44 protein-coding genes are annotated in these 53,984 nt (G+C 64.4%); 16 read left to right on the top strand and 28 right to left on the bottom strand.

The genetic code is table 11. From position 1 onward, the window contains the following. Positions 1-288: 288 nt before the first annotated feature. From Q0627_RS07345 to grpE, 9 genes are read right to left on the bottom strand one after another with little or no spacing between them, the layout of a single operon-like run. A complete protein-coding gene (locus tag Q0627_RS07345; protein WP_291013607.1) occupies positions 289-909 on the bottom strand; it encodes a vWA domain-containing protein in 621 nt (206 codons plus the stop codon). 5 nt (positions 910-914) lie between these two features. Then, the gene (locus tag Q0627_RS07340; RefSeq protein ID WP_291013610.1) at positions 915-2,453 is read right to left on the bottom strand and encodes an Hsp70 family protein; all 1,539 of its coding nucleotides are present in this window, start codon (positions 2,451-2,453) and stop codon (positions 915-917) included. Between the two features lie 3 nt (positions 2,454-2,456). Continuing rightward, positions 2,457-2,663 carry a hypothetical protein gene (locus Q0627_RS07335; RefSeq protein WP_291013613.1) on the bottom strand — a complete coding sequence of 69 codons (207 nt, stop codon included), beginning with the start codon at positions 2,661-2,663 and terminating at the stop codon, positions 2,457-2,459. Positions 2,664-2,669: 6 nt separating this feature from the next. Continuing rightward, positions 2,670-4,391 carry a TRAFAC clade GTPase domain-containing protein gene (locus tag Q0627_RS07330; RefSeq protein WP_291013616.1) on the bottom strand — a complete coding sequence of 574 codons (1,722 nt, stop codon included), beginning with the start codon at positions 4,389-4,391 and terminating at the stop codon, positions 2,670-2,672. A gap of 2 nt (positions 4,392-4,393) precedes the next feature. Next, positions 4,394-6,811, bottom strand: a complete 2,418-nt coding sequence (locus Q0627_RS07325) for a hypothetical protein (RefSeq protein ID WP_291013619.1) — start codon at positions 6,809-6,811, stop codon at positions 4,394-4,396. Positions 6,812-6,814: 3 nt separating this feature from the next. Further along, positions 6,815-8,014 (bottom strand): hypothetical protein, encoded by a 1,200-nt coding sequence (locus tag Q0627_RS07320; RefSeq protein WP_291013621.1) that lies wholly within the window; start codon positions 8,012-8,014, stop codon positions 6,815-6,817. A gap of 2 nt (positions 8,015-8,016) precedes the next feature. Then, complete coding sequence (locus tag Q0627_RS07315) at positions 8,017-10,707, bottom strand: hypothetical protein (RefSeq protein ID WP_291013624.1); 2,691 nt, start codon at positions 10,705-10,707, stop codon at positions 8,017-8,019. After that, positions 10,704-12,308, bottom strand: coding sequence for an Hsp70 family protein (locus Q0627_RS07310; RefSeq protein ID WP_291013627.1), 1,605 nt, complete (start codon positions 12,306-12,308; stop codon positions 10,704-10,706). The genes Q0627_RS07315 and Q0627_RS07310 overlap by 4 nt, the downstream gene beginning before the upstream one ends. Beyond that, positions 12,308-12,859, bottom strand: a complete 552-nt coding sequence (grpE, locus tag Q0627_RS07305; protein WP_291013630.1) for a nucleotide exchange factor GrpE — start codon at positions 12,857-12,859, stop codon at positions 12,308-12,310. Before grpE ends, Q0627_RS07310 begins: the two co-directional genes overlap by 1 nt. Positions 12,860-13,459: 600 nt before the next feature. On the opposite strand from grpE, the gene Q0627_RS07300 reads away from it, so the two are divergent. From Q0627_RS07300 to Q0627_RS07285, 4 genes are all read left to right on the top strand, one after another. Beyond that, complete coding sequence (locus tag Q0627_RS07300) at positions 13,460-14,239, top strand: hypothetical protein (RefSeq protein ID WP_291013633.1); 780 nt, start codon at positions 13,460-13,462, stop codon at positions 14,237-14,239. A gap of 98 nt (positions 14,240-14,337) precedes the next feature. Further along, on the top strand, positions 14,338-15,672 hold the full coding sequence (locus tag Q0627_RS07295) for a hypothetical protein (protein WP_291013636.1): 1,335 nt from the start codon (positions 14,338-14,340) through the stop codon (positions 15,670-15,672). After that, a complete protein-coding gene (locus Q0627_RS07290; protein ID WP_291013637.1) occupies positions 15,672-17,018 on the top strand; it encodes a hypothetical protein in 1,347 nt (448 codons plus the stop codon). The genes Q0627_RS07295 and Q0627_RS07290 overlap by 1 nt, the downstream gene beginning before the upstream one ends. Then, on the top strand, positions 17,018-18,310 hold the full coding sequence (locus Q0627_RS07285; RefSeq protein ID WP_291013639.1) for a CHAT domain-containing protein: 1,293 nt from the start codon (positions 17,018-17,020) through the stop codon (positions 18,308-18,310). Before Q0627_RS07290 ends, Q0627_RS07285 begins: the two co-directional genes overlap by 1 nt. On the opposite strand, the gene Q0627_RS07280 is transcribed toward Q0627_RS07285, so the two are convergent. The 6 genes from Q0627_RS07280 to Q0627_RS07255 all read right to left on the bottom strand — a co-directional run bounded on the left by Q0627_RS07280 (position 18,311) and on the right by Q0627_RS07255 (position 25,033). Continuing rightward, a complete protein-coding gene (locus Q0627_RS07280) occupies positions 18,311-18,817 on the bottom strand; it encodes a hypothetical protein (RefSeq protein WP_291013641.1) in 507 nt (168 codons plus the stop codon). Between the two features lie 221 nt (positions 18,818-19,038). Next, positions 19,039-19,572 carry a hypothetical protein gene (locus Q0627_RS07275; protein WP_291013643.1) on the bottom strand — a complete coding sequence of 178 codons (534 nt, stop codon included), beginning with the start codon at positions 19,570-19,572 and terminating at the stop codon, positions 19,039-19,041. Positions 19,573-19,574: 2 nt separating this feature from the next. Continuing rightward, the gene (locus Q0627_RS07270) at positions 19,575-20,276 is read right to left on the bottom strand and encodes a hypothetical protein (protein ID WP_291013645.1); all 702 of its coding nucleotides are present in this window, start codon (positions 20,274-20,276) and stop codon (positions 19,575-19,577) included. Positions 20,277-20,300: 24 nt separating this feature from the next. Continuing rightward, positions 20,301-21,098: a hypothetical protein gene (locus Q0627_RS07265; RefSeq protein ID WP_291013647.1), complete on the bottom strand. Its 798-nt coding sequence runs from the start codon at positions 21,096-21,098 to the stop codon at positions 20,301-20,303. 342 nt (positions 21,099-21,440) lie between these two features. Continuing rightward, positions 21,441-23,681: a type IV secretory system conjugative DNA transfer family protein gene (locus Q0627_RS07260; RefSeq protein ID WP_291013649.1), complete on the bottom strand. Its 2,241-nt coding sequence runs from the start codon at positions 23,679-23,681 to the stop codon at positions 21,441-21,443. Between the two features lie 140 nt (positions 23,682-23,821). Next, positions 23,822-25,033 carry a CHAP domain-containing protein gene (locus tag Q0627_RS07255; RefSeq protein ID WP_291013651.1) on the bottom strand — a complete coding sequence of 404 codons (1,212 nt, stop codon included), beginning with the start codon at positions 25,031-25,033 and terminating at the stop codon, positions 23,822-23,824. 92 nt (positions 25,034-25,125) lie between these two features. Between Q0627_RS07255 and Q0627_RS07250 the strand changes: the two genes are divergently transcribed. Then, a complete protein-coding gene (locus Q0627_RS07250; protein WP_291013653.1) occupies positions 25,126-26,622 on the top strand; it encodes a tetratricopeptide repeat protein in 1,497 nt (498 codons plus the stop codon). 24 nt (positions 26,623-26,646) lie between these two features. On the opposite strand, the gene Q0627_RS07245 is transcribed toward Q0627_RS07250, so the two are convergent. Continuing rightward, positions 26,647-27,003, bottom strand: coding sequence for a DUF5663 domain-containing protein (locus Q0627_RS07245; protein WP_291013655.1), 357 nt, complete (start codon positions 27,001-27,003; stop codon positions 26,647-26,649). Positions 27,004-27,346: 343 nt separating this feature from the next. Next, positions 27,347-27,967 (bottom strand): LuxR C-terminal-related transcriptional regulator, encoded by a 621-nt coding sequence (locus Q0627_RS07240; protein WP_291013657.1) that lies wholly within the window; start codon positions 27,965-27,967, stop codon positions 27,347-27,349. A gap of 234 nt (positions 27,968-28,201) precedes the next feature. Here Q0627_RS07240 and Q0627_RS07235 point away from each other — a divergent pair, with 234 nt between their 5' ends. Continuing rightward, on the top strand, positions 28,202-28,939 hold the full coding sequence (locus Q0627_RS07235; protein WP_291013659.1) for a response regulator: 738 nt from the start codon (positions 28,202-28,204) through the stop codon (positions 28,937-28,939). Between the two features lie 12 nt (positions 28,940-28,951). Here the strand turns inward: Q0627_RS07235 and Q0627_RS07230 are convergent, their stop codons facing one another. After that, entirely contained in the window at positions 28,952-29,959 is a 1,008-nt protein-coding gene (locus Q0627_RS07230) for a ThiF family adenylyltransferase (protein ID WP_291013661.1), read from the bottom strand. 25 nt (positions 29,960-29,984) lie between these two features. Beyond that, complete coding sequence (locus Q0627_RS07225) at positions 29,985-31,295, bottom strand: hypothetical protein (protein ID WP_291013662.1); 1,311 nt, start codon at positions 31,293-31,295, stop codon at positions 29,985-29,987. A 213-nt stretch (positions 31,296-31,508) separates the two neighbouring features. Here Q0627_RS07225 and Q0627_RS07220 point away from each other — a divergent pair, with 213 nt between their 5' ends. After that, on the top strand, positions 31,509-32,900 hold the full coding sequence (locus tag Q0627_RS07220; RefSeq protein ID WP_291013665.1) for an acyl-CoA synthetase: 1,392 nt from the start codon (positions 31,509-31,511) through the stop codon (positions 32,898-32,900). Between the two features lie 270 nt (positions 32,901-33,170). Here Q0627_RS07220 and Q0627_RS07215 read toward each other — a convergent pair whose 3' ends face one another. From Q0627_RS07215 to Q0627_RS07205, 3 genes are all read right to left on the bottom strand, one after another. Then, the gene (locus tag Q0627_RS07215) at positions 33,171-34,469 is read right to left on the bottom strand and encodes a TrpB-like pyridoxal phosphate-dependent enzyme (RefSeq protein WP_291013668.1); all 1,299 of its coding nucleotides are present in this window, start codon (positions 34,467-34,469) and stop codon (positions 33,171-33,173) included. Between the two features lie 201 nt (positions 34,470-34,670). Next, entirely contained in the window at positions 34,671-35,867 is a 1,197-nt protein-coding gene (gene dinB / locus Q0627_RS07210) for a DNA polymerase IV (protein ID WP_291013670.1), read from the bottom strand. 387 nt (positions 35,868-36,254) lie between these two features. Continuing rightward, positions 36,255-37,424 carry a MalY/PatB family protein gene (locus tag Q0627_RS07205; RefSeq protein ID WP_298808742.1) on the bottom strand — a complete coding sequence of 390 codons (1,170 nt, stop codon included), beginning with the start codon at positions 37,422-37,424 and terminating at the stop codon, positions 36,255-36,257. 169 nt (positions 37,425-37,593) lie between these two features. On the opposite strand from Q0627_RS07205, the gene Q0627_RS07200 reads away from it, so the two are divergent. Both Q0627_RS07200 and Q0627_RS07195 read left to right on the top strand, forming a co-directional pair. Further along, complete coding sequence (locus tag Q0627_RS07200) at positions 37,594-38,391, top strand: LLM class F420-dependent oxidoreductase (protein WP_291013676.1); 798 nt, start codon at positions 37,594-37,596, stop codon at positions 38,389-38,391. Between the two features lie 63 nt (positions 38,392-38,454). Continuing rightward, a complete protein-coding gene (locus Q0627_RS07195; protein ID WP_291013678.1) occupies positions 38,455-40,461 on the top strand; it encodes a TPM domain-containing protein in 2,007 nt (668 codons plus the stop codon). Positions 40,462-40,549: 88 nt separating this feature from the next. Here Q0627_RS07195 and Q0627_RS07190 read toward each other — a convergent pair whose 3' ends face one another. The 3 genes from Q0627_RS07190 to Q0627_RS07180 all read right to left on the bottom strand — a co-directional run bounded on the left by Q0627_RS07190 (position 40,550) and on the right by Q0627_RS07180 (position 44,297). After that, positions 40,550-42,349, bottom strand: a complete 1,800-nt coding sequence (locus Q0627_RS07190; RefSeq protein ID WP_291013680.1) for an ATP-binding protein — start codon at positions 42,347-42,349, stop codon at positions 40,550-40,552. Positions 42,350-42,498: 149 nt separating this feature from the next. Then, positions 42,499-43,842: an MGH1-like glycoside hydrolase domain-containing protein gene (locus tag Q0627_RS07185; protein ID WP_291013682.1), complete on the bottom strand. Its 1,344-nt coding sequence runs from the start codon at positions 43,840-43,842 to the stop codon at positions 42,499-42,501. Positions 43,843-43,892: 50 nt separating this feature from the next. After that, positions 43,893-44,297, bottom strand: coding sequence for a nuclear transport factor 2 family protein (locus tag Q0627_RS07180; protein WP_291013684.1), 405 nt, complete (start codon positions 44,295-44,297; stop codon positions 43,893-43,895). Positions 44,298-44,439: 142 nt separating this feature from the next. On the opposite strand from Q0627_RS07180, the gene Q0627_RS07175 reads away from it, so the two are divergent. The 5 genes from Q0627_RS07175 to Q0627_RS07155 are packed head-to-tail and all read left to right on the top strand — an operon-like array spanning position 44,440 to position 49,952. After that, complete coding sequence (locus Q0627_RS07175) at positions 44,440-45,828, top strand: glycerophosphoryl diester phosphodiesterase membrane domain-containing protein (protein WP_291013686.1); 1,389 nt, start codon at positions 44,440-44,442, stop codon at positions 45,826-45,828. After that, positions 45,825-46,499, top strand: a complete 675-nt coding sequence (locus tag Q0627_RS07170; protein WP_291013688.1) for a DUF4129 domain-containing protein — start codon at positions 45,825-45,827, stop codon at positions 46,497-46,499. The genes Q0627_RS07175 and Q0627_RS07170 overlap by 4 nt, the downstream gene beginning before the upstream one ends. Beyond that, positions 46,496-47,686, top strand: a complete 1,191-nt coding sequence (locus Q0627_RS07165) for a DUF4350 domain-containing protein (RefSeq protein ID WP_291013690.1) — start codon at positions 46,496-46,498, stop codon at positions 47,684-47,686. Before Q0627_RS07170 ends, Q0627_RS07165 begins: the two co-directional genes overlap by 4 nt. Further along, on the top strand, positions 47,683-48,660 hold the full coding sequence (locus Q0627_RS07160; protein WP_291013692.1) for a MoxR family ATPase: 978 nt from the start codon (positions 47,683-47,685) through the stop codon (positions 48,658-48,660). The genes Q0627_RS07165 and Q0627_RS07160 overlap by 4 nt, the downstream gene beginning before the upstream one ends. Further along, positions 48,660-49,952, top strand: coding sequence for a DUF58 domain-containing protein (locus Q0627_RS07155; protein WP_291013694.1), 1,293 nt, complete (start codon positions 48,660-48,662; stop codon positions 49,950-49,952). Before Q0627_RS07160 ends, Q0627_RS07155 begins: the two co-directional genes overlap by 1 nt. Here the strand turns inward: Q0627_RS07155 and Q0627_RS07150 are convergent, their stop codons facing one another. After that, the gene (locus tag Q0627_RS07150) at positions 49,953-50,717 is read right to left on the bottom strand and encodes a 5-oxoprolinase subunit PxpA (protein ID WP_291013696.1); all 765 of its coding nucleotides are present in this window, start codon (positions 50,715-50,717) and stop codon (positions 49,953-49,955) included. 28 nt (positions 50,718-50,745) lie between these two features. After that, positions 50,746-51,738: a stage II sporulation protein M gene (locus Q0627_RS07145; RefSeq protein WP_291013698.1), complete on the bottom strand. Its 993-nt coding sequence runs from the start codon at positions 51,736-51,738 to the stop codon at positions 50,746-50,748. Between the two features lie 78 nt (positions 51,739-51,816). Here Q0627_RS07145 and Q0627_RS07140 point away from each other — a divergent pair, with 78 nt between their 5' ends. Both Q0627_RS07140 and Q0627_RS07135 read left to right on the top strand, forming a co-directional pair. Continuing rightward, positions 51,817-52,635, top strand: coding sequence for an RDD family protein (locus tag Q0627_RS07140; protein WP_291013700.1), 819 nt, complete (start codon positions 51,817-51,819; stop codon positions 52,633-52,635). A gap of 94 nt (positions 52,636-52,729) precedes the next feature. Beyond that, the gene (locus Q0627_RS07135; protein WP_291013702.1) at positions 52,730-53,788 is read left to right on the top strand and encodes an isopenicillin N synthase family oxygenase; all 1,059 of its coding nucleotides are present in this window, start codon (positions 52,730-52,732) and stop codon (positions 53,786-53,788) included. Between the two features lie 83 nt (positions 53,789-53,871). Here the strand turns inward: Q0627_RS07135 and Q0627_RS07130 are convergent. Then, positions 53,872-53,984: acyl-CoA dehydrogenase family protein (locus Q0627_RS07130; protein ID WP_298808763.1), on the bottom strand; the 113-nt coding region annotated here is incomplete at its 5' end.

Below are 53,984 nucleotides of genomic sequence, written 5' to 3'. Positions count from 1 at the left end.
GTCAAATTCGGAGCCAAACCCGATACGCCACCACTACTCGCGGATCTAGGTCAGAGCGCGGTTCCGTCAGCTGACGACTTCCGCTGCCGCCGTAGCCATAGCGACCCGGAAAATCCACGCGCTCAATTGCACGTGGCAGGTCCCCGATAGTCGGTCCAGGCCGTTGTAGAGCCAGTTCCTACAGGTGAGTGAATCCAGCTGCGATACTCAATCGACCTGCCCTTTCCTCATGCCGATAGGATTCTTACATTTCATCTGAGATACCTCCTATTGTTATGCATCCGTCAACTATCGTGTCACTCGTTTGAGGCCGGAGGACATGTCGGCGATCGCGTCGGCGATCCTGCCCTGTTCCGCGGTCCGGGGTGCGTCGGCCGCGTTCGCTTCTGAGGAGATCACCGCCAGCATCTCCGCGCTGCCAAGGCCCAGACCACAGGTGATGATGCGAATGTCTTCCGCTCGCAGCTCGGCGGCAACGCGTATCGCGGCTGCCGGATCGCCGAGGTCACCGTCACCGAATATCGCGATCACCCGGTCGCCGGCGTTCTGCGCCATAAGCATGTCTCGCGCTTCGCGTAGCGCGGGAACCACTCCGTTCCCTCCGCCCGCGCACGAATCCGCGATGAGTCGGCGAGCGTCCTGACCGTCACGACTGATGGCGGCGCGGCCCTCGACTTGCGTCGTCCACAGCAGGGCCCCGACCGAATAGCCGTCTTCGATTGCTTCGTCGAAGAACCTGCGGCAACCTTCCTTCGCCTCCGACAATCTGCTCCCCGACATCGAGCCGCTGACGTCCAGGGCAAGGACAACCGACCCGCTCAAGCTCGCCTGCAACCGTTCGAGGTTCGTTCCGGGTGGTGTCTCGGTTACCGGCTGAGATTCGAATCGCTTCTTGGTCCAGGTGGCCATGACGGTCAACTCCTCAATGCCAGGCCGGCGACGGCGTTACGCTGCTGCTGCACTTCCGCGTTGTCGAGTGTGCCCTCGATGAATGCCTGCATTTCCAGCTCGTGGTTCTTGAAGTCCGATGCCTTCACCGATATCCGTCCGTCCGCGGCGACCGATACCAGCAGATAGATTTCCGATCCGGCTTTGACTTTTCGCATACCCGACACTTCGCAGTCGAAGACCATTCGATTGTCGGCCGCATTGTCGCTCTCGACCGCACCGGCCTGCTCGTACAGCTGAATGCGGGCCTTCTCCTGGCCGTCGAAGATCGCGGACACGGTGAACTTGGCGTCGACGATCGGAAGCGGGGTGTTGGCCCGGAGTACATGCTGCACGTAAGGCTCCTCACGCCACGGGGTGCGGCTCGAGTAGATGAGTACGCCAATTGACCGGGGCAAAACGGAGGTGATGCGTTCACCGGCCCCGAGGAGACGGCGTTGCGATCCTGCGCTCACCAGTTTGGCCGCCAGCGTTGCCGCACCTTTGGCGACGATCTTGTCCGGGTCGTTGATCATGACGGGAACGTTGAGCATGTTCGCCAGTTCCTCCCTGATCATCGGAAGTCGGGTCGATCCACCGACCAGAAGAATCCGGGCCACCGTAGGTGCGCCAAGCCGCTGCGCGGCCTGGACCACTCGTTCCACCGATGCGTGACATTGCAGGACGAGATCGCGGGATGCGGCCTCGAACTCGGGTCGCGTCATCGTGATACTGAATCGTTTGGGACCGAATTTCAAACGGGCCGTGGCGGATTCCTTGACACTCAACTCTCGTTTGACCCGTTCGGCCTCCGATTCCACCAGTGCCACGAACTCGTCGTCGTACCGGCAGTCATCGATATCATCGACTACTGCCTCGATCTTGTCCCACATGAGTGCGGTCATCCGGCGGTCCCAGTCGAGGCCGCCGAGCTGCGACTCGCCGTCAACCGCCCACACACGCGGCGCACCGCCAGGTGTCGCAGCCACTACCGCGACATCGAACGTCCCGCCACCAAGGTCGAAAACCAATGATGATCCCGCACTGTCGGCGGCACCGTACGCGTACGCGGCTGCCACCGGTTCGGCAAGAAGTTCCAGACATTTCACGCCGGCAATCTCGGCCGCCGCGAACGTCGCCTCCTTCTCCGCGACACCGAAGTAGGCGGGCACGGTGATGACCAGTTCGAGGCTGTCGGTTCCCGTCCGCAATTGCTGCGCGGCATCCTCCGCCAGTCGCCGCAGGATGATCGCCGAAATGGACTCGGGTGTGTAGGACACTCCGCCATATTCCTGCGGATAGTCCTTGCCCATGTAGCGTTTGATTCCCACGACAACATTATCGGGGTCGTCGGCCATCTGCTTCTTGGCGTCTGCGCCGACCGATACGGCACTACCTGAGAAGTGAACAACGGATGGGGTTAGCTCGTTGCCTTCCGGTGTCTCGACAAGCTCCAGGTCACCGTTCGGCTGCACCGCGAAGACACACGAATAGGTGGTACCCAGGTCGATTCCGATAGCGGGCATGGGTCAGCTCCAGGGGAAGGGGATCAGATTGGCGAGTTGGTAGTGAATATCCTGCGCCCAGATCCACCAGTCGTCGAAAAGTTGCTCACCACGACCATCGTTTACCAAGTACAGGGTCAGCCACATGGCGAAGATCGCAACGAGCGAAACGTGTATGGCACTCCAGATGTAGCGAAACGTCCAGTAAATGCGGGGAATACCGTGAAGCATGGGTCTCTACCTCTTTGCCGGCTGCGGGGACGGAGCAACTATGGGCATCTTTGTGTTGGATACGTCCAAGACCCACTGCAATACTCGGACCGGGCTACACGGGTTTGCGGCGTCCAACTGTCCCATCGAGTCGACCACGAAGTATTCGACTTTGTCGAAGTCGTCCTCGATGCGGCGGACGAATCCGTCCTCATCGCTATTGTTGAGCCACTGCCGTATTCCAGTGGAGTCACCGGGCGTCAGGCCGTAACCTGCCCGGAGGGTGCTGAGCATATCGTATTTGGTTAAGACCACCGCTAACGATTTGCGTCGTAAGTTGACATTCTCGGAGCGAAGCCGGTCGACGACGGTGGCGTAGGCGTCTTCCTGATCTCGATCGGTAATTTCGACCTTACGATTGATACGCATTCTCCGAGCTCCCTCATTAACCGCACCGAATGCGAGTGGATCAATAACCAGAACCAGCACTTCGGAACTGTCCATATATGCAAGGCTCTGCGTGTTGTCCATGCTCTTGAATGCCTCACCGGAGACATCCATCATCTGCAATTCGACGACCCGCTCACCAACCGTGAGCTTGAATGGCAGCCCCTCAGGTCTGTTCGAGTTTGGCGTCTGCCACGTGTTCTGCATCGTGTTCATTGTGTCGCGAGCGACCTCGATGAATTCGGTGGCTCGTTGGGTCAGTGGCTCGATCGCTCCGCCATGTGCCACGAGATGGGCCTCTGCCGCCGCAGTCCCGGCGACGAACATGCGTGTCTTGCCCGCGTTGGAGGTGCCGATCACCGGGATCTGAATGGTTCGCCGGGTTCCGGCTCCCTCCGTCATTGCATTGTTGCAGTATGGGCAGAATGCCTCCAATGTCTTGGCGGCACGGCCCACGGTCGTCGGCAACGCTTGGCCGCAATTGCAGCGACGCTGGATCATGCCGAGCGGCCCGGGCGAGATATCGCGATGCATGGTCGCACATCCGGGTCCGTTGCATCGGTAACTGGGGGTCTCGGTGACCTCATAACATGTCGGGCACTTGAGCGAGGCCTTTCTACGCTTGCGCTCACCCTTTTCGATCCACCTGTAGGTGGTCACCCACACAACCTGGACGAGATAGGTGATCCCGCCCACGAGCAGCATCACGACCAGCCAGATCCCGATCGATACCCACACCGCACCGAAGAAGCCAGCTGTGGGGACCCCGGCGACGGTCAGCCACAGGAGGCCCGGAATCTCGGTCAGGACTCGCAGCATCGTCTGACCGCGCTTCTTCGAAGCGCCTCCAGGCCCTGCCGGTGATGAGGCCGATTTTGGTTCGACAAATCGCCGCGGGCTGATCCCCTGCCACACCGCGCCGATCAGGTGGCGTGTCTCCGCCGTCACCGCCAGCGCGTCGAGTCGGGCCTGGTACGGGTTGTATACCGGCCAGGCGTTATCCCACCCGAAGTGCTTCTGCATTCCACGGGCAGGAATTTTCATTACCTTATTGGCGACGACTTTACCCGGGTCTGCGATCGCAGGCTTGACTGATGCCTTTCCACTTAGCACGCGGAGGGGAATGAGGAGGCCGGCGACAAGACCGACTACAACCGATACCGCGAACGCGATGATCCAGTAGAGGACCAAATATGCCAGCACTCGCATGAGCACTGCGACCGCGACCCATATCGCGAAGATGGCCGCGGCTATCCCTGCGACCACCATCGCGAAGAACCCAAGGCCGTCACCACCATCCATGGTCAGTCTTCCTTTCCGAGGAGTCGTTTACTGCCGCGGACAAGATTCCGCGTCATTCTGCCCTTCTTCTTCTGGGCGGAGAACTCGTCCCACTCTTCGAGAATTTTGGGATCCAACTTCCTGCGGAACGAATCGACGGTAGATCGACCTTCTCGACTGTCGGCAACTCCCGTCAGGAATTCTGCGGCGGAACGCTTCTGCTTGCCCGTACCGTCGGCCAACAGATCCATTGCCTGGGTGAACGCGTATCTCCTATGACCAGAATCTCGTCCCTCGAAGAGCCTACGGAGGTGGTGCACCATCGCGGGTACTGCGATGGTGTCCGCCGAACTGGTCAGATCTCGCACACCCTGAGCATCGGATGCCTCAATAAGCAATTCACCGATCTCCGGTATGAACAACGGGCCGAGGTCATTCAGGTACTTCGCGAAGTCCCGCAGTGCGCTGTTTCTCTGACTATCAATGCTCTTATAGGCGTCCAGACGTGCGGTATGCAGCCAACTGATATCGTTCGCGAGTTGTTCCATTTTGGGATCAAGGATTGGTCGACGCGCCTGACAGAGTGTGACTAGTGCCGCTGATATCGGCCGGTACTGCGCTGCTTCCGCCGGCGGCAGCCGCAGTCCGTCCTCAATATTGTCGGACAGCCACTGGCCCATCTCCGGCCCGATCTGTCCGCTGTACTTGATCCAGTCCGCGACGAGTTGAGCGTTCTTCGGGAGTACAACGCCGGAGAGGATCAGACCCCATGCTTCTGGCGGATAGTCACCGCCACGAGCAGCATGCAGTAACGAGAGACGATCGTCGGGACTTCGCCTTCCGAGTGCCGCCGCCGCGAGCCAGCATGCGAGAGCACCACCTGATGGTGCCGCCCAGTCCCAGCGTCCCTCGATGACATCCGCAGTGGCTTGGGCGTTATCGGCCGCCAGCAGCTTGGTCAAATCGGCGAAGGTTGCCGATCGGATTTCGCGGCCAAACGCATAGTCCCGTGACTGATCGAGAAGGTCCGGGTTTCGTACGCACAGGTCGGCGAACCGGTTGATGGCCGTCGCGACCTGCCCTGGCGGTACCTGAACGCCAATAATGCCAGCAATAGTGAAGGTATCCGCCAGCGCGTCCGTCGGGGCAATTGACAATAGACGAACAAGGACCTGCGTGACGCGACTATGCGCAGTAGAACCGGGAGGTGTACGGTCGGCGGGCAGCACTGCCGAAACGCTCGTATGGGACCAGGGCACGACGAGCTGCGGTTGACGCTGGAAGCACTCGGTCGACCATTCCAGGAACTGCACGCCGTGGTCGGCGGCTTCGGAGTCGAGTAGCCGCCAGCCGGCTTCGGCGGCCCGCTCGGCCGATCCTCCATCAGTGAGCGGAGCACCGGTGGCGGCGCTGAGCAGTTCATCCGCGTACATCACGATGTCGTCGCTGATGTCGCTCGCGGATGCCTGCGCAAGGACTTCCAGCGCTGTGTCCCTGTCGGCGACCTTGTCGGCCGAGCCTCCCAGGTAGACGATCTGCGACGCATAGGTCGCAGCTGACGGTCCGACCACCGGCTCCCACGATCGAGCGAGCGATACAGCCGCGAGTGCATCGTCCGGGTCCAGGTTGAGAAACCATTCCGACTGTTGAACCGCCGACGATGAGGCTTCAATGGGACTGTGATCTCGCTTGATCAGGTCAAAGATATTGTACGGAGTGCCCGGCGCAATCGAGGGCGCCGTACCGAACACGGGATCGGTGGCCACAATGTTCACGTTGGCCGGCAGCCAGTCCTTGACGAGTGCCGAGAATGTCACCGACCTGGCGACTTCAGGTTCCAGAAACAGCGTTCCGAGAGCGATCCATTTCATCACCGTACCGAGATCGTCACCAACGATCACCAGCTTCTTGACCGGTTGACCCAGACTCTGTTCAACCATAGTCAGATATGCCGCGAACGACCGGTGCGCCCAGCTGTCAGTCAGCAGAGTCCGTTTGAGCTCCGCCACCTCGAACTCACCATCAATCTCAAGCGGAGTCGCCCAGGCGTCCAGGAGCTTGCTGCCCGCCTTCTGAATCGTCCACCGTGCGGCACCGAACACCTGGGCCGGACGATAAGGAACGAAGTCGACACCGTCCGAGCTCACCAGAGTCTGCGTCAGCTGGTTTCCTGGTCGACCGGTGTAGGTGTCCCCGGTGGACTGTCCACGAGAGAGGTAAGAGGCATCCCCGATGACGCGGTAGTGGCACGAGGGGGGGTGCGTCAGTGGGTCCGGTTGGCGCACCCAGGTGGGATCGACCACATGAATCAGACCCGCGGCCATGATGGCGTGTTCGTGGGTTGGGGTAATACCTGGTGATGCGCTCTGAAACTGGAATCCGCCCTGACCATGCAATGATTCCTCGGGGGTGCTATCGGTAAAGATTGCTACGTCGAACATCGTCTAGCTCTCCTTCGGCAGAAATCCTCTGTCCGCCATCAACCACAGCAAGGGATCGGCAACCCGATGCGGCAGCAAGCCACGGCTGTTGACACGCTTGGTGCCGTATTCGGGCTCCGCGCCGAGCGCAGATGCACCGAACAGCCGATATTTTTCAAAGTTGGTGTCAAGGAGCCGCAGCAGTGGATCACCGCCCCAGCTGTCAACCATCGCCGCGACATGGTCGTGGATGCTGCGAGATTCGGTGTCATCGAAGTAGGGTAATCGCTGGGCCGGACGACGCATCGGATGATCCGGCGGCACATCATCGAAGAACGCGTCGATCTTCGAGACGACGACCGCCACTGGCTGCTTGATCTTCTTGTTCCTTTTGGTGCGTTCGGCATTCTGCAGGACAGTGATGATCGAACGGAGCACTGTCTCCGGCGTGGTTTCCAGACTCGCCGGATCCACGCCTCGTGCAATCGCTTTATCGTGGTTGCCGGGAAATCCGAACGGGTCCAGAAGGAGGATGACCCCGTTCGTGGCATCAAGGTAGTGTTGTCCGAGTGCGCGATCCTGGGTCGCCAGGTCTTCGCCGGCTGTGTCATAGAACGAGAAGATTGTTGAGACATCGCGTGATCTGTTGGCCAGACCCTTCTTCGAGTAGCGCCATTCGAATACTGCAGGAATGCTGACTCCGGAAGCGTTGGCCGCGGTCTGAGGGGGCAAGACACCCGCGGTATCCTCCATTGTCTTGAGCAGATTCTCCAGGTCGGCCGACAGGCCTGACTTCCCACCAGGGGAATCGATCGACGCATTGAACCTACGCGCGATGGTCGTATAGAGCTCACGCTGCAACACCGCCAAGGTCACGGTCTTTCCAGAGTTACGGACACCAACCAGGCCGAAGAGCGGAGAATCGGAATCAAAGTTCCGGGGCAGTCGTGAATGACACGCCGGGCACACTCTGATGGCACTGACCGATCCGCAGTTCCCACAGGTTGCCTCGTTACGGCTGAGTTTCTCCTTGCCGTTGACATCGACGATAACTGGCCGGACCGGCGTGGCATCCCCAAAGCACGCGTTTCGGCGCTTGTCCGGTACTTCCGCGCATGCCGTCTTGCCCGGAGATGGCCGACCAGAACATCGAACAGCAAGAGCATTTGGATTGATCTTCTCGTAGCAGTATGGGCACGGAGCGGTGCTGTTGAACAGTGCCATCGTCAGCCTTTCAGCGAATCTGTCGGAGGATCACGCAGGATGAAGTCGGATCCTGCGGCGGGAAAGAGCCTGACCCAGAATGGGCTGGGTAGTTTCGGTATGTCGAACTCCTTCTCCGCCGTCGGAGCACCGGAAAAGTCCACCACCACCGGGAACTGGATGTCGTCGTGTTCCACTCGGGTCGGCATGATCGACCCGGTACGGATCACGACAATCAGCGAGATCGGGCCGACACCAGCCGTCGCGCGCACTGTCAGCCGGGCCGGCTTTCGTTTGCCAAATCGACTGGGCGGGATCACCAGCTGATAATCGATCACCGGCTTCGGGATGTCGAAGGTGATCGGCGCAGCGGCCGAACGCCATTCCTTGCCGTTGCCGAAAGCGACGGTTGCCACAGCCAGGTCGCGCACGATGCTTGCGGAGGGAATGCGGAATCCGCCGTCGCGACGATAGTCGGCTCTGGTCACCACCACGTGCTGTGGGACACCGCCCGCTGTCCACGTGACTGAGGCGGCGTAGTCACCATGCGGCAGTTTCCAGGACACCACCAGCTCATCGCCGAACCGGTCGGCACGAGCATCGGTCGGTGCCTGGGCTGATCCGGTGACCTGGGGTGCTCCGACCACGGCGCGCTCGCCGTCTACGGTGAGCGGCACAATCCAGCGGATATCGGAAAGTGCGGCGAACTCGAGGATCGACGTGCCGACCGATTCCCGTGCGACGCCCTGGAGTTTGCGGCCGCCGACGTCATCGAAGTCATCGACCGCCACCTCCGATCCGACCGCGGGAAGCTTCTCGTCGATCGGTACGGACCACAACTCCACCGGGAATCCGCCGATCGTAGGCCACGAGGCGGTAATCCCGTTGCGACCGTTGGACAGTCTTCCTTCAGCGAGGGTCATCCGTTCCACCGGCGCGATGGATCCGCGGGGGGTCACGGACGCGGTGACCGGTGCCGAGTACACCCGGCCGCCGTCGGCGAGCACGTACATCGCCTCGACGGTGAACCGATAGCGTTGTCCCGTCACCAGCCGGTTGACGGTGACCTGAGATGCTCCACCGCAATCGAGTCCGCGGCTGTTCCCGGAGCCGTCAATCATAGTGCAGCGCACCCCGACCGCTTCGGCGGGAAGACGCCAACTGACCGTCGCCTCGGTAAGGCCCGCCACTGCGGAAACCTCGCTGGGTGCGGGTACCACGACGACCTCGGCCGACACCGGCGCCGACGCCACACCGTCCCGCACTGCGAACACAGAATAGTGCGCCCTGCGCCCGACGGGCACTTTCGTGTCGTCGAAGCTCCGGGGTTCAACGGTGCCCAGCATCGTCCCGTCATGCGGATTTACGGGCGCGTGACTGTCCGCCCGGACGACGGCGAACCGACAGTCCTCGCCACCACTGAACTGCCAGGTGAGTCTGACACTTCCGGAGGAGGTGACCTCCGCGCTCAACGCACCAGGCGCAGGTGGCGGAAGCTGTTTGAGCCATACCGTCAGGCGCTGATCGTCCGTGTCAATGCGGGCTGCCTGCACCAGCGCCGTCTCGGCCGCTGAGTAGTCGCGCCGCGCGGCCGCAGCCTGGTACTCGCCGACCAGGCGCTCCTTCTTGGCCTCCGCGTCGTCAACCGACTTGGTGACGCTCGCCAACTCCGCCGGATCGTACTGATCTGTGTTGATCGCATCCAACAGACGCCGGGCCTCCGCGAGGTTGCCCGATGCCAGCATATTCGTGATCTCGCCGAGTCCGCGTACGGACGAACCCGATTCTACGAGATGAGCGATAATGCGGGCCGCGTCGATAGGGTCGAGACCTGTGCTCGCCAGCCGCTCGGCCGCCACCGCAGCGGGCAGCTTCTGTGCCAGCAACACGTTCGCCTGACTGATCACGCTTGCGAACAACACCTGATGCAGGTCGCGCGGAGACGCGTAATCGTTCTTGACCAGCGTCAGCACCTTCTGGGCCGCTTGCATCGCATTCGAGTCGGCAGCCGAAGTGGCCTTCCTCTGTGCGTCGGCGACCTGCGCGGCGCCGATCGACCGACCACCGCTGTAACTCAGTTCATCGATGACCTTGATGTCCGAGGCGGGTTTCTCGGCGAGGAGGAGCACGTCGACAACGCTCCGGAAGTCGACATGCTTCAAGGCATCCTGGAACACCCTTGGCGTCGGCACCGTGGGCGGCTCGATCGCGGCGCGCACCGCGATCCCGTTCTTCTCCACAGCCTTTCGGAGATCGTTCACATCAACACCAGGAAGCGATTGCGCCCTCTCCTTGATGTGCTCCTCGGTGACGACCTTCAGTGCCTGACATTCCAAGGCCACGGCCTTGGCGAACTCGGTGATCCGACCTTTGAACGCCTCTGCTTTGGCAGACCGCAGCGTGTTCCACCAGGAAGGATCAGCTAGGTCAAACCCCTTCTCTTCCAACGCTTCAAGGAGCATTGCCACCAGTTCAGCATTGCCATCGTTCTTCCGCCGCTTGTTCAGCACGCTCTGCTTCAGCTGCGACAGGTGCGCCGGGATGTCCGCAACGTCGGTGGTCACGGCGAGCAGGCCGGCCACATCGACCGCGCCGACCGCAATGACGTCACCGGTCTCCCGGAGTTTCCGGATCGCGGTCAGGAGTTCCGATTTCTGCGCCGGCACCCGCTTCTTCAGGACATCGGCGATGTAAGAGTTCTTGTCGAAGGTCATGATCGTGTCATCAGACCGGACACGAGTTCCTTCGCCTCGTTAACCTCTTTCGGGTCGAGCAGGGAGACCGTCGCCTCGAGTTCCAGGTACTGGCCCGACTGGGGTTCGCGCGCGGACAGCCGAACAAGGCCCTCATTGCTGACGTTCAGCAGGAGGTGGATCGGTGAGCCCTTTGGCAGCGACGGAAGACCTGTGATTTCGCTCTTCTTCAGGAATGCGTTGTTGACCGGTTCTTCTGATTCGACCTCACCGCCCTGCTCATAGAGCTCAACGGCCACGACGCTCTGACCGTCGACCACCGTGCCGGCCTCTAGGGTGAAGTCAACGACGGGCAGGCTGTCGTTCGCATGGACCAAGAACCCGATGTACGGGGTGTGCGCGCTATCGTTCTTGACAAATTTGACTCCGAGACCACGGGACAGCACGTTCTGGATACTCAGCGTCCCCGAAGGAAGGAATGGCCTCGGTGTCGTATTCGCAGGCACCGCCTCGGCCGTGCCACCGTCACCGTTGCCACCATCCGGCCCCGGGAAGGGCACGGCTCCGCTCAGCAGTGCTTCACCATAGATCGCCGCGCCCTTGGCCACAGCTAGATCAAACTCTGTCGGCTTCGGATCCCACCCCTTGGCACGCAGAGCCCCATCGACCATCGGCATCCGTGATGACCCACCCACAAGAATCAGCTTGTCGATCTCCAGTCCCGGTCTGATTCCTTTGGCGGTGGTAATCGTCCGCTCCGCGATATCCACGGTCTGATCGATGAGATGCTTGGTGACGGCTTCAAAATCCGCGCGAGTAACAGCTATCTTCTCGTCATAGTCCTGAAACCGACACCGTACGGTTGTTTCCGATTTCTTCGTCAGAAGAATCTTTTTTTCTTCCACTGCCTGCAAGAGTTCGATCATGAACTCGGGATCGTCAGATGGGTCATCGGAGATCCCGGCCTGCTGGATGAACCTGTCCACGACGAGCTGCGCCAGCGCGGTGTCCCAGTCGGCTCCGCCGAGGACACGGTTTCCGTCAACCGCCACCACCTCGACGTTTCCGGGCTCAACGATCATCACCGTCGTGTCGAAGGTGCCGCCGCCGAGGTCGTACACCAGCAAGGTCTCCTTGCGTTCGCCACGTACGCCCACCGACAGTGCCGCCGCTATCGGTTCGGCAAGGATGCCAACTACTTTCAGGCCGGCGATCTCCCCCGCCTGCTTGGTTGCTTCCTTTTCCCGCACACCAAAATAGGCAGGAACGGTGATCACGGCATTGCGAATATCGGTGTCTCCCTCGGTGTTCGCCGCCTGCACCAGTTCCTTGAGAATAACCGCGGACAGCGATTCCGGGGTGTAGGTCGTGCCGAAGAAATCGAGGCTGTGCTCGTTGCCCATCTCGCGTTTGATCAGTGCCACACCGTCATCGGGGGCCGCGATCAGCTCAGATTTCGCCTCGGCACCGACGATGACGTTACCGCCCTCTTCGAAGAAGACCACCGAAGGCGTGGTGTCCTGCCCATTGGCGTTCTTGACGACGACGGCCTGGTCGAGTTCGTCGATCTTGGCCACCGCAGAGTATGTGGTGCCCAGGTCAATACCGAATACTTCGCCCATCAGTGTCCTTCTCCTTCAGAATTGACATGGTCGTCGGTCAGCGGTGTCGCACTCGGTACGGCGGACTCAGTGACTCGGCCCGAGTAGCGGTAGACCCTTACCTTGGACAGCAACAGCGCCCGATCAGCTCCGGTATAGCTGAAACCCTGGCGGATTACCTGCGCAACTTTGCGATCAAGATTGGGATCATCGGTAGTGACCGTACCGCTCGCCGCTTGAATCTTCGCGTTGAAGTCGTCGCCCACCCGGGTACCGAGCGACTCGATGTCGAGAAGTTCCAGGCCCTCCTCGATCTCATCCGCGAAATAGCCGAAATCTTTCTGGGCCTGGGTATCTCCACGCCCAGCCGCGCGCTCGGCAGCCGTCATAGCCTCGGTGTACAGGTTCGCCAGACGACTGATCACCGGCTTGAGAAGAGTCCTGACCTGATCACTTTGCAGGTCCTCGATTTTTGACTGCATCTTGCGGATGATCGTCTCGTACTGTTCGGCGCGCACATGAAAGCCTCGCACCGAGCCGTCGATGCTATCGAGTCGCTCCCCGATAGCCATGAGTTCGGCTGCCGGAGCACCGGGTTGAGGTTCCCGGGACTCGGGCGACGTGCCCGGACCATAAGCCGCACTGTGGTTGGCGCCGACCTGGTAACCCGGCTGCGGATGCCCATGACCCGCGGGAGGTACCGGGAACGACGGCCCCGGTGCCGGCGGCGGACCGCCAGTGCCCATCGGCGGCGGGTTACGACGGCCTGCCGACGCCTCCACGTACGGCGGAGGCGATTGCGGCGGGGGCGGCGACTGCCGGAATCGCTCAGCGCTTTGCTGTGCCGGGTCTGGGGGCGTTCCCGGCGGACGCGCACCGGTCACGGGCACATCCCCGTAGCCGTCATCGTGAATCAACTCGGTAGCCTCTCTGATTTCCGAACTGCCGACCCTGCTGTCCGGGTCGCGGAATGACCCAATTCATGCACCGTGAGTACGCCACGACAAGGAGTTGTCGCTAACGCATCCTACGGATCCGAGTCGCCATCGCGTGTCGCCCAAAGGGATGAATCACCTTCGCCGCCATACAGACACGCCGTTCTCGACCTCAGCCTTCGATTCGGCTCAATGTCAATACCCTACTTTTGGGGGCATGCCGATTAGTTACTTCTGATGAACATCGTTGGCGGCGGCGACGACTACGCACCGGAGGTGATACATGTCGCGGATGATCGGATCAATGGGCCTCCCCGCGAGGTATGTGTGAGTTCGGACCCGAAGGAAAACCCGTCGCTGATCATCCTCGAAGGTCTGCTCGCCTCTATCGCTCTGGGCATGCTCGCCGGTGATGGTTGGCAAATGGCCGCGTCGATGGGTGGGTTCCTGGCTGTCGTCACCGCAGTTGCCTACCGCATGGGCGGGCCGATCGCAGACGTCGCAGGATGGTGCTACAGCGGTATCGGGCTGATCGCGCTGCTCCCAGCGCTGCTGGGACTGAACGGCTCCGGTTGTGGCGATGGATTCGGCAGTGGGCAGCAGTACTCGCTGACGGGGGCATTCGCACTCACGTGGTTGGTGGTCACCGCCAAGACCTTGGCCTTCCGCTGGAGCGTGTCGGACTTTCGCTATCTCCCGCTGAGTTGGGTCGGGATCATCGAGGCCATCCAGTTCTGGAGCCGGCCTCAACCGTGGACCGCGCTCGGTGACTACCAGGTGAGTATGTTCGTCGCGATAGGTGCCGCGATCGTGTGTGGGCTGCTCGTAGGAATTCGGCCTGTCATCGGCATGGCCGTGATCGGCACCGCTCTCGGACTGGCAGCCCTTATGGACTTCGTTGCCCCCGTTGCGAACTGCGAGAACCTGCACACCGATTCGGCTATCATGCTCATGCTGACCTACCTGATAGTCCTGTTCTTCTCCCTGTGGGCAATGTCGAGAATGCGACGGCGATGACTGCCGTCACCTCCTGTGATGTGGGGAAACGGTTGTATATCAACACATGCGACACGTAACCGTCTAGAATTCGCATCCGACACCGACAGGAGCGCCCCGTGGAACGTCTTGAACCACCGGTGATACCCGCACCCGAACCACCGCCGTCGATCGACCGGTTCATCGTCGGTCCGGAAGGTATCGGCCGCAACGAACTGCTCAAGCAGTGGCGCGGCCAGATGACGATGCCGAGGCCGACTGCGGGAAAGCTGCCCGACGAATTGCATGGCTGGGCGGGCAAGCTCGGTGCGTGTGATTGGTTCGGTCCCGCCTACTATCCCAGTCTGACCGTCTTCATGCGTAAACAACGCCTTCCTGTCGCCGATCGAGCTACGCTCACCGCGGGGCTGGCCGCGTGCGCCGATCTGGTCGAGCCGTTGAGCCGGTACAGCGTCGGATGGTGCGACACCCTGATGGTCCTGAATCCTGTCGGCTGGCCGAAAGATGTTCTGCTGGCCGTCCGGGAGGGCGCGCGCAAGGCCCCCGGAGCCGTGCGCGAGCTGATGGTTGTCGACGGTGTGATCGCCACGCAGAACTCGGCCGGGGACTTCGTCCGCGACCAGACACGCCGGCACAGACAGGACACCCGCACCTCGCTTCAGGCGTACCTCCATCATCTTCGCCGGATTCGGTTGACGGGTAACGGTATTCCCCGCGAACTGGCCGATGATGAGAAAGCTACCCTGTCCGAGCGGTTCAGCAGCCTCGTCCGTGATTACGGTGTCGAACCGGCTGACGAGCTGTCCGAAAACGAACTTGCCGAGCTGCGGCGACTGGCCAAGGAGTTCCTCGACGCGATCATCGACAAGCAGGTGGTTGAGCGGGAACGAAACAGTCCGCTGGCCGGCGAGGCATACGAGCGGGTACTCACCACCTATGTGAATCGGCTGTCGAAAGGCATGACTCTGGCCGGCACCGAGTGGATGTTCCGGAGCAGAATCGAGGATGCCCGCAAGGACAAGTACATACGTCACAGCAAGCAACTCGAACACGAAACACCCCTGACACAACGTGACGACCCTGACGACTCAGGAACTCGTGACAACGCCGTTGCGGTTGCACCGCCCGCGCAGGCAGAGCCCACCGATATGATGAGCATCGCAGCAGACTTCGTTCGAACCGATCCTGCCGCACGCTTGTCGAGCAGCGGTGAATTGTGCTGGGAGGCCTCGTTGGCAATCGACTTCCTGCTCGGCAGAACGACGTCGGCGTCGGGTCCCCGATTGTTCCGGCGGGAGATACAATCGCTCTGGTCTCCTGACATCGCCGCGGAATGCCGGTTCAGTACCGCTGCGGGAGCCGCCGGATATGTTGCGGCCCTTATCGAAGGTGCGGTCAACCGGGCAATACGCGAGCTTCGGGACGGCACCACCACACAGCGGGGAGACCTCTGATGACCGGCAGTCTGAGCGGCATCGTCACCCGTGACAGCTCAACACTCGTGTCATGGCACGCCGATACGGCAATCGTGCTCGAACCGGTACACATCGAGATCGGCGGCGTCGGAGTCGTCATCGACGCGGCATTCCCCGACGTCGTCATCGACGTGATCGTGGATTCGACGATTGTGCGGTCAACCCGTGCGCTGTTCACAGAGGTCGACTTCACGCAGCGTCTGTCCGCGGCACCGGACGGTGCCCGGATCGACGGCCCAACCCTCGCCGAGTCATTCGCCCGCCTCGCGACGGTACGCGCCGTCGACCGGATACATCTGGGTGATCTCGATGAGGCGGCGCTACTGCTCGACCAAGCTTTCGCGCACAGGAAGCTCGGTTCCTTCGAACCGGCTCTGCGCTATTACGTGCTGGGGGCAACGGCTGCCGAACGGCTTGTTGACGAGATCGACAACGGCGACCACAGCCCGGCAACGGTGCGCATGCTGTCCAGCATTATCGACTCGTGTCCGCCTGACGCCCTTGATACGCCTTCCCGAGATCGCCTCGCCGGCATCCTGCGGACCCATCTGCTCGCCGACGACATCGGGTGGCAGACTGGTTTGAGCCGATTAATAGGCCAGGACGAGTTGGCTACCTCGCTCGGTGATTTCTCTACAGTGACCGGTCAGCTCAACGATCTTCGGCCATTTCCGGCGCGGGCGCTGCGATTCACCGGACCTGACGCTCCCGATCTCGAGATCACCACGACCGACGGCTCGATCTCGGTGCGGGCCCGATTGCGGGACGAGGTGATTCCCGAATCCCAAGAGATACAAGAAACGATGGCGGTCGCCGCTGACTCGTCGACAGGCGAAATTCTGGCGGTGGCACCATGTTCAGCGTCCGGCGGTCAGATCAGCGCCGAATTATACCCCGGTACAAGCGATCCATCTGGGTTGCGATTCGCCTTGATCTCGGCGGACACACCACTGGAGTCGATTCGGCTGGATCCACTGGGCATCGCGATGACCCGCATCGATCGTCACTGCCGCTACGCGTGGTCGTTGCATCGGGAAGCGGGCGCCATCCTCGCCGGAGCCGGCGCAACCACCGCTGAATCGGTTCTGACCCGGATTCAGCAGAACGCGAACAGAATCGGTCATGAACGGGACGAGGTTGTCGCCACCGTCCAAGGGTTGACCCGGCAACTCGCGCGACGAACGAGGAACACCCCCGACACGGAGTCCGTCGCCCGTTATGTAGATGCGGTTGGTTCGTTTGTCGCGAGTCTCGATGGACCACCGGCCACGGACGGCCCACAAGGTCCGACGCTGACCGAACTCCTTGCTGTGGGGAATAGGTAGTGGCCGAATCACCGGACGACAGCACCCTGCTGTTACGGGCCTTCGATTCAGGTGACACCTACGTGTCGTTCCGGTGGCTCGATCGCCCTGATTCACCAACGGTGCATCGTATTTCGTCGGCGACGCGTGACCGCGGACTCGTCACGCTAGACAGTGCGCTGATCACAACAACCGGTGATGACGCAGACCCGGTGCGGTCAGCGCTGACCGGGGCACTGGTTCGTCCGCTGAGTGAGTTCTCCCTGAACGCTCGGCTCGCGGATATGGTGTTCCCGCAAGATGTCCGGCGAGAGATCGTCGAACGGGCCGCCCGGGGCCGGGTGACCGTCCGGATCACGCCCAGCCGGATGCTTGCGCGTATGCCGTTCGAGCTGGCGGTGATCGATGACCCGCGACGACTGATCGAGGTCGTGGATGTCTGTTATGAGCCACCGGCGACCATACACGTCGGCAGGGCACGTATTCCTGCGCGCTGGAACAGTTCTCGCGCTGCGCGCCCCACCGTGTATATGATCGATCCGAAACTTCCGACCTCTTCCGGACTCGGCCAGGTCCTCGGACGGATAAATCCGTACGGTCTGCCCACCAACGCCGAGGCATTCGTCGAACGCATCCGAAGTCGGCCGAGAACCTCGTTTTCGGGAGTCGGAAAGGTCGTGGACCGCTGGGACCTCAGCGACGACCTCCGCGACGATCCGGGGCGGTTGGTCTACTTCGGCCATGTGTCGTCGACGCTGGATGAGCCCGGATCGGCGTCGTTGCACCTGTCCGACGACGCGAACGAACCCGGCTACACCGATACCGTCAATCAGGCGCACCGCCCGCTTTCAGCTCTGGACCTGATGCTCGGCACCGCCTTCGATGAAGTCGGTGAGGCACCGGAATCCGGTCCGGGGCATGTCATCTGGCCGATGCCACCGCGGGTGGCGATTATCGCCTGCGAGGGTGGTGTCGACTACCGGAGTTCGGAAACATTCGGTCTCGTGATGGCAATGTTCAATTCCGGAGCCGAACTTGTCACCACCACCCGGTGGACGCTGCCGTCCGACTCGGCTTTCGAGAAGTATGCGTCACACACCGCGATACCCGGCCCCACAACGGAACTCGCGCTCGCCGTCGACGAGACACATGAAGCGGCCGACCCTGTGCAGGCGCTGGCACAATGGCAGCGCCGCAAGCTGGCAGTATGGCGCGACAACCCAGGTCCGGCTACCTCGCCGCTGACCTGGGCTGCCGCCGCATGCCATGTATGTCCCCCGCGCGAGGTCCACCCGCCTCGCTATCGCAGCTGACTACACACCGACCGACTCCACCGCAGCACCCTTCTGGGTCAGCGCATCTCGCCAAACCTGGTGCAACGCAGCGGAATGTGCCGGTGACATATCAGTGGTTCCGGTCCCGAGGCCACCGACCCTCGTCTTCCACCCGTTCATCGAGGGAAGCGCCGCGGCAAGTTCACGAGTAGCAGCTGTCGCAACATCCTTGGCGGCCAGGTCGCGGTGTTGCAGATCGACACCGACGTTCTGGACCATGTCCGACACCACCAGGACATGCACGGTACTGCCGTTGACGAGTGAAGCGATCGCGTTGAAGACTCCGACGACATCGGTCCCCCGGCCACGCCCCTCCTGCTGGACACACTCGGTGACCTTGGCGATGTTCTTGGTAACCAAAGGAACGATCCGGGACTGGATCTCTGCCTTGCGGGCCACGGCATTGTCATCGGAGGCCCGTAGGTCGACCGCGACATCGGGAACGGTGCAGTCCTCGCCGATCGAGTTCATACTGATCGGCCGCACAGATACCTTCGAACAGGCTACCTCGCTGAGGAATCCGTGCACCAGCGCCGTGGTCTTCGGGGTGAGAAAGTCGTCGCTCGTAGTCGCGTCTGCGGCGATGGCGCAGGGCACTGTGACCAGTTCGCCATCATCATCGCCAGGCCCCACTATGCAGCCAGACGCCAATATCGCTGATCCCATGATCAGAGCCGCGGCTGACATACGGGCCGGACGAGAGTAATTCACTGCAACTCCTTGTGGGGTAGTTCGGCCGGACTCTGGGCTGGTGTGTCGCGCGCAGCGGACGTAGTCTCGCCGGGCACCAGGGCATCCGGCGCCGTAGTCCGTTGGGGTGCCAGATCGTGGCGCAGTTCAGCCAATTGTGCGGTAAGTCTATGCATCCGCTCGGCGTGCTGCCTATGACGGTCGCGGGCACGCTCTGCCCGATCCTGGGCGGACCTGATCAGCCCGTCCGCGATGGCGTCCTGGCGCGCTACTTGCTCGTGGAGAGCATTCACCGCCGAGGCCAGTTGGGTGGCCAACCATTCGTCGAGGACATGGCCGTGATTGTCTTCCAGACCGGGCAGCATCCGCTCGATCTGCCCTTCGATCAGCCGATGCAATTGCCCGGACTCGCCCATCACTTCCTGTGGAAGTGGCTGCGCCATAGGGGCATCGATGGCTTCGGGACCAAAGTCGCGCCGGGTGAAACCGGTCGTCCACGGATCGGTGGTCGTCGGGGTGATCGGTTTTGGCTTACGGCTGAACCAGCGCATCGTCAAAGTCCTTTCGCAGTAGAACCAGGAACGTGGTCAGTAACCTGTGGGGCGCCGGCGGCCAGCGTCAGTTCCGGGACCGAATACGCCTGGCGCACCTCGTCGGAGTCGGGATGAAAGCGCAGATAGCGCGTCCAGTAGAGGGCTACGAGCTGCGCCCACAACTGTCGCGCGGCCTCACGGTGCTGCAGGGCATCGCTGATGGCGTTCGCACGACGCTCGGCCAGTGCGGCCCGTTCCTTCTTGATCTCGCCAAGCCGCGCGCGAAGGGCCGCCTGCTCGCTGACCTTCGCCGCCCGAACCGCGTTGGCCTTACGCCTCCCCCTGCGGGCCGCGACATCTTCCTCGTCGCGGTTGCGAGCCACTTGTTCGGGGATCTCGAAGCCATCCAGGTCCGTCTGCACTCGACGCTGCTCAGCGGCCAGGGCCTGATCGTTGACGTCGATCTCCAACAAGTCCGCTGCGAGGATCTTCTCGTTGTTGGCACTGGAGTTGCGATACTTGGCCTGGATCTGCTCGGTCGCGGGAGTGTGTCCGGTCGCGGCATCTGGAAATAGACCACTCTTACCGTCGAGTCTGCCGTCTCGGCGGACCCTGCGCTCGTGCTCCCGAGATGCCTCCGACCAACGGATCGGACGGTCATCGTCGCCGTCGCTGTTGGGTTTCGACGGCCGCAGGCTCGGCCGTCCAAAAGGTAAATGCATGATCTTCTCCTTACTGCCGCGCGATCAGCTTTCCGGTCCGGGGGCCGGGATCAGATAGTCGGTGAACTCCGGATTGCCCTTGCGCGCCACGAGGTACACACGCGCGTGCGCCGGCCCGTGATTGTGGTAGCGCTCCGTCAATGCCGCCTCAGCCTTGCGAGCGCCTTCGGCCCGGGCCTGTTTCGCGGCTTGGAGTGCTTCGACTTCCGCTTGAGCCTTGACCATATCGGCCCTGGCGCGGTCGGCCTGCCGACGCGCCCGTCCGATCCGGGCCTCGGCGATGCCGACACCCGCCGACTTGGCAAGCGAGTGCACCGCCAGGCCGGCCACCAGCGCAGCGATTGCCAACACACCGAGCGTGAGCAGCGTCCACAGCAGGTCGCGGCCGAAAACATTGTCGTACGCCTCCTTTGCCACCGCATCAAGCACGGCCTCGTCGGCCTCACTATTCGACAGAATCTCGGCACTGCGCGCGTCGCGTCCCGCAGTTGTGGCGAGCGCATCGGCTCTGCTGTATGCTGCTCCGGCCATCACCGCAAGCCCGAAGATCACCGCGATCGCACCAACGACTCCGAACTGCCGTATTGCGGCCATCCGCGGGACTTTCCCACCCGGTACGCCCACTTCGTGGATGACTGCACTTGCCCGAGCCACGCAGAAGCCCACAGAGGCCCAGACAATCAGATAGGCGAGGGTGACGACGATGCCGACCGCTGTCCGCTGATCGGCTGTGGCGCCGGGGAGGAGTTCGTCGATAACCAGTCGCATCATGACGTACTCGCCCTGCACCAGCAGGCCCATCACAATGACAGCAATCATCATCAGCTGCAAAGATATCCACAGCGGAGCCGCCAGCAGCCGGCGTCGCCCGGCGGCCCTGTGCTCACCGATGCTGACTCCGTCGGGATGCCGTACGAGTGGATCCTGTGTCACATACATGTTTTCGTCCTTTCATTCTGGGCACCGGCAACGCGCGTGCAGGCGCCGTCCAGATCGGAGTCGAGTATCATTTCCGGACCTCTCCTGACGCCCTCTGCTGACATAGGAATAGCCGTTTCCCCACGGTCCGCAAGCTCATCAATATACCGAATCAGGTCCGCGATAGCGGCTCCCAACTGAGAAGTTCGTCGTAAACGATGAATCGGTATGCCCCCTGAACTGGGGCTATTGACGACCGGCCGATCCGGCGTCCCCGCTCCCGGCAGCTTCATCAGATTTGGCTGTCTGCCTGCGCTTTTCCAGCCACTCATCGAGGAATGACGGTTCCTCCTTCTTGCCTGGGACGGGCCGCGGCCGGGAACCGTCCTCCGGGTACTCGACGTCAGGATCGAACTGCTTGATCCGTCCGTTGAATTCCGCGACACGACCCCGGCTTGCGCGCACGACGGTATCGGCATCCGCATGCCGGCACGGGTGGGTCTGTCCACCCACTATGACGGTGTGTGGGCACGAGCTCACCGACTCCGAGGCGGTCCGCACCACCATGGCGTTGAAGGTCGGCAGGTTCGCCAGCGTGGTGGTATCGATCTGCCTTCCCATGACGGCGGCCTGTTCGTCGGCGTGCCGACCGCCGACGCGGAACATCACGGTGGTGCCGACGTTTCCCGATAGACCGTTGCGGATGTCGGGGGCGAGCTGGTCGAGATACTGGTGTGCGACTGTCACCGACAGACCGAACTTCCTTCCCTCCGAAAGCATGTTGACCAGTGATCCGGCCATCACCGCGTGGGCTTCGTCGACGATGACGTGGAATCGGCGATCGGTGTTGCGGTTCATCGCTGCCACCCAGAATCTGTTGAGCAGCAGGTATCCCAGCATCCGGGCACCGGTCGAACCGATCTGGCCTTTCGCCAAGTCCACCAGGATGATCCGGCCGTCGTCCATCGCCCCGACGGGGTCGTAGGCGTCGGCACCGGACCCGAGGATCGCCCGCAATGCCGGGCTGGCCGAGAACCGTTCGAACTTGCACGTCGTCCAGGACACCAGATCGGCGTACTCGTTCGACTTCGTGTGCCGGTCGTCGTTGTACCACCACTGCTTGACCCGCGGGTCGGTCAGCTTCTTGAACAGCGCCCTGCGCATACCCTTGTGGTCCAGGATGATCGGGACATCCAGCAGGCTGGCCCGGTTTCCGCGCAGCAGCGCCAGACCACGCAGCGCATATCCCAGACGCTCCTCGAATCGGGGTCCGACAATGCCGGTGCGTTTGGGGTCGTACAGTTCGTAGAACATCTCGCACATGTCGGCGATCGCGGTGTCGAGCTGCGTTTCATCGCCACCGGCAAGAGGATTGAGCGGAACGACATGCTCGAGGTCGTCGGCGCGGACCACCTGGACACGGTCCGCCGCGCACTCGGGCAACTCTTCGATGATCCGGTCGACGAGCGTGCCGTGCGGATCAAGGACCAGCGCGCCGTGACCGCTGTGTGCGATCTGGTGCACCATGTCGGCCAGCAGAGTGCTCTTACCGGTTCCCGTGGCTCCCACGACATGCACATGCCGGCGCAGTTCCTCGTCCTCCAATGCGGCATCGATCGTCTCGTGGGCGTCGGTACGGGCGAAACCGATTCTCACCGTATCCGATTCGTCGGCGTACGTCCCGAACGCCTCGGACGTCATCGAAACCGGAAGCGGCGCGGGCGATCCCGACAGGAAGCCAACGGGCACGACGTCGCTGACGGGCAGCGGGAGGAGCAATGCCAGTTGGGTGTCCGCTGCTACGCAACGCAGTTCGGCGATCTCGCCGGTCGCCGGCACCGCGCGCAATCCGGGAAACCAGTTCTCGGCGGCGGCACGCACACTCAACGGCGGCTGCGCGGCACCGACGAGCGTGATCGTCACCCGGAACGACGATTGTGCACCCGCACGCACCGTCACGTCGACTCGACCGTCCGGCCAGGTCGACAGTGCCCGCCACAGCCGGTGGTAGTCATCTTGTGCGACAGGATTTTCAGCCGTCCACTCGTAGGCGCGGATGGTGGTTTCCCCGGCCCCGCCGTTCTCGCCGGTGATGAAACCGAAACGGCTGACGTCCGGGCGCAGAATCCACCGGTGCTCGGCCAACCGAGCAACCGCAGGTACGTCTTTCCGGGAGGACGTGGTCTCCACATACGGATCGAGCACGGTCGCGAGTTCGTCGAGAAGCTCACCGGACCCAGCGGGTCCGGTGACGTGCACTCGCACACTGGTGGTGGGTGATCCGGTGACGCCGTCGGCGGCACGGCCCACCGACAGATGCAGCACCGCATCGGGAACCATCCCGATCATCGACGTGATCGAATCGAGCACGTCGGTCCGGACCCTCGTGCCGGTGGCCGGTCGCACACCGACGATCAACAGGTCGCCGCGTTCGGCGGCCTCACGATCGGCGATAGCGTCGACCGCGTTGAGATTCTGCCGTCTCATATCTGTCCCTTTCCTCGCTACGTACCTGTGGATCCTTTTCCCCACGGATACGGCGAACATGTCGCCGCCCGAATACGAGCGAAGATGTCGCCGGCCGCCCCGGAACCGGTCGCGACCGGCGACATCTCGCGGTCACGCCACTACCTCACGGTCACCGTCTTGCACCCGACCTGCGGGTTGTGGTTGCCGTTGCCGATGTTGATCGCGTAAGCGCACACCGTCTGCGGGCCGCGCGCCGAGGTCGTCAGCACCCGGTCGAAACCGTGCTGACCACCGATCCCGAACGCGCGGTTCACATCCGGACGGCTCACATTCGCCGGGAAGACCAGAGCCCAGGATCCGGGCTGTCCGGGCTGCGGGCCGATGTAGACGTGCACCGTCAGCGAGGCCGAGCTGTCGTCGGGGTCGTAGGTCCACCCGCGCACCCGCACCTTGCCACCGCCGAGCGCGGTCACTTCGTCGACAACGCCACCGGGCTGCGGACTGCTGATGGTGACCGTGCGGCAACCGAGGTGCACGTTGCCGCCGCCACCGATATTGATCGCGTACAGGCAGACCTGCGTCGAACCGACCTTGCCGGTGTTGAGAACCGCGTCGAATCCGTGGTTGCCGCCGATCCGGTGCACATTGTTCACGTCGGGACGCGACCCCTGCGCGCGAAGCGGATAGCCCTGTGCACCTGCTGAACCGGCCGGACCACCGACGTAGACGTGGACGTCGATCGACGCTCCTGAGTTGTCCGAGTCGAATGCCCAGCCCCGCACGCGTACCCGGCCGGTTCCCGGTACCGACACCTCGTCGATGTTTCCGACGGGATTGGCTCCCGACGGTCCGAGATTGCGCGGCCGCAGATACCCGCTCAGGTGAGCTTTGGTGATCGACATGATCTTGGCGGCACCGGGATTCTGCGACAGCACCGAGATGTTGCCGCCCTGATCGCCGAGCACGATGGCGACATGCCCGGCGCTGGTGTACGGCCAGCTCGTACCCCACACCGCCACATCACCTTTGCGTGGCGTGACGCCCGGTGAGAGCTTCTCGTAGTGGCTGGACGGCGCGGCACCAAACAGCTGTGCCGCGTAATTGACAGCGATCCTGGGCGCCTTGACGACGTCCCGGTTGTAATAATTGAACAGGTCGACACACTGCGCGCCGTAGGCACCGTCGTAGTCGGCGTAGCTGCCATTCCACCGATTGACGAATGCGTCGACCGTGCCGTTCGCGTGGGCGGGAGAACTGACCCCGGCCAGCCCGACGATGCCGAGCACCACGCCCAGCATCGCCACCAGCACCCTCCTGCCGACGGTGCGGCGAGCCGACGACCGGCCCGCACGCGGATTGTGTCGCGTCATGGCGTCACTCCTTCTCTTGCTCAGGCGGCCGCCTCTTGCGGTCGCATATCTTTGACCGTTTCCCCACCGCCGAATACGACTACGCTCAGGTGATGACTGACGACGATGACGACGCCGAGTTCCGGGAATGGGACCGGCGGGCCTGCGAGCTCGACGAGATCGCCACAGCGGCGGCCGAACGCGGCGATCTGGCCGCGGCCGGTGCGGCACATGTCGAACTTGCCGACCACATGTTCCAGGTCGCGCCCTACGATGACGTGATCGACGAGTATCTGGCCGCCCGCGAGGCATATCAGCAGGTCGACACCGTGATGGCGACACGCTGCATGCTAACCATCGGATTCATCGCGGAGAGTGTCGGCGACTACCACACCGCTCAGCAGGCGTTCACGATCAGTTGTGACGAATGGGACGAGCATGGTGAACGCCGTCTGCACGCCGAGGCGAGCAACAACGTGGGAGGCATGGCGACGCACACCGGCGACTACGAGATCGCCGAACAGGCTTTGCTCATGGCGATCGCCGAGTACGAGGATCTCGGCCTTCCCGACGAAGCTCTGGGCCCGCGAATCAATCTCGCAAATCTGTACCGGCGCGCCGGACGCCGAGAGATGGCCGAGTCCGAGTTTCGCGCCGTGCGATCCGCTCTTCCCGCAACGTCTCGCGTGTCCATCCTTTGCACGGCGTCGTTGGGTGCACTGAATGTCGAATCCTGCCGATTCAGCGAGGCAGTCAGCGAATTGACCGATGCTGTCGAGGGTTTCACCGCTATCGGCGCCATCGACGATGTCCGTGACACAACCATGGCGCTCGCCTTCGCACGCGCCATGTCGGGTGATCTGGCGAGTGGCATTTCGACGCTCCTCCAGGTGCGACAGGAGTTTTCCGACATCGGCCGACCGGACAAGGCGGCCGTGTGCGACTACAATCTCGCGATCTTCTATTTTTCCCAGAATGATTTTGTAGCCTCCGATTTGGCATTCGAGCACGCTGCCGACGGCCTGGCCCAGGCTGGAATGCACCATCAGATACCCAATCTCTCGTGGAACAGAGTCAAACGCCTACTGACCGAAGCAGGCATGAACCCGGCGCGGCAGGACGAACTGGTCGCCGAAGCCCTCGACACTGCGGTGTCGTCCGTGATCGCAATCGACTATCAACGATTTCAGTTCGCCGACAGCAGGCGCCGTGCAGAGTGGACAGCGACATTCGCCGACCGCCTGGCCACCGCCTTCGATATGGCCCACAAGTTCGGGCGACCCGATCTGGTGGCCGATCTCATCGAATCCGGCATCAACGCCGGCGTACACAACGGCCACGCCGATGATTCCATGAATTCCCTTGCACCATTCGATAATTCAGAATCCGGTTCCCCGCGGTTCGAAACCCCTGACGACGATGAATCCGCGGAGACGCTGAGTGCGGCCGCGAGACTGCTGAGCACAGCCGCACTCCCGATGAACCCGCCGCCGGCGCTCATCGCCGCATCGAATACGTTGCTGCTCGGACCCCAACGCGAGCTGGCCGGCCGACTCGATCCCCTGCTTGCCGACGTCCTCGCCGCCAGCCCCGAAGTCCGGCTCTGGTAACCGGACTCCGCACGAGGTCGCCGGCTACCCTTTCAAGATCCGCGCGACCACCTCGTCGACCACCTTGTCGCACTCCTGCCGAACGACGTCCTTGTAGCCCGGCACCTGGGTATCCAGGAAGTGTTGGGCGCCTTCGTGGTCTTCGCTGTCGATGAGCGCCTCGAATTCTGCCAGCTGTACGTCGGTGAGGCTTTCGGACAGGCGCGTTCCCACTCGAAGCTCAAGTTCTTCGTAGGCCAGTCTCGCGATCTCGACTACGTCGTTGTCGCTGAATGCGCCGGGTAGCCGTTGACGCAGCAGAACATCGAGCGGGATCAACGAATCGGGTGCGTCCTTGGTAGTTCCGGTGCTGCTGTCGGTCGGATCGGTGGCCACAGTCATCTCGGTGTTCTCCTTGTCCCGTGAAATAGCTACATCCGCATATCCGTTTCCCCACCGCAACACGATGAGATTCACCTGAGATTCGCCTTAATGGACGATGTGCCGGCGCCCCTGGCCGGGCTACCGTGAGCACCACACGCCAGCGGGTCGGATATGGGGATGGTGAGGACAACGATGTACGCGTGCGAACGGTGCTCGGAGCCACTGGTTCCGTGCCCGGATTGCGGTGGTCACGCCGGCAGTTACAGCATCGCCGGGCTTCTCACCTGCCGACGATGCCGTAACAGCGGACGCTTGTGCCGCGCCCATGATGCGCTGTGGAAGCTGCCCGCCCCCCGTGTTGTCAGCGATTGAATTGGTCGCCGTCGAGCCAGCCGTCGGCGATCAGTTCGATGAGCAGTTGTGACTTGTTGTTCACCGCGCGGCCCGCGTTGCTGTACCTGGTGACGACGCGGCGGAAATGGGTGCGGACGGTGCTCTCGGAGATGTAGTGCCGCCGGGCCGTCTCGTAGACCGTCGACCCCAGCACATACGTCGACAGCACTCCCAGTTCCCGTTCGCTGAGATGAACCCTGCCCTTTTTCGGGGTCGGCGCCTGTCGTCCGGAGTCGAGGACGGCACGCAGCCGTGGTGCCGACTCGGCGACATCGGGAAGGATCAGGGCGTTCGATCCCGCAGCGCCGTCGGCGATCCCGATTCCGACCAGAAGTGCGTCGGGAGCGGCGGCCCGCGCACGGACAAGGCCGCGTGCACTGCGCGCGACGACCGCCCTGGTTCCGGGCAGCAGCATCGCGCCCGCGGGATACTCGTCGAGGTCGACCGAGGCGCAGTCGTGTCCGAAACCCCTGATCAGGGCGACGTACGCGGCGTCGGCCAGGTCGTGTTCGGCGACCACCGCCACCTCGTGTCCTGAGGGTAGCGGGTTGACGGCGATCTCAAGGGCGTCGTTGATGTCTGCGGTCATGTTCGGCTCCTCCGTCAAGGGACTGCTCCGGTTCGGTTGTCGCCACAGCTGGCCCCACCCGTCGGCCGCTGCGTCGTTCCGCTGTTCCTGCTGTTCCAGATTCATCTGTTCGGAGCGGGTGTTCAGCACTCTGGACGACAGCTTTGGGTGCGAATCACGCGTAGGATGGGATGTTCTAGTGAGTTGCACCCCTTATCGCGCACAAGTCGACACTGTTCAGGCATAATCACGCATATGCCTTCGGGAATGCGCATCCTCATCGCCTCGCCCCTCGGTGACGTCATCGCCGCTCCGCTGAACGCCAAGTTCGCCGACGCGACCATCACCGTCGCGCGGGACCGGGCCGAGTTCAAACGTGCCATCGACGCACAGGTCCGCTTCGACGTCGTGGCGGCCGACCTCATCTTCAACCGCGCCGACCTGGAGTGGACGTTCGACGGCCTCGACGTCATCGACGGGCTCCGAAAAGCCAACCGGACGGCACCGGTCCTGCTTGCCACGCAAGGACATTCGATGGAAGAAGACCACCTCGCCGAGGCCCGGCTCCGCAACGACGTGGCCGGGGTGGTCGCCAAGGCCGACGGCTTCCAGGCGCTGGCCACCGCGATGCAGACCGTGGCGCTCGGGCAACCAATGCGGGCCCCCGTCACCGGAAGCAGTCGGCCGTCGCTGTTCACCCAGTTCCAGGGACGCAAAGGCATCACCGCCGCACGGATGGCCGGGGCCATCGCGTCAGGCAACGCCGCCGACAACGCCACCCTCGCCGCGGTCACCAAGGTGTCGATCAACACCGCCAACAAGGTCGCCACCAACTACATCGGCCCGCTCATGCGCGCACGCAACGAACACGACGAGCGGCTGCCGCTGACCCAGCCGTCGGTATACCGCTGGTGCGGGCTGCACGCGCGGTACATCGTCAGCTGGTGCCGGCGGCACGACCACTCCGATGTGCTTGAGCCGCATCTGGATTAGATGTCGTCTGGATTAGATGTCATCGATCCGGATGCGATGGCGGCCCGACGGGACGTCGGCGCCGCAGACGATGCGCCGGGCGGTCACCGCGCCGACGGCTCCGGCCAGCGTGGAGGCGCTGCCCAGTTGCGGCCACGACGGGATCGTCTTGCCCACCTGGCCGAGCGCGACCGTCATCCGGGGGCTGATGTCGTCGCCGACGATGGCCCCGGCGATCCGCACCCGCTGAGCCGGATCGCGCAGCGCCTCGGGGTCCAGGTCCGTCACGTCCCCGGCGTTGCCGTGGAACAGCGGGTAGCCGGGGTCCAGGTCGTAGCGTTCGACGTCGACGATGACGTTGTCGCCGTCGTCGGTGACCATTACCACCGGAACTCCCAAAGCCCTGGCGTGGCGGCGGATCTCGACCTTGGTCGCCAGATCGTCGACCTCCTCCAGCACGATGTCGGCGGGCTGGGTTCCGCGTCCGCCGAGGAATGCGCGGGCATTCTCGGCGGTGTACCCGTCGCCGAAGACGGTGACGTCGGTGTACGGGTCGGCCTCCAGAATCCGTCGTCGGGCGAGCTCGGCCTTGGACTTGCCCAGGTCGCACACCGAGCCGGCGAGCCGGTTCAGGTTCGTCAGGCCCAGGGTGTCGGGGTCGGCGATCCGTAGAGTCCGCGCGCCGGTCATCGCGCACGCGTGCAGGATCGACGCCCCGACGCTCAGCCCCGCGACCGCGACCACCGCACCCGACCAGCGGCGCTGCTCGGCGTCGGTGATCAGGTAGCGGTTGCGTGCGGTGCGCAGCCGGTAGAACGTCTCCGCATCGGGCAGACGCACCATCGCCTGTCGCCACGGGTACACGATGTACCGGGTGATCAGGTCCGCGTCGCCGGTGCCGGGATATCCGCGGATGGGATCGAGCCGGAACAGTTCGACGAGTTCTTCGCGGGCGATGTTCCATGCGTCGACGACGTCGTACTGGTCGGCGAGTTCGGCGATGCGGTCGCGGTCGTCGACGGGGTGCAGGATCTCGATCATGTTGTGCTCCTTTGGTTGTGGTTGATCAGACGGCCGGGCGGACATGCGCGTTCTTGGGTGCGCCCGGAACGAAGGGACCGGTTCCATGAACGTGGAAGTCGATTCGGGGGGTGGTGCGATCGCCGTATTGGCCATGCAACGTCCGGAATTCAGAGTTGTTGGCGATGAGTGCGTCCAGGCAGCGTCCGACCAGCGCTTCTTTCAGGGCGCTGGTTTCCTTTCCCGATTCCGCGACTTCGACTGAGATTGTCAGAGTCTGGTTGAAATCGCCATCGAATTTCCGGTCGATGACGAACCGGCCGGTGACGTGGTCGATCACTTCGTCGGCGTCGAACGCCTCCTGCAGGTCACCGGCATAGATGTTGAGGCTGTAGAACTGCGCGACGACATCGGGTCGCCCGGCGAGGACCAGGAAGCCGTCCGCGGGATCGATCCGATCAACCAGATCCCCATGGCCGCAACCATTCACGATGCTTCGCAGGGCCGCGCCCGAGAACACCGCACCCTGATCGTTGATGCGGTAGCGGATCATCGGGATCGACGAATCGAGGGTGAACAGCAGGAAACCGTCGTCATCGACCTCGGCGTACCGCCGCTCCGGGTCATACCGGACGAATGTCGGCTGCCGAGTCTGGTTGCCCCCGAACAGTTCCAGGCTCAACACCGCGTCGGTGGCGGCACGGCGGCGGATGTCGGTGGTCAGCGCAGTCTCATGTCCCATCACACCCGCCTCGGCGGTACCGTAAATCAGGCATACCCGACCGGGATCGCCGGGATGCCCGATCCGGTTCAGCACGTGATCGCGCCACGATTCGGTGATCGCCTCCCCCGCCAACAGGATCTTGATGTCCTGATCAAGCGCACTCTCGGGTGCCTTATCGAGGACATCCTTGATCGACGGCGGATAACCGGCCAGCACCACGTGGTCGTAGCGCGGTCCGAGGGCGGACAAGGTGTGCACCGCCATATCGACCGGGAGGCCGGGGGTGACCATCGACAGCCGGTACCCACGCTCACGCAGACCCAGCATCGCCTGGTAGGTATAGGTCCCGCCTATCCAGGTGCCCATCGCAAAGCACACGATGACGAGCGTCGTTCGGGTATCGGCGCCGAAGCCGTCGCGGAGAATCCGTTCGTGGGCATCGACGGCATCGTCGAGCGCGACCTCGTCACGCGGGACGAACGTCGGCACACCCGACGAACCGGACGTGGACGACCATGTGCCGCATCCGGCGATATCGCCATGCCACATCAGATCCTGCACCTCGTAGCCGCGCAGGTAATCGGCCTTGGTCGTGGCCGGGAGGGCCTCGAACTCGGCCGATCCACCGACCATGGTGGTGGTATTACCTTGCGCACGAAGGTAATCCGCGTATGCCGGGACATCGCGTATCGCGCGGTTGGTAGTCTCGATAGCGTGCGCGAGGCCCGCCCGTGTCGTCGTATACAGAGGTCGTACTAATTCACTGGTCATGCCTTCTTGACCGTTTCCCCAGAGTTTTGCGAGCACGACACAGGCGGCTGCGCCGGGCGTGGCACAGTGAAGACCATGCTGTTGCCGTATCTGAACCCCGCCGCACCCGACGCCGCCGACGCCCTGCGCATCGGCGACGACAGTCTGTCGCGGGAGGACCTCGTCGGGGTGGCGACGGCCGTCGCCGAACGGATCGCCGGAGCTCGGGTTGTTGCGGTGCTGGCGCGGCCGACGAGCGAGACGGTGCTGGCGGTGCTCGGGGGGCTGATAGCCGGGGTCACCGTGGTGCCGGTGCCGCCGGATTCGGGGCCTCGGGAGATCGGGCACATCCTCTCCGACTCCGGCGCGCAGGGGTGGCTCGGGACGGCGCCCGACGGTGCCACCTTGCCGGTGGTTCCGGTACGGCGGTACGCCAAGTCGTGGCATCGGCATCCCGAGCCGCCCGCCGATCACGCCGCGTTCATCCTGTACACCTCGGGAACGACGGGACTACCCAAGGGCGTACCGATCACCCGGCGCGCCATCGCCGCCGGACTCGACGCCCTCGCCGATGCCTGGCAGTGGACTACCGATGATGTTCTGGCACAAGGTCTTCCGTTGTTCCATGTGCACGGGCTGATCCTCGGGATCCTGGGGCCGCTGCGCCGGGGCAGCTCGGTGATCCACACCGGTTCCCCCACGCCTTCTCTATACGCCGGTGCCGCCGCTCGCGGTGCGACGATGTTCTTCGGGGTGCCGACGGTATGGTCGCGGGTGGCCGCCGATACCGCTGCGGCACAGGCGTTGTCGTCGTCCCGGTTGCTGATCTCGGGGAGCGCGCCGCTTCCGGTACCCACCTTCGACGCTATCCGGTCGCTGACCGGACACCAGATAGTCGAACGCTACGGTATGACCGAAACACTCATCACCGTCAGCACCCGCTCCGACGGTGAACGACGGCCCGGCTGGGTGGGGTTGCCGCTGACCGGTGTCGAAACGCGGTTGCGGGAAGGGGAATCCGACGTTCCGCACGACGGTGAATCCGTCGGGGATCTGCTGGTGCGGGGGCCAATGGTCGGTACTCGGTATCTGAACCGGCCGGAGGCGACCGCCGAATCGTGGATCGGGGACGGGTGGTTCGCCACCGGCGACGTCGCGGTGATCGACGGTTCCGGGATGCACCGGATCGTCGGGCGGCGATCCACCGACCTCATCAAATCCGGAGGCTTCCGCATCGGGGCCGGGGAGATCGAAACCGTTCTCCTCGGGCATGATTCGGTGCGCGAGGTGGCCGTGATCGGGGTTCCGGACGATGACCTCGGGCAGCGGATCGTCGCGTATGTTGTCGGGGACAGGGTCGAGGAGTCCGTGCTCATCGACCTGGTCGCGTCGCAGCTGTCACATCACAAGCGGCCCAGGGAGATCCGGTATATCGATGCGTTGCCGCGCAACGCGATGGGCAAGGTGCAGAAGAAGCTGCTCGAGTAGGACGTCCGAGGTGATTGGGTCATGTGCTCGTCTCGCCGGACCCTTCGTGACCCTCGCTCGTACCTCGCTTCGGCCTCAGGGATCAAGATGTCTGGCCGCGTCGGCAACACTGCGCGGCGGAGTGGTGGTGCGGTCACCGTTCGCGCTCCCACTCGTCAAGATGTCTGGCCGCGTCGGCAACACTGCGCGGGCCGCTGTGTTGACGGGAACATTCACCGTCGCCGATCAAGATGTCTGGCCGCGTCGGCAACGGTGTCCTAGCCGACTCGATCAGAACTTGCCGTCCAGGAATTCGGCGTAGGCGGGTAAGTCGAGTTGACCGTGGCCGGAGAGGCCGATCACTACCACCTCTTCTTTGTCGCTGTTGGCGACGTGTCTTGCGCAGGCGGCGATGGCGTGGGTCGACTCCGGGGCGGGGACGATGCCCTGGGTACGGGCGAACTGCACACCGGCGCTGAACGCGTCGTGCTGGGTGATCGCGACACCCTGTACCAGGCCGAGTTCGACGGTGTGGCTGAGGGCGGGTGCCATGCCGTGGTAGCGCAGGCCGCCGGCGTGGATCGGGTCGGGCACGAAATCCATTCCGAGCGTGTGCATCTTGAGCAGCGGGGTGAGGCCGGCGACGTCGCCGTGGTCGTAGCGGTATTCGCCCTCGGTGATCGACGGGCATGCCGAGGGTTCGGCGGCCACGATCTTCGCGTTGCCGCGGCCATGGAGCTTCTCCCGCAGGAACGGGAACGACAGCCCGGCCAGGTTGGAACCGCCACCGGCACAACCGAACACGACGTCGGCGCCGGCCTCCACCTGCGCGAGCTGCACCACGGCCTCCTGGCCGATCACACTCTGGTGCAGCACAACATGATTGAGCACAGAGCCCAGCGCGTAGCGGGTGTCGGGGTTCTGCGCGGCCACCTCAACGGCCTCACTGACCGCCATCCCCAGGCTGCCGGTGGTGTTCGGGTCCTTGGCGAGCATCGCCCGGCCCGACTCGGTCAGATCCGACGGGCTCGGGTGCAGAGTGCCGCCGTAGGTGCGGATCAGGAAGCCGCGGTAGGGCTTCGAGTCGTACGAGGCCCGCACCTGCCACACCTCGATGTCGATGCCGAATTGGGCACCGGCGAATGCCAGCGCACTGCCCCACTGTCCGGCGCCGGTCTCGGTGGTAAGTCGCTTCACGCCGTCGATGCTGTTGTAGTAGGCCTGTGCCACAGCAGAATTGGTCTTGTGGCTGCCGACCGGGCTCACGCCCTCGTACTTGACGTAGATCCGCGCCTTGGTGTTGAGGGACCCCTCGAACCTGCGCGCCCGGATCAACGGCGATGGCCGCCACATCTTGTAGATCTCCCGCACCGGCTCCGGGATCTCGATGTACGGATCGGGCGAGACCTCCTGCGCGATCAGACCGGCCGGGAACAGCGCGGCCAGGTCGTCGGGACCGACCGGTTCTTTGGTGCCCGGATGCAGGTGCGGCGGGATCGGCTCATCGAGTTCGGCGGCCAGGTTGTACCAGTGTGTCGGCACCTGGGACGGGATCAGATCGGGGGTGATGGCGTCGTCTTGCACAGTCATGCAATCACCATAATGTGATGTGCGTCTCTAGGAATGACGACGGGTGCGGACATTGTCGTCTCGCCAGGTTTCGAGGCTCCTCGCCCTGGGGCTCGTCGCACATCAACCAGCGCGAATTGAGATGTCGCCAAATCGGTTGATCCGCAGTCATCGGAGCCCAGAGGTCCGTCCCACCTTGACCAGCAGAATTGGGGTGATCGGTCAGTCGGGGAGCATGGGGGCGTCGGCGCCGTGGTGATGGCCCACCAGCACCGCGCGGGTGACGGCGTCGCGGCCGAAGCGTTCGCGCAGGCTGTCCATCGTGGTGTCGAGTTCGGCACCGTGATCGGCGTCGAAAGGGAGGGTGAGTTGGACGGCGTCGGTGTCGTCGAGGTTGGTCAGGGAGACACCGACGAGCGTGCAGCCGCGGTCGGTGAGCAGCCCGGCCGCGTCGTCGAGCAGGGTTCGGGCGGTCGACATGATGACGTCGGTGCGGTCGGTCGGTTCCCATAGGGTGCGGGATCGGGTGGCGCGGCTGAAATCGTCGAACCTGATTCGTAACACCACTGTGCGGCAGAGTCTTTCGGCCTTGCGGAGACGTTTGCCGAGACCGTCGACGATCGCGATGACCGTGGTGTCGAGATCGGCCCGGGTTTTCGGACGCCGGCCCAGCGCGCGTTGGGCACCGATCGACCCACGACGCCTGCCCACCTCGACGCGACGTGGATCGACGCCCATCGACAACGCGAACAGATGCCGGCCCGCTCCCCTCCCGAGCAATGAGCACAGTCGCGATTCGCCCAGTGCCGCAAGATCACCGACTGTCGATATCCCGGCGTCGGCGAGTCTGCGTTCGGTGACCGCGCCGACGCCCCACAGTCGGCGTACCGGCAGCGGATGCAGGAACGCGAGTTCGGTGCCGGGGGCGACGATCCGCAGGCCGTCGGGTTTGCAGGCCGCACTGGCCACCTTCGCCAGGAACTTGGACCGTGCACCGCCGACCGAGATCGGCAACCCGACCTCGTCGCGGACCCGCTCGCGCAGCCTGCGGGCGATATCCTCGGGGTCGCCGGCGATCATGCGCAGGCCGCTGACGTCGAGAAATGCCTCATCGACGGAGATGCCCTCGACGATCGGAGTGGTGTCGCGGAAGATCTCGAACACGGCTTTGCTTGCCTCGGAATACGCCTCAAACCTGGGCCGGACGACGACAGCGCGCGGGCAAAGTGCGCGGGCCTCGTGGCCGGGCATCGGTGTGCGGACGCCGAACGCCTTGGCCTCGTAGCTGGCCGCGAGCACCACCCCGCCCCCGACAATCACCGGCCTGCCCCGCAATACCGGGTTGTCGCGCTGTTCCACCGACGCATAGAACGAGTCGAGGTCAGCATGCAGGATCGTCGCCGCGGGGATTCCGGTCATAGAACATATGTTCGCATATGGTTACGTCATGTGGCCAGGTCACCGGACCCTTCGAGACGCTCGCTCCTTCGTCGCATCGCCCTCAGGGATCAAGAAGGTTGCCGCGTCGCATGAGTGCCGCATCACCCTCAGGGATCAAGAAGGTTGCCGCGTCGCATGAGTGTCGCATCGCCCTCAGGGATCAAGAAGGTTGCCGCATCGTATGAGTGTCGCATCACCCTCGGGGATCAAGAAGGTTGCCGCACCAAAACGACATCCACCACGACGGCCTCATCAATCAAGCAACAGACGCGACCAGACATCTTGATCCCTGAGGCCGAAGCGACGTAGGAGCGAGGGTCGCGAAGGGTCAGGCGAGGCTAGCGCATGACGTCACCACCTCATCACTCACCCAGTGGCATCGACGACGCCGGCTATGCGGTCGATGGCCTCGGCGAGGACCTCCGGGGAGCAGGCAGCGTTGAGGCGGGCGAAACCCGTTCCCTGCGTGCCGAATGCGGGACCGTAGTGCAGGGCGACGCGGCCGTGTTCGAGGATCGGCACGCCCGGGTTGTCGCCGAGGCCGGTGGATCGGAAGTCGAGCCAGGCCAGGTACGACGCGGCGGGGCGTCGCATCGTGACGGAGGGAATCTTTTGGGCCAGTTCGGTTTCCAGGAGTGTCAGATTGGCCTTGATGAGCTCGAGGGCGTAGTTCAGCCAGGGGTCGCCGTATTCGAAGGCGGCTTCGGTGGCGGCCCTGCCGAAGATGCTGGTGCGGAAACCGACCTCCTCGGGTTGGCGGTCGAGAAGGGTGCCGATGCGGTCGCTCGCCGAGACGGTGAGCGCGCACTTGGCGCCCGCGATGTTGAAACCCTTACTCGCCGAATGCGCGGCGACACCCACCTCACGGGCGGCGTCACTCACCGACAGGAACGGGGTGAACGTACCCGGATCGTGGACGAGTGGGGCGTGGATCTCGTCGCTGATCACGAACGCGCCGTACTGGGCGGCCAGGTCGGCGATGCGGGACAGTTCGTCGGCGGTGTGCACGCGGCCGACCGGATTGTGCGGGCTGCACAGCAGCAATGCCTTCGCACCGTCGGCGAAAGCCTGCCCGATGCCGTCGAGGTCGAGGCGGTAGCCGGGGTCGTCGCGGGTCAGGGGTGCGTCGACGACCCGGCCACCCGCCTCGGGGATCATGTCGAAGAACGGTGGATAGACGGGTGGGTTGATGATCACCGTGTCACCCGGTTCGATCAGCACCCGCAATGCCTCGACGATGACGACGCTGACGTCGGTGGTCAGGCGCACCCCGGCCGGGTCGGGTCGCCAGGCCCAGCGGCGTTGCGCGAATCCCGAGAACACCTCGCCCACCCGGCCGGGGCTGCCCGCGTACCCGATGTCGGAGGTGCGCACCTGCCTGGTGATGGCGTCGGCGACCACATCGGCGATGGTGAAGTCCATTTCGGCGACGAACAGCGGGAGGACGTCGTCGGGGTAGGTGCTCCATTTCTCGCTGGTGCGGCGGCGCAGGTCGTCGAGGGAGGGTGCTGTCGGGGTGGATGGAAGTGTCACCATCCCTTGATACTCCGGGGTGGATCGAAGGTGGTGGTTTCGCCATGTGCCTCGGGTCGCCGGACCCTTCGAGACGCTCGCTCGTCCCTCGCTTCGCCCTCAGGGATCAAGTAGGGATACCGGACCACACCTCAAGCAACGAAGGGGGCCCGTTGGTGCTAGGACTGGACGCATGACACTTGAGTCTCGTGGGTTTCCTGTCCGCATCGGCGTGCAACTGCAGCCGCAACACGCGCCCGACTATGCGCTGATCCGGGATGCGGTGCGCCGCGCCGAGGATCTGGGCGCCGACATCGCGTTCAACTGGGATCACTTCTATCCGCTGTACGGCGGTCGGGACGGTGCGCACTTCGAATGCTGGACGATGCTCGGCGCGTGGGCCGAACAGACGTCGCGGATCGAGATCGGCGCGCTGGTGACCTGCAACTCGTACCGCAACCCGGAACTGGTCGCCGACATGGCCCGCACCGTCGATCACATCAGCGGCGGCCGGCTGATCCTGGGCATCGGGTCGGGCTGGTTTCAGCGGGACTACGACGAGTACGGCTACGAGTTCGGTACCGCCGGATCGCGGCTGAACGACCTGGGTGCGGCGCTGCCCCGCATCGACGCGCGGCTGGCGAAGCTGAACCCGGCACCCACCCGCGACATCCCGATCCTGATCGGCGGTGGCGGTGAGAAGAAGACACTGCGACATGTGGCCGGGCACGCCGACCTGTGGCACAGCTTCGCCGACAAGGACTCCTACCCGCGCAAGGCCGAGATTCTCGCGGCCCACTGCGCCGACGTCGGCCGCGACCCCGCGAACATCGAACACTCGGCAGCGATCAAGCACGGGGCGTCCGCCGACGACGCGGTCCGGCAGGCGCAGGAGCTGGCAGAACTGGGCCTGTCGGTGATCACCATCGGCATCGGTGGTCCCGACTACGATCTCTCCGCACTTGAGGCGCTGTGCCGCTGGAGGGGGTGAAACACGGTCCCGGGACCTGCGACCTGTCGTACGTTCGCGCCGACGACCACTACTGTTTAAGGCATGCGTTCTCCCGTCCTCCGTGTGACCGCTCTGGGCCTGACCACACTCGCGTTCGTGGTCGCAGTCGTCTCGGCGCTCGCCATGCTGCTGGCCGGCCCCGCTCAGGCCGAACCGCCGTCACGGCTGCCCAACCAGGTGTACGACCCGGCGGACGTGCTCAACACCGCGCAGGCCGAACAGCTTCAGAACGCGATCGACAAACTGCAGGAAGACCACGACGTCACCCTGTGGGTGGCCTACGTCAGCACCTTCGACGACCTGACCGCCGAAAAGTGGGCGCAGCAGACCATCATCAGCAGTGATCTCGGTTTCCGGGATGTGCTGCTGGCCGTGGCCACCGGGTCCCGGTCGTACTACTTCGACTCGCCCGAGGCGATCGACGACATCACCCGCGACGACCTCAAGTCCATCGCGAGCGACAAGATCGTGCCCGCGCTGCGCAAGGACGAGTGGTTGGGCGCCGGTATGGGTGCCGTCGACGGACTGGCCGGGACCGACCACAGCTCGAATGCCGGGACGATCGCCGGCGTCGTCGGTGGCGTGGCAGTGCTCGGCGGCGGCGCGCTGCTGTACTCGCGCAGGCAGCGACGCAAGCGAATCGACGACTGCCTCGACACCGTCCGCGAGCAGGAATTGACCGGCGGCCAGCTGGCGTCGCAGCCGCTCGACGTCCTCGACCCGTGGTCGCGCGAGGTGCTCACCGACACCGACAACGCCATCCGCACCAGCGAGGAGGAACTGCAGCTGGCGGTCAGCGAGTTCGGGGTCGCCGAGACCGAACCGTTCACCCGCGCGCTGGAAGCCGCCAAGAAGGGGGTCGCGGCATCGTTCGCGCTGCGTCAGCGTCTCGACGACGACATCCCCGAAACCGACTCCGAACGCCGGTCGATGCTGGTCCAGATCATCACCACCTGCACCGACGTCGACAATGATCTCGACGCGCAGGTCGAGGAGTTCGACGCGATGCGCAACCTCCTCATCAACGCCGACACCCGGCTCGCCGAACTCACGCAAGAACTGGTCGCCCTGCGCACCCGGCTGCCTGGCGCGCGCTCCAAACTCGACGAGCTGATCGGCAAACACGGTGCGGCCACGCTCGCGTCGATCGCCGACAACCCGGACCTGGCCGAGCAGCAGATCACCTTCGCCGAATCCAGTGGCGACCAGGGCCGCGAAGCACTCGAACTCCCCGTCGGCGAACAGGGGCAGGCGGTGGCCGCGATCCGTTCCGCCGAAGGTGCGATCACGCAGGCATCGACACTTCTCGACGCCATCGACCGCGCCGAGGAGAACCTGCGGGTCGCGCGCGTCCGGATGCCCGCACTGATCGAGGAGGTGCGCGACGAACTCACCGAGGCCGACGCGCTGATCGCCGACGGGGGCCCCGAGCTGGCCGCCGCCGCGTCGATCGCCCGCGACGCCCTCGGCCGCGCCGAAAACGACTTCGCCGCCGATCCGCTCGGCACCTTCACCGCACTCGTCGACGCCGACGCCGACCTCGACGATGCCCTGGCCACCGCCCGATCGGCCGCCGCCGAACGCACCCGCCGCACCGAACTGCTCAACTCGTCACTGGCATCGGCGTCGGCCAAGGTGGACGCGGCCGCAGACTTCATCGGCACCCGGCGCGGCGCGGTGCAGGCCACCGCCCGGACCCGGCTGTCCGAATCGCAGCGCCTGCTGGCCGTCGCGAACGCCGACGCCGGTACCGACCCGATCACAGCCATCGACACCGCCCGGCGTGCGGGCAGCCTCGCCGACGACGCGCTGATGGCCGCCCAGGGTGATGTCGCGCAATGGTCGTCGAGTCAGGCCCCGCGAGGGTCGTCGGGCGGGTCGACAACCGGTGCCGTCCTCGCCGGCGTCCTCGTCGACAGCTTCCTGCGCGGCTCGATGCGCGGCGGCGGAGGTTTCGGCGGTGGCGGTTTCAGCAGCGGCGGACGCAGCCCGGGTTCGTTCGGCGGATCGCAGAGCTCGGGAAGGATCGGAGTCGGCGGACGCTTCTGATCGTGCAACTCTCAGAGATCGTCGGTACGGAAGGTCACCACCGGGTGCCCGCGATCCGATACTCCCCCCGCTTCGCTGCGAAGCGCACTCATTGGTCATCGTCCTTTTGAATAAGTGCATATGTCTGGCTTCTGCTGTGCTGCGGTCGTGTTCGAACTACTTCGCCGCGATCCTGTAGTGTGCGCAGCCGGCGAAGGACCGCATGGTAGTCCATCGCCAGTGCCTCCCCGATCTGCCGGGCCGTGGTATACCCGGAGCGAATCGCCTGTTTTATGGCATCATGATCCGCAGCGATTCCACTTCTACGCGGGCCAATTCTCGGCGACTCTGGCTCCGTGCGGGGAACGGATATTGACGATACTGTCTCCGTACTCTGGGCGTTGAGGTGTTCTCTGATTCCCGGTGCCAGGCGGTAACTCGCATACCTCCGCCCTCCGGACGGCAGCGCGACATTCCGCTCAACCAGATCACGCAGTGCATTCCCAGCGGAGATGCGATCGATGCCCCATGCCTGGAGCATCGCGTTGGTGACCCGCCCGGTGGAGTTCATGATCGCCAGCGCCAGGTGCTGGACATCGGTCAGATCGTTGATCCCCAGTGATCCGATCCAGTCGATGACTTCCACCGACAGCAGAGCATGCTGAGGCACTGTGACGCTGACGCGACCGGGTTGGACATCGAATGCGGGTGGGCTCATGCCGGCCTGCCGCAGACTTCGAACCACTCTCGGCAGGCCCGACCCTCGGTTCTCGCTGACCACATGACCGGGCTCATCCACGAGTTCAACGTCGGCGAGCAGCTGCGCGAGTGTCGCATTGCGAGACGACGACACTTGTTCGGCCGTACCGAGATCCTCGACTCGGACGGCACCGTAGATGCCTCCCGGACTCTTGATCACGAGTCGGCTGGGGAACAGCTCCACCTGAACTTGGGTGCCACGAGCTTCAGGACCGTAGTCCCTGTGCATCAATGCGTTGACGATCAGCTCACGGAAGACCTCAACGGGGTAGTCGTATCTGTCTTCGCGGCCGACACCCCGGACAACAGACGCAGAACGAACATTCCGCAACAGCGCCACGGTCGCATCCGCAACGATGTTCGGGATCGGTCCGGTAAGGCTGATATTGTCGAGAAAACGGGTTCCATCCGGAGTCGCCTCGCCCGTCGTATTTGACGGTAGGGCAACAAAACTCACGAACAATTGCGGGAAAAACTGCTGTGGGTAGACGCCGAGGCAGACAAGCCCGGCCAGCGTCGGACAAAGTATCCCATCATCGTTGACCGCCGCGCCCACTCGGATGAGCGCTTCGTCGGGGGCGAGCCCTGCAAAGCTGCGCGGTGAACGTCGTCGAAGACGGGTGACCAACGCGGCAACGAGGTCCGGGTCAAGGTCGGACATCGTTGCCCGCGGAACAGGTTCGGCGTCGAAGACGGGTTGCGTCCGGTTGGAGAGCAACTGCGTGACCTCGTAGTGGGTAAGATGCAGATCACTGTCACCTGTGCGAATGAACGAGCCTTGATATGCTCCCCGTGTCGCAATATGACAAGGCTTGTCGATCGGATCGATCTCCGGGATATCGGCCCGCACGATGTGCCCACCCTCGAACTCTTCGATCTCGACCGGTACACGTAAGGCTGGCACCAAGGCTTCGGAACACGCCGTGACCAGGGCGTCGCGGATCGCCGTCGGACGGAATCCGGCGACGGGGATAAAGCCGGTGCCCTCATCGAGTCCGAGGAGCAGAGTGCCGCCACGACCGTTGGCGAACGCGCTCAAGGTCTCTGTTACGTTCTTCGGCAGTCCTCCGGCCGCGGCTTTGACTTCGATGTCCGTCGTCTCTGCGGCAGACGTCCGTAGTCTGGCAACCAGTGCCGCTGTGTCGCTCACCGCTGCGCTCCCGTCGGTTGCAACTCTAGCGTTAACTCTAGCGTTAACTCTAGCGTTAACTCTTGCACTAGCGAGAGTTACACCTCGGCGGTGCTACGCATCCCACTGGCCTGGCTCTTTCGGGAGCTTCTTGAATCGGCAAATCGAAGCTAATCGAGCCAGTCGAGAACCGAGGCGGCGGTCCAGCTTTGTTGCATGCTGCCGAGCGGTTCGCCGGTGAAAGGCTCGTAGTATTCGGCGAAGTGGCCGTCGGTGACCTGGCGGAGGCCTTCCGAACGTAGCCGGGAGGCCTTTTCGGGCCAGCCGCGGTGGGCGAAGACCCAACTGAACAGCCAGGTCATGACGGGCCAGACGGGGCCGCGCCAGTATTCGCGGGCGCGGAAGTCCGGGGAGATCGGCGAGGTGGACGGCGGTACGGCGAACCGCAGATCGGGGTGACCGCAGAAATGCGGGCCCTCGAACAACCGCAGGAGGGCGCGTTCGCGTTCGCGGGGCAGGCCGCCGCACAGCAGCGGCGCGAAGCAGGCGATGGTCTCGGTGTTGATCCACGTCCCGGCGCGGACATCGAAATCCCTTGCTGCACCGTTGCGTTCGTTGGTCGCGGAAACGACACCGGACCGGAAGCGATTGGCCCAGCCGCGGAGTTCGCGAACATCGGACAGCGGTTTGGCGTGATCTTCGCCGATGTCGGCGAGAACGTCGCAGGCGACGGCCAGGATGGCACTGACGAATACGTCCTCGACCGCGAAATCCATGACGTCGGAGAGGATCTCGTCGTCATAGTTGGCGCGTTTCATCTGCTCGACGAGCCAGATGTACCGGTCGTATTCGAGATCGGACGGGCGCATCGACACGTCGCCGCCCACATGATCGAGGTCGGCGCGTACGTACGGGGGAAGATCTTGTCCGGGAACGACATTGGCGTAGGAGGAGTCCCAGCGGGGCGAGTTGTCCATCCCCGATTCCCAGCCGTGGTAGATGGTCACGCGGCCGCGGCCGTGCGGGTCGCGGGCGGTGGCCAGCCAGCGATGCCAGCGCACCAGATCACCCCAGCGGCGGTCGATGAACTCATTCGCGATGCCGCGGGTGGTGCGGCCGTGGCGTCGGGCATGGTCGAGGATGCGGGCGACGGCGATGGCGTGCACGGGCGGCTGGGTGATGCCGGAGGTGTCCCGGCCCTGCGGGGCGCACGCGGCCAGCCGGGCGCATTCCCAGCGCGCGGGCCCGGGAAAGTAGCCGTCCCTGCCGTTCGCGAACACGATGTGCGGGATCATCCCGTTGGTCCATTGCGCCGACAGCAGGGTGTCCATCTCGGTGACGGCGCGCTCGACGGACAGCGGCGCCAGCCCGACCGTGACGAACGCGGCGTCCCAGCTCCACATGTGCGGATACAGCTTGGGTGCCGCGCTCGTCATCGTGCCCAGGTCGTTGCCGCGGAGCAGGTAGGCAGCTCGAGCCGAGAGTTGCGTCGGGGAGAATCCGTAGCGTGCCACAAATGGATTCTGCCTTGTGGCGGGGCCCTTCGCCGGTTGAGACGTTCTGCTCAGAGTTGTTTGAGGTCCGAGGGTTGCCAGACGGCTCGCATGGAGGTGATCTTGCCCTCGGCATCGAACACCATGATGTCGACGGGGGTGATCTCGAAGTTCATGCCGGCGGTGCCGGTGGTGAGCACGAACTCGAAGACTGCGGTGTCACCGGCGATCTTCTTCCAGTTCAGGACGGTGGTGCGGGTGTCCATGTTCGCGATGACGTTGTAGAACTCGACGATCTCGTCGCGGGTGGTGCGCACCGGGGTGCCGATGGGGTCCTCGACCGTGCCGTCGGCGGCGAAGAGGTCGGCGATCTGTTCGCCGGTGCCCGAGGCGACGAGTTCGACGTAGGCATCGACGGCCACTGCGATCTTGTCTTCCAGCGAATCCTGGGCGGGTGATTCTTGTTCGACGGTCATTCCTGCCTCCAAAACTAGAACGTGTTCTATTCGAGAAGTTACCATGCTCACCGGTGACCATGGCGTCGGTCGATCCGACGACAAACAACTCGGACACCATCTGTCTGTTTGGTACCGTCGCCGGACAGGAGGGATGACACACGTGACCAGCAATGATCCGATCGGGCAGGGTGGCGGCCAGTGGGTCGCGCCCGGTTCGGCCCCGGACGCGAACGTCGTGCCGCCCGCGGGCTGGTCCGCCGCACCTGATCAAGCCTCTGCGTATCCGGCGCCACCGCCGGCTCCCGGATATCCGTCGCCCGGCTACCCCGGACCCGGGTGGGGAAACCTCAATCCGATGCTGATGCACAAGCCGGGCATCGTGCCACTACGTCCGCTCGGCGCCGGCGACATCCTGTCGGTCACATTCGCCGCGATCCGGGGCGCTCCCCGCGTCTACTTCGGGCTGGTCTTGCTGATGCAGGTGGCGACCGTACTGCTGTGCGCGGTGATCGGTCTGGTCGTCGTTGCCATCGCATACGGTTCCGACTTCGAGAACTCCCTGGCCGAACTTCTCATCGCCGTCGGCGCGGGCGGGTTCGTGCTGGTGTCCAGCGCGGCGTCCGGGATATGCGCCGGCATCTTGGCGTATCCGCTGAACCAGCAGGCCGTGGGCCGCCGCCCCGGGATCGGCGAGACCTGGCGGATGACGCGGCGCCGCATTCCGGCGTTCCTCGGTGCGTTCTTCCTGATCGCGGTGGGGTCCGTCGCGCTGTTGGTGCCCGCGTTCGCGATGCTCGCGGGGGCGATCGCCGCGCAGACTCCCGCGTTGGCGATCGCCGCGGTCGTGGTGGCCCTTACGACACTGGTGCCGATGGTGTGGCTCGCCGTGCGGGTGTCACTGACGCTGCCCGCACTGTTCACCGAAAACCTCGGGCCGGTCGCGGCACTGCGCCGCTCGTGGACGCTGACCGACGGGTTGTTCTGGCGGACCCTGGGCAACCTGATGCTCATGTATGTGATCGTCACCGTGATCCAGTCGGTCATCCAGTTCGGTTTTCAGATGATCTCCGTCGCCGTGATCCTCGCCGACTCCGGTTCCGAGTCGACCGGCGCGATGCTGGCCTCGATGAGCATCTACCTGTTGGGAACGATCGTGGCCATCATCCTGACGCAACCGTTCATGGCCGTCGTCACCGCCGTGCTGCACCTGGATTCACGTACTCGCAAGGACGGTTTCGATCTGGATCTCGGGGAGGTCGCGGCCGAGGTGGCCGCCGGACAACACACCGGTGGCTGGCCTCCCCTGTCCCGACACTCCCGTCCGGGAGTTCCGTACGGGCAACCCCAAACGCCGTACGGACAGACCCAAGTGCCGTACGGACAGACCCAAATGCCGTACGGACAGACCCAAGTGCCGTACGGACAGACCCAAATGCCGTACGGACAGACCCAAATGCCGTACGGCCAAGCACCGTCTCCCTATGGACAGCCCCAGTACGGACAGCCCGGGCCGTACCCCGGCCAATACCCGCCCTACCAGCAGCCATGACCGTAGGCGTCATCGTCCTGGCCGCCGGACCGGATCCCGACAACGAGCAGGCGCGCCGCTGGCTGGTCGACGAACTCGGCAAAGCCCGCTATCGGGAGTCCAAACCCGGTCTGGTCGAACGTATCTCGGACTGGATATTTGACAAGATCGCGTCACTGACCGATGCGCTCGGTAATTCGTCGCCACATCTTCCGAATGTCGTGGTGGTGCTGGTGATTCTCGCGCTCATCGGCGGCATCGCCTACTCGATGAGATTCGTGCGCCGCACTCGCCGGGTCCGCGGCAGCACCGATCCGGGTGCGCTCGGCCCGGGCACGCTGAGCGCAGCCGAACTGCGCACGTTGGCCGGGCGGGCGCTGGCCGCCGGTGACCATGACGAGGTGGTGCACCTGGCCATGCGGGCCGTCGCCGCCCGGGCCCGCGAACGCACACTGGTACCCGGCGAGGCGACGATGACCGCCCACGAGGTGAGCTCCGCACTGGCCCGGTACTTTCCCGATCATGTCGCGGAAACATCTTGGTTGGCAGGTGTTTTCGATGCCGTCGTGTACGGATCGGCCCACGCAGCACCCGCCGACGCCCGCCGCGCGATCGCTCTGGAGAAGACTCTCGACCGCACCGCACCCCACAGACTCACCGCCGTCGCCGGCGTCACGGAGGCGGTGTCATGACCGCGCCGGCCGTGACGGTTCCGGCCTCGCCCACCAAACGGGGCCGACGATGGTGGTATCTCGGCGTCACAGTGCTGGTGGCGGTGGTCGTGGGTGCGGTCGTGCTCATCACAAGCAGGCAGTCCATCCACAACGGGTGGCTCGACCCCGGCAATCCGCGGCCGGAGGGTGCCGCCGCCCTCGCGGCGGTGATCGACTCCCACGGCGCCGACGTGCGGGTGATCCGCAGCGGTCGCGGCCTGGAGCGGGCAGGAGTCGACGCGAACACCACCGTGGTGGTGAGTAGCATCATCGATGTCGGTGACAAGTGGGCGCCACGCCTGCTCGCCGCGGTCCGGGAAGCGCATCGGCTGGTGCTGATCGACCCGACCAGCCCACAGCTGGGGTCGCTGAATCTTCCGGTGGGCACCACGCAGGCGACCGGTGTCCGGGATACGGTACCCGCCCGGTGTTCCACGGAATTCGTCTCCCCCACTGACACCGTCAGCGTCGCAAAGAACGGCTTTCGCCCGTTCCGGCTCGATTCCGCGGTCGAATGCTTCATCGACGGCGAGGCAGCCCAGCTGGTGGTGTTGCCCAGGTCCGCCGAGCACCCGGAGACGGTGGTGCTGACCGGTGATCTGCTGCGCAACGACACGATCACCCGCGTCGACAACGCCGGCGTGGCCATCCGTACGCTCGCCCCGACCGACAAGGTCGTCTGGTATGTACCCGACTGGACCGACACCCTCACCGACGGTTCAGATGTCAGTTCCGGCGACGACATCCCCGACGCCGTAAGACCTCTGGTGCTACTCGCCGGTTTCGGCCTGCTCGCAGCAATGCTGTGGCGGGGCAGGCGATTCGGCGCGCTGGTGACCGAACCGCTGCCGGTGGTGGTCAAATCCGACGAAACCACCCGCGCCCGCGGCCGGCTGTATCACCGCTCGCGCGCCATCACCCGGTCCGCTGCCGCCCTGCGCGTGCATACCCTCCAGAAGATCAGTGTCACAGTCGGTTTGCCGTACGATCCGCGTTCGGCCGGCCCGGTCGACGCCATCGTCGATGCCGCATCCGCCGCGTCGGGCTGGGATCCGAGTCAGATCCATCCACTGCTGGCCGGTCCGCTACCCGTCGACGACGACGGTCTGGTCCTGTTCGCCCGCGCCCTGTCCGACCTCGAGAAGGAAGTCCGTTTCACGCCATGACATCTGAATTCAGTCACCCCGGTGAACACGCGGCCCGCGCGGCGCTCGGCGCGGTGCGCGCCGAGGTCGCCAAAGCCGTTGTCGGACAGGATGCCGCGGTCGCCGGAATCCTGATCGCGCTGCTGTGCCGCGGCCATATCCTGCTCGAAGGTGTTCCAGGCGTTGCCAAGACGCTGCTTGTGCGGACCCTGGCGAATACCCTCGCCGTCGACACCAAGCGGGTTCAGTTCACCCCCGATCTGATGCCCGGCGACATCACCGGATCGCTCGTCTTCGATGCCGCCACATCGGAATTCACTTTCCGTGAGGGTCCGGTGTTCACCAATCTGCTGCTGGCCGACGAGATCAACCGCACCCCGCCGAAGACACAGGCGTCGTTGCTGGAGGCGATGGAGGAACGGCAGGTGTCGATCGACGGACGGCCCCGTCCACTGCCGAAGCCGTTCCTGGTGGCGGCCACCCAGAATCCCGTCGAGTACGAGGGCACCTATCCGCTGCCCGAGGCACAGTTGGACCGCTTCCTGCTCAAAGTGGTACTGCCGGTCCCGCCGCGCGACGACGAGATCAACATCCTGGCCCGGCACGCCGCCGGTTTCGATCCCCGGAATCTAAGTGCGGCAGGGCTTTCCGCGGTGGCCTCGGCGGCCGACATCGAGGTGGGCGCGGACGCCGTCCGACGGGTGGCCGTCGCCCCGGCGGTGCTGGCGTATATCGTCGACATCGCCCGCGCCACAAGAATTTCCCCGTCACTGTCGCTGGGAGTCAGCCCGCGTGGCGCGACGGCGCTGCTGTCGACGAGCCGGGCGTGGGCGTGGCTCAACGGTCGCGATTACGTCACCCCCGACGATGTGAAGGCGCTCGCGCAATCAACACTGGCGCACAGGCTTTCACTTCGGGCCGAAGCCGAACTGGAAGGTGTGTCGGTCGCGGCCGTGCTCGAGAGCGCCATCGGTTCCGTTCCCGTGCCACGCTGATGTTCATCACCGGACGGTTCTTCGGCCTGGTCCTGCTCGGGGCCGTGCCGGTCATCCTGTCGCCCTCGCATGCGACGGTGCTGTGGTGGATGCTCGTCGCGCTGATACTGCTGGTCGCCGACATCGTGGCGGCGGGCAAGCCGCTGGCGGTGGAGCTGACAAGGCTGCCCATCGCCCCGATCCGGCTCGGCGAGCAGACCACCTCGACACTGCTGGTGACCAATCCCGGACCCCGCCGATTCCGTGGCGCGCTGAAGGATTCGTGGCAGCCGTCGGCGGGAGCCGGTTCGCCAGTCCATCAGCTGGATGTGCCCGCGGGCGAGCGCCGCGCCGTCGTCACCACGCTGCATCCGACGCGCCGCGGTGACAGGCTAGCCATCCGGGTCACAGTGCGCCGCCCCGGATTGCTGGGGCTCGGTGGCCGGCAGCGGTCGGTCGCCGTCGGCGGCGGCGTCCGCGCCCTGCCGCCGTTCGGATCGCGTAAACACCTGCCGTCGCGGCTGGCCCGGCTGCGTCAGCTCGACGGCCGCTCGGCCGTCCGGATCCGCGGGCAGGGCACCGAATTCGACTCGCTGCGCGACTATGTCGAGGGAGACGACGTCCGCAGCATCGACTGGCGGGCCACCGCGCGGCGCCGGTCGACGGTGGTGCGCACGTGGCAGCCCGAACGCGACCGGCACATCGTCATGGTGCTCGACACCTCGCGTACGAGCGCGGCCCGCGTGGGCGATGCACCCCGGCTCGACGCATCGATGGACGCCGCGCTGCTGCTGGCCGCCCTCGCGTCCCACGCCGGTGACCGGGTGGACCTGATCGCCGGTGACCGGCGGGTGCGCCAACGCGTGATCAACGCGTCGCGGTCGACGCTCCTGAACGACCTGGTCAACGGGATGGCACCGCTGGAACCGGCTCTGCTGGAGGCTGATTGGCCGTTGTTGAGCGCCGAAGTGACCAAGATCAGCCGCCATCGGGCGCTGCTGGTGCTGTTGACGGCCCTGGAACCGGCGGCGATCGAGGAGTCGCTGCTGGCGCCGCTGTCGGTGCTCGCGCAACGCTACCGGGTGGTGATCGCCTCGGTCGCCGATCCCGCGATCACGGCGATGGTCGATCAGCGTGAGGATCTGCGGCAGGTGTACGACGCCGCAGCCGCAGTCCGCACCGGTCTGCTGCGTGAACGCACCGTCGCGGCCGTCGGGCGTCTGGGTGTCGACGTTGTGGCGGCTGATCCGGAGTCGCTGCCCGCGGCGCTGGCCGATCACTACCTGATGCTCAAGTCCCGCGGTCTGCTCTGATCAGGATCTCGCCGCGAACGGGCGCAGCGTCACACCGGCTTCGGTGAGCCGGTCCCGGACCACCGTCGCGATGTGCACGGCTCCGGGGCTGTCGCCGTGGACGCAGATCGAATCGGCCTCGATCGCCACCTCGCTGCCGTCGCGGGCCACCACCACACCGTCGCGGACGAGGGTGAGCATGCGTTCGGCGATGAGGTCCGGATCCTCGAGCACGGCGCCGGCCTCGCGCCGGGACACCAGCGCGCCGTTCGGCTCGTAGGCCCGGTCGGCGAACGCCTCCGGTACGGCCCGCAGACCGGCTGCCCTGATCTGGTCGACGATCGGTGAGGAGGCCAGACACACGAGCGCGAGATCGGGGTCGACGGCCTCGACCGCACCGATCACCGCGGCCGCCTGCTGCTCGTCGAATGCGATCGTATTGTACAGCGCCCCATGAGGTTTGACGTAGCTGACCTCGGTTCCGGCCACCCGGGCCAGCGCCTGCAGCGCACCGATCTGATAGATCACGTCCGCTTCGAGTTCGGCTGCCGACGGCGTCATCGGGCGGCGCCCGAAACCGACGAGATCGGGATAGGCGATGTGCGCGCCGACCGCCACCCCGAGTTTCGCGGCGGCACGGACCGTCGCCAGCACCGACACCGGGTCGCCGGCATGGAATCCGCACGCGACGTTCGCGCTGGTCACGATCGCGAGCATCGCGTCGTCGTCACCCATGCGCCAGGCACCGTAGTGTTCGCCGAGATCGCTGTTCAGGTCAATTTGCATGTGCCCCAGCTGCATGTACCCCAGCCTCCTACGCGACCGGCACCGAATAGCCGCGCTCGAACTCCTCAACATCGCCTGTCTCCGAAGCATTGTGCGCCCAGCGACCGGCCGTGAACACATACACCCAGAAGCCTGCCCAGACGACCACACCTATCCCGATGCGCGCCCACGTCGGCAGTCCCGACGGGGTGACGAATGCCTCGATGATGCCGCAGATCAGCAGCAGCACAACCAGACCCAGCGACACCCCGATCGCCGCACGGCCCTCCTCACCGAGGGCCTGTACCCGTGTCCGGTCCCCCGGTGACACCCACGCCCAGAACAGCCGCAAACCCACTCCGGCTGCCACGAACAGACACGTCAGCTCGAGCAGGCCGTGCGGGGTGATGAGGCCGAAGAACAAGTCGCCGCGCCCGTGGTTGATCATGATCGCCGCGACCACCGCCAGGTTGACGACGTTCAAATACAGCATGTATACGACCGGAAGGCCGAACACGCCGAGCGCGATACATGTTGCGGCGAGCCAGAAGTTGTTGGTCCACACCCGGAACGCGAACGACTGCGCCGCGTACTCGGAGTAGTAGTCCTCGAAGTCGTGGTTGACCATCTCCTCGATCTGCGCGGGCGAGGCCAGCGACGACTCGATGCTCGGATGTTCCAGCATCCACCACGTCATCACCACCGCTGCGACGGTGCTCGCCGCCATCACCCCGATCCACCACCAGCGCATCCGGTACATCGCCGCCGGAAACGACCGGGCGAGGAACCGGCCCAGATCCGACCACGACGCCGACCGCGTCCCGGCCGCGCGTGATCGGGCCCGCGCCAGCAACGCCGACAGGTATCCGACCAGTTCGGCGTCGGGGGTGGCCGAGCGGATCACCGACAGATGGGTGGCGACGCGCTGGTACAGGTCGATGAGCTCGTCGGCCTCTTCACCGGTGAGCCGTCGGTTGCGGGAGAGCGCGTCGAGCCGCTGCCAGGACGGCAGGTGCTCGGTCACATACGCGTCGAGATCCATGAGGCCAGGGTATGCCTCGGGGAGGGCTGTCGGTCGTTCACGCGACGGTCAATTCGCCACGCACTAGGCTCGATGGCTATGTACGGATCCGGAGTCCCAGCGGACGGGACCATCGGTGTGGGCGCCGACGATCTGGTGTCCGGGGAGGCCGTCGCGCTGGATCTGCCGCCGGCGAACATCGGGCTGCGGGTGCTGTCGGGTCTGATCGACATCGTCGCCGGGATGTCGTTATGGTTCGCGCTTCGTTACATCGGGACGGCGCTGGCCGGGGACACCGACGACGCGATGCTGATCGCGACCCTGACGGTGGCGACGATTCTGGCGATCGTGGCGTTCCCGACGGCGATCGAAACCGCGACCCGCGGCAAGACGCTCGGCCATCTGGCGCTGGGGCTGCGCACCGTCCGCGACGACGCCGGTCCGATCAGCTTTCGGCACGCGCTGACCCGGGCTCTGGTCGGCAGCGTGGAACTGTACAGCTGCATGGGTTTTCCGGCGCTAGTCGCCAGTGTGGTGAACAGAAAGGGCAAACGGCTCGGGGATCTGCTGGCCGGAACATATGTGATCCGGGACCGGTACAAGCTGCGGATGCCGCAGCCGGTGCCCATGCCGGGTTATCTGGAACCGTGGGCGCGTTCGGCCGATATCGCGACCCTGCCGCCACAGCTCACGCTGGCTATCCGGCAGTATTTCGCGCGACGGCTCAAGCTCACGCCGTCGTCGCGGGCGATCGTGCTGGACCGGCTGGTCGTCGAAACGTCCCGGTATGTGGCTCCGTTGCCGCCGCCGGGAACACCGGGCGAGTACCTGCTGGCGGCGGTCCTGGCCGAGCGTCGGCGCCGCGACACCGTACGGATCGGACGCGAGAATCGGCTGAGACAGCGGTTGCTGAGCTGAACCGCACGGGAAACACGGGTGTCACACGGCTGACTCGGGTGATCAACCGACGACGCACACAATGGAGAAGTCGCCCAGCCCCCGGAGGTTCCCCATGTCACAATCAGATTCCCGGCCGACGGAGTTCGTGGTCCCCGTCGTCGATATCTCCGCGTACGTCGGCGAGGGCAGCACCGATGAACGCGCAGCCGTCGCCAAGGCGATGGACAATGCTTGTGCCACAGTCGGATTCGTTCAGGTGGTCGGGCACGGCATTCCCGCCGGCATCTGGGACGGGCTCGGCGACGCCTCCGACGCCTTCTTCAACCAATCTCTCGCCGAGAAGAAGAAATACCTCGCCCCCGGCAATCGCGGCTACTCCCCACCCAAGAGCGAATCACTGTCGCTGAGCCTCGGCGTCGAATCGTCGTCCCGCATGAACGACTTCTTCGAGGCGTTCAACGTGGGCGCCGAAGCCCGGTCCTTTCCCGGCCTGGACCTGTCCGAGGACGACTACGGCCTCAACGTGTGGCCGGATCTCGACGCGTTCCAGGACCGCGTGGAGGCCTACTATGCCGAAGCGGCCCGCGTTGCCCACACGCTCACCGGCGTCTTCGCCGACGCCCTCGGCCTCGATCACGACTTCTTCGCAGCTCTCACCGACCACGCCATCGAAGTGCTGCGCATGAACAACTACGCCCTCCCCGAAGGCACCGTCACACTCGACGGCGACCTCACCGGCATGGGCGAACACACCGACTACGGCATCGTCACCGTGCTGTGGGCCGATCAGGTCGCCGGGCTGCAGGTACTCGGTACCGACGGTATCTGGCACGACGTCAGCCCCGTCGACGGCGCCCTGCTGATCAACCTCGGCGACCTCACCGCCCGCCTGACCAACGACCGCTGGATGTCGACGCTGCACCGGGTCAAACCGCCCATCGTCGACGGCACCATCAAGCGTCGCCGGTCCGTCGCCTTCTTCTGCGACGGCAACGTCGACGCCGTCATCGAAACCCTGCCCAGCCACCTCGACGCCGACGACGGCCTGGCCTACGAACCGATCCTCGTCCGCGACCACATCAAAGCCAAACTGGCCGGATCCAGGCAGGGCAAAGCCAATACCGCCGCAGTCCGCGAGGCCGCGAGAGTATTGGCCGCGCAATCGTCGTAGCAGAACAAAAACCGCCCCCGAGAGCGGAACTGACGCGTATATGCGTCTGATCCGTGCTCCGGGGCGGTTCTTGTTCCGAGGTATTACTTGAGCTCGGCGCTGGACTTGCCGAGCAGTCGGCGGGCGATGATGAGTTGCTGGATCTGCTGGGTGCCCTCGAAGATGTCGAGGATCTTGGCGTCGCGGGCCCACTTCT

The sequence above is a fragment of the uncultured Gordonia sp. genome (assembly GCF_937858515.1).
GTDB lineage: Bacteria > Actinomycetota > Actinomycetes > Mycobacteriales > Mycobacteriaceae > Gordonia.
The sequence above is the reverse complement of the archived record's forward strand: the minus strand, read 5'-3'. Positions and strand labels throughout refer to the sequence as shown.

What these genes read in the sequence shown, in the direction of transcription:
- Q0627_RS07150 (WP_291013696.1), bottom strand. Translation starts at nt 50,717, where the DNA reads ATGCAAATTGACCTGAACAGCGATCTCGGCGAACACTACGGTGCCTGG.
- Q0627_RS07135 (WP_291013702.1), top strand. Translation starts at nt 52,730, where the DNA reads ATGTCACAATCAGATTCCCGGCCGACGGAGTTCGTGGTCCCCGTCGTC.
- Q0627_RS07155 (WP_291013694.1), top strand. Translation starts at nt 48,660, where the DNA reads ATGTTCATCACCGGACGGTTCTTCGGCCTGGTCCTGCTCGGGGCCGTG.
- Q0627_RS07195 (WP_291013678.1), top strand. Translation starts at nt 38,455, where the DNA reads ATGCGTTCTCCCGTCCTCCGTGTGACCGCTCTGGGCCTGACCACACTC.
- Q0627_RS07300 (WP_291013633.1), top strand. Translation starts at nt 13,460, where the DNA reads ATGAACATCGTTGGCGGCGGCGACGACTACGCACCGGAGGTGATACAT.
- Q0627_RS07140 (WP_291013700.1), top strand. Translation starts at nt 51,817, where the DNA reads ATGTACGGATCCGGAGTCCCAGCGGACGGGACCATCGGTGTGGGCGCC.
- Q0627_RS07315 (WP_291013624.1), bottom strand. Translation starts at nt 10,707, where the DNA reads ATGACCTTCGACAAGAACTCTTACATCGCCGATGTCCTGAAGAAGCGG.
- Q0627_RS07320 (WP_291013621.1), bottom strand. Translation starts at nt 8,014, where the DNA reads ATGGCACTGTTCAACAGCACCGCTCCGTGCCCATACTGCTACGAGAAG.
- Q0627_RS07325 (WP_291013619.1), bottom strand. Translation starts at nt 6,811, where the DNA reads ATGTTCGACGTAGCAATCTTTACCGATAGCACCCCCGAGGAATCATTG.
- Q0627_RS07165 (WP_291013690.1), top strand. Translation starts at nt 46,496, where the DNA reads ATGACCGCGCCGGCCGTGACGGTTCCGGCCTCGCCCACCAAACGGGGC.
- Q0627_RS07275 (WP_291013643.1), bottom strand. Translation starts at nt 19,572, where the DNA reads ATGCGCTGGTTCAGCCGTAAGCCAAAACCGATCACCCCGACGACCACC.
- Q0627_RS07345 (WP_291013607.1), bottom strand. Translation starts at nt 909, where the DNA reads ATGGCCACCTGGACCAAGAAGCGATTCGAATCTCAGCCGGTAACCGAG.
- Q0627_RS07250 (WP_291013653.1), top strand. Translation starts at nt 25,126, where the DNA reads ATGACTGACGACGATGACGACGCCGAGTTCCGGGAATGGGACCGGCGG.
- Q0627_RS07260 (WP_291013649.1), bottom strand. Translation starts at nt 23,681, where the DNA reads ATGAGACGGCAGAATCTCAACGCGGTCGACGCTATCGCCGATCGTGAG.
- Q0627_RS07180 (WP_291013684.1), bottom strand. Translation starts at nt 44,297, where the DNA reads ATGACCGTCGAACAAGAATCACCCGCCCAGGATTCGCTGGAAGACAAG.
- Q0627_RS07240 (WP_291013657.1), bottom strand. Translation starts at nt 27,967, where the DNA reads ATGACCGCAGACATCAACGACGCCCTTGAGATCGCCGTCAACCCGCTA.
- Q0627_RS07265 (WP_291013647.1), bottom strand. Translation starts at nt 21,098, where the DNA reads ATGATGATTGCTGTCATTGTGATGGGCCTGCTGGTGCAGGGCGAGTAC.
- Q0627_RS07245 (WP_291013655.1), bottom strand. Translation starts at nt 27,003, where the DNA reads ATGACTGTGGCCACCGATCCGACCGACAGCAGCACCGGAACTACCAAG.
- Q0627_RS07160 (WP_291013692.1), top strand. Translation starts at nt 47,683, where the DNA reads ATGACATCTGAATTCAGTCACCCCGGTGAACACGCGGCCCGCGCGGCG.
- Q0627_RS07235 (WP_291013659.1), top strand. Translation starts at nt 28,202, where the DNA reads ATGCCTTCGGGAATGCGCATCCTCATCGCCTCGCCCCTCGGTGACGTC.
- Q0627_RS07220 (WP_291013665.1), top strand. Translation starts at nt 31,509, where the DNA reads ATGCTGTTGCCGTATCTGAACCCCGCCGCACCCGACGCCGCCGACGCC.
- Q0627_RS07145 (WP_291013698.1), bottom strand. Translation starts at nt 51,738, where the DNA reads ATGGATCTCGACGCGTATGTGACCGAGCACCTGCCGTCCTGGCAGCGG.
- Q0627_RS07330 (WP_291013616.1), bottom strand. Translation starts at nt 4,391, where the DNA reads ATGGATGGTGGTGACGGCCTTGGGTTCTTCGCGATGGTGGTCGCAGGG.
- Q0627_RS07230 (WP_291013661.1), bottom strand. Translation starts at nt 29,959, where the DNA reads ATGATCGAGATCCTGCACCCCGTCGACGACCGCGACCGCATCGCCGAA.
- Q0627_RS07310 (WP_291013627.1), bottom strand. Translation starts at nt 12,308, where the DNA reads ATGGGCGAAGTATTCGGTATTGACCTGGGCACCACATACTCTGCGGTG.
- Q0627_RS07270 (WP_291013645.1), bottom strand. Translation starts at nt 20,276, where the DNA reads ATGCATTTACCTTTTGGACGGCCGAGCCTGCGGCCGTCGAAACCCAAC.
- Q0627_RS07205 (WP_298808742.1), bottom strand. Translation starts at nt 37,424, where the DNA reads ATGGTGACACTTCCATCCACCCCGACAGCACCCTCCCTCGACGACCTG.
- Q0627_RS07335 (WP_291013613.1), bottom strand. Translation starts at nt 2,663, where the DNA reads ATGCTTCACGGTATTCCCCGCATTTACTGGACGTTTCGCTACATCTGG.
- Q0627_RS07170 (WP_291013688.1), top strand. Translation starts at nt 45,825, where the DNA reads ATGACCGTAGGCGTCATCGTCCTGGCCGCCGGACCGGATCCCGACAAC.
- grpE (WP_291013630.1), bottom strand. Translation starts at nt 12,859, where the DNA reads ATGGCTATCGGGGAGCGACTCGATAGCATCGACGGCTCGGTGCGAGGC.
- dinB (WP_291013670.1), bottom strand. Translation starts at nt 35,867, where the DNA reads ATGACCGGAATCCCCGCGGCGACGATCCTGCATGCTGACCTCGACTCG.
- Q0627_RS07215 (WP_291013668.1), bottom strand. Translation starts at nt 34,469, where the DNA reads ATGACTGTGCAAGACGACGCCATCACCCCCGATCTGATCCCGTCCCAG.
- Q0627_RS07225 (WP_291013662.1), bottom strand. Translation starts at nt 31,295, where the DNA reads ATGGTCGGTGGATCGGCCGAGTTCGAGGCCCTCCCGGCCACGACCAAG.
- Q0627_RS07255 (WP_291013651.1), bottom strand. Translation starts at nt 25,033, where the DNA reads ATGACGCGACACAATCCGCGTGCGGGCCGGTCGTCGGCTCGCCGCACC.
- Q0627_RS07200 (WP_291013676.1), top strand. Translation starts at nt 37,594, where the DNA reads ATGACACTTGAGTCTCGTGGGTTTCCTGTCCGCATCGGCGTGCAACTG.
- Q0627_RS07290 (WP_291013637.1), top strand. Translation starts at nt 15,672, where the DNA reads ATGACCGGCAGTCTGAGCGGCATCGTCACCCGTGACAGCTCAACACTC.
- Q0627_RS07340 (WP_291013610.1), bottom strand. Translation starts at nt 2,453, where the DNA reads ATGCCCGCTATCGGAATCGACCTGGGTACCACCTATTCGTGTGTCTTC.